54 protein-coding genes and 1 riboswitch (1 of these 55 only partly in view) are annotated in these 55581 nt (G+C 60.2%); of the genes, 28 read left to right on the top strand and 26 right to left on the bottom strand.

Annotated features, from left to right (window positions below; all coding sequences use genetic code 11):
• The 4 genes in view from hlyD to RTE01_RS10600 are tightly spaced (at most 59 nt apart) and all read left to right on the top strand, a layout consistent with a single transcriptional unit that may run on beyond the window.
• A protein-coding gene (hlyD, locus tag RTE01_RS10615) for a secretion protein HlyD (RefSeq protein WP_115193277.1) crosses the window boundary here: on the top strand, positions 1-878 show its 3' portion. The gene continues 118 nt to the left of window position 1, outside the view; only the last 878 of its 996 coding nucleotides appear in the window; its start codon lies off the left edge, out of view; it ends in the stop codon at positions 876-878.
• On the top strand, positions 871-2610 hold the full coding sequence (locus RTE01_RS10610; RefSeq protein ID WP_141334995.1) for an ATP-binding cassette domain-containing protein: 1740 nt from the start codon (positions 871-873) through the stop codon (positions 2608-2610). Before hlyD ends, RTE01_RS10610 begins: the two co-directional genes overlap by 8 nt.
• 1 nt (position 2611) lies before the next feature.
• Entirely contained in the window at positions 2612-3733 is a 1122-nt protein-coding gene (locus RTE01_RS10605) for an ABC transporter permease (RefSeq protein ID WP_115194000.1), read from the top strand.
• A 59-nt stretch (positions 3734-3792) separates the two neighbouring features.
• Positions 3793-4899: an ABC transporter permease gene (locus RTE01_RS10600; protein WP_041144694.1), complete on the top strand. Its 1107-nt coding sequence runs from the start codon at positions 3793-3795 to the stop codon at positions 4897-4899.
• A 195-nt stretch (positions 4900-5094) separates the two neighbouring features.
• On the opposite strand, the gene RTE01_RS10595 is transcribed toward RTE01_RS10600, so the two are convergent.
• Positions 5095-5529: a YbhQ family protein gene (locus tag RTE01_RS10595; RefSeq protein ID WP_041144693.1), complete on the bottom strand. Its 435-nt coding sequence runs from the start codon at positions 5527-5529 to the stop codon at positions 5095-5097.
• Positions 5530-5660: 131 nt separating this feature from the next.
• On the opposite strand from RTE01_RS10595, the gene RTE01_RS10590 reads away from it, so the two are divergent.
• From RTE01_RS10590 to RTE01_RS10580, 3 genes are read left to right on the top strand one after another with little or no spacing between them, the layout of a single operon-like run.
• Positions 5661-6422 (top strand): endonuclease/exonuclease/phosphatase family protein, encoded by a 762-nt coding sequence (locus RTE01_RS10590; RefSeq protein ID WP_134525444.1) that lies wholly within the window; start codon positions 5661-5663, stop codon positions 6420-6422.
• Positions 6419-7663: a cardiolipin synthase ClsB gene (clsB, locus tag RTE01_RS10585; RefSeq protein ID WP_041144691.1), complete on the top strand. Its 1245-nt coding sequence runs from the start codon at positions 6419-6421 to the stop codon at positions 7661-7663. Before RTE01_RS10590 ends, clsB begins: the two co-directional genes overlap by 4 nt.
• A complete protein-coding gene (locus RTE01_RS10580; protein ID WP_134525443.1) occupies positions 7663-8628 on the top strand; it encodes a lysylphosphatidylglycerol synthase domain-containing protein in 966 nt (321 codons plus the stop codon). Before clsB ends, RTE01_RS10580 begins: the two co-directional genes overlap by 1 nt.
• A gap of 54 nt (positions 8629-8682) precedes the next feature.
• Here the strand turns inward: RTE01_RS10580 and RTE01_RS10575 are convergent, their stop codons facing one another.
• From RTE01_RS10575 to moaA, 6 genes are all read right to left on the bottom strand, one after another.
• Positions 8683-9387 carry a Bax inhibitor-1/YccA family protein gene (locus tag RTE01_RS10575; RefSeq protein ID WP_041144689.1) on the bottom strand — a complete coding sequence of 235 codons (705 nt, stop codon included), beginning with the start codon at positions 9385-9387 and terminating at the stop codon, positions 8683-8685.
• A gap of 44 nt (positions 9388-9431) precedes the next feature.
• The gene (gene moaE, locus RTE01_RS10570) at positions 9432-9884 is read right to left on the bottom strand and encodes a molybdopterin synthase catalytic subunit MoaE (protein WP_041144688.1); all 453 of its coding nucleotides are present in this window, start codon (positions 9882-9884) and stop codon (positions 9432-9434) included.
• 1 nt (position 9885) lies between these two features.
• A complete protein-coding gene (moaD, locus tag RTE01_RS10565; RefSeq protein ID WP_134525442.1) occupies positions 9886-10134 on the bottom strand; it encodes a molybdopterin synthase sulfur carrier subunit in 249 nt (82 codons plus the stop codon).
• Positions 10127-10615, bottom strand: a complete 489-nt coding sequence (gene moaC, locus RTE01_RS10560) for a cyclic pyranopterin monophosphate synthase MoaC (protein WP_041144687.1) — start codon at positions 10613-10615, stop codon at positions 10127-10129. Before moaC ends, moaD begins: the two co-directional genes overlap by 8 nt.
• A gap of 3 nt (positions 10616-10618) precedes the next feature.
• On the bottom strand, positions 10619-11131 hold the full coding sequence (gene moaB, locus RTE01_RS10555) for a molybdenum cofactor biosynthesis protein B (RefSeq protein ID WP_041144686.1): 513 nt from the start codon (positions 11129-11131) through the stop codon (positions 10619-10621).
• Positions 11132-11153: 22 nt separating this feature from the next.
• Entirely contained in the window at positions 11154-12143 is a 990-nt protein-coding gene (moaA, locus tag RTE01_RS10550) for a GTP 3',8-cyclase MoaA (RefSeq protein WP_076944993.1), read from the bottom strand.
• Positions 12131-12269: riboswitch (molybdenum cofactor riboswitch) on the bottom strand. (Overlaps the previous gene by 13 nt.)
• A gap of 209 nt (positions 12270-12478) precedes the next feature.
• On the opposite strand from moaA, the gene yvcK reads away from it, so the two are divergent.
• The 4 genes from yvcK to pmrB all read left to right on the top strand — a co-directional run bounded on the left by yvcK (position 12479) and on the right by pmrB (position 16916).
• Entirely contained in the window at positions 12479-13384 is a 906-nt protein-coding gene (yvcK, locus tag RTE01_RS10540; protein ID WP_041144684.1) for a uridine diphosphate-N-acetylglucosamine-binding protein YvcK, read from the top strand.
• A 112-nt stretch (positions 13385-13496) separates the two neighbouring features.
• Positions 13497-15143 carry a phosphoethanolamine transferase EptA gene (gene eptA / locus RTE01_RS10535; RefSeq protein WP_134525441.1) on the top strand — a complete coding sequence of 549 codons (1647 nt, stop codon included), beginning with the start codon at positions 13497-13499 and terminating at the stop codon, positions 15141-15143.
• Complete coding sequence (gene pmrA / locus RTE01_RS10530; RefSeq protein ID WP_115193282.1) at positions 15140-15814, top strand: two-component system response regulator PmrA; 675 nt, start codon at positions 15140-15142, stop codon at positions 15812-15814. Before eptA ends, pmrA begins: the two co-directional genes overlap by 4 nt.
• Before the next feature lie 4 nt (positions 15815-15818).
• Positions 15819-16916, top strand: coding sequence for a two-component system sensor histidine kinase PmrB (pmrB, locus tag RTE01_RS10525; RefSeq protein WP_141334993.1), 1098 nt, complete (start codon positions 15819-15821; stop codon positions 16914-16916).
• Positions 16917-17183: 267 nt separating this feature from the next.
• Here the strand turns inward: pmrB and uvrB are convergent, their stop codons facing one another.
• On the bottom strand, positions 17184-19199 hold the full coding sequence (uvrB, locus tag RTE01_RS10520; RefSeq protein ID WP_041144680.1) for an excinuclease ABC subunit UvrB: 2016 nt from the start codon (positions 19197-19199) through the stop codon (positions 17184-17186).
• 737 nt (positions 19200-19936) lie between these two features.
• Here uvrB and RTE01_RS10515 point away from each other — a divergent pair.
• A complete protein-coding gene (locus tag RTE01_RS10515; protein ID WP_041144679.1) occupies positions 19937-20659 on the top strand; it encodes an ABC transporter ATP-binding protein in 723 nt (240 codons plus the stop codon).
• Here RTE01_RS10515 and bioD read toward each other — a convergent pair.
• From bioD to bioB, 4 genes are read right to left on the bottom strand one after another with little or no spacing between them, the layout of a single operon-like run.
• A complete protein-coding gene (gene bioD, locus RTE01_RS10510; protein ID WP_041144678.1) occupies positions 20601-21323 on the bottom strand; it encodes a dethiobiotin synthase in 723 nt (240 codons plus the stop codon). The two genes, RTE01_RS10515 and bioD, sit on opposite strands and share 59 nt — an antisense overlap.
• Positions 21316-22071, bottom strand: a complete 756-nt coding sequence (bioC, locus tag RTE01_RS10505; protein ID WP_134525440.1) for a malonyl-ACP O-methyltransferase BioC — start codon at positions 22069-22071, stop codon at positions 21316-21318. Before bioC ends, bioD begins: the two co-directional genes overlap by 8 nt.
• On the bottom strand, positions 22055-23212 hold the full coding sequence (gene bioF, locus RTE01_RS10500) for an 8-amino-7-oxononanoate synthase (RefSeq protein ID WP_141334991.1): 1158 nt from the start codon (positions 23210-23212) through the stop codon (positions 22055-22057). The genes bioC and bioF overlap by 17 nt, the downstream gene beginning before the upstream one ends.
• On the bottom strand, positions 23209-24249 hold the full coding sequence (gene bioB, locus RTE01_RS10495; RefSeq protein WP_071844899.1) for a biotin synthase BioB: 1041 nt from the start codon (positions 24247-24249) through the stop codon (positions 23209-23211). Before bioB ends, bioF begins: the two co-directional genes overlap by 4 nt.
• Positions 24250-24334: 85 nt before the next feature.
• Here bioB and bioA point away from each other — a divergent pair, with 85 nt between their 5' ends.
• Both bioA and RTE01_RS10485 read left to right on the top strand, forming a co-directional pair.
• Positions 24335-25624: an adenosylmethionine--8-amino-7-oxononanoate transaminase gene (gene bioA / locus RTE01_RS10490; protein WP_134525439.1), complete on the top strand. Its 1290-nt coding sequence runs from the start codon at positions 24335-24337 to the stop codon at positions 25622-25624.
• Between the two features lie 69 nt (positions 25625-25693).
• The gene (locus tag RTE01_RS10485; RefSeq protein WP_041144674.1) at positions 25694-26170 is read left to right on the top strand and encodes a kinase inhibitor; all 477 of its coding nucleotides are present in this window, start codon (positions 25694-25696) and stop codon (positions 26168-26170) included.
• 50 nt (positions 26171-26220) lie between these two features.
• On the opposite strand, the gene RTE01_RS10480 is transcribed toward RTE01_RS10485, so the two are convergent.
• The 6 genes from RTE01_RS10480 to hutI all read right to left on the bottom strand — a co-directional run bounded on the left by RTE01_RS10480 (position 26221) and on the right by hutI (position 34066).
• A complete protein-coding gene (locus RTE01_RS10480; protein ID WP_076944984.1) occupies positions 26221-27609 on the bottom strand; it encodes an amino acid permease in 1389 nt (462 codons plus the stop codon).
• Between the two features lie 100 nt (positions 27610-27709).
• Entirely contained in the window at positions 27710-29242 is a 1533-nt protein-coding gene (hutH, locus tag RTE01_RS10475) for a histidine ammonia-lyase (RefSeq protein WP_041144672.1), read from the bottom strand.
• A gap of 1 nt (position 29243) precedes the next feature.
• Positions 29244-30929 carry a urocanate hydratase gene (gene hutU, locus RTE01_RS10470; protein ID WP_141334989.1) on the bottom strand — a complete coding sequence of 562 codons (1686 nt, stop codon included), beginning with the start codon at positions 30927-30929 and terminating at the stop codon, positions 29244-29246.
• Between the two features lie 142 nt (positions 30930-31071).
• Positions 31072-31797, bottom strand: coding sequence for a histidine utilization repressor (locus RTE01_RS10465; RefSeq protein WP_041147549.1), 726 nt, complete (start codon positions 31795-31797; stop codon positions 31072-31074).
• A gap of 56 nt (positions 31798-31853) precedes the next feature.
• Positions 31854-32810 (bottom strand): formimidoylglutamase, encoded by a 957-nt coding sequence (gene hutG / locus RTE01_RS10460; protein WP_141334987.1) that lies wholly within the window; start codon positions 32808-32810, stop codon positions 31854-31856.
• The gene (gene hutI, locus RTE01_RS10455; RefSeq protein WP_166793714.1) at positions 32807-34066 is read right to left on the bottom strand and encodes an imidazolonepropionase; all 1260 of its coding nucleotides are present in this window, start codon (positions 34064-34066) and stop codon (positions 32807-32809) included. The genes hutG and hutI overlap by 4 nt, the downstream gene beginning before the upstream one ends.
• A gap of 275 nt (positions 34067-34341) precedes the next feature.
• Here hutI and RTE01_RS10450 point away from each other — a divergent pair, with 275 nt between their 5' ends.
• From RTE01_RS10450 to RTE01_RS10435, 4 genes are all read left to right on the top strand, one after another.
• On the top strand, positions 34342-35625 hold the full coding sequence (locus RTE01_RS10450) for a putative acyl-CoA thioester hydrolase (protein ID WP_041144668.1): 1284 nt from the start codon (positions 34342-34344) through the stop codon (positions 35623-35625).
• 215 nt (positions 35626-35840) lie between these two features.
• Positions 35841-36392: a tetratricopeptide repeat protein gene (locus tag RTE01_RS10445; protein ID WP_134525437.1), complete on the top strand. Its 552-nt coding sequence runs from the start codon at positions 35841-35843 to the stop codon at positions 36390-36392.
• Positions 36379-36930: an RNA polymerase sigma factor gene (locus RTE01_RS10440; RefSeq protein ID WP_115194002.1), complete on the top strand. Its 552-nt coding sequence runs from the start codon at positions 36379-36381 to the stop codon at positions 36928-36930. Before RTE01_RS10445 ends, RTE01_RS10440 begins: the two co-directional genes overlap by 14 nt.
• Positions 36927-37730 (top strand): anti-sigma factor family protein, encoded by an 804-nt coding sequence (locus RTE01_RS10435; protein WP_141334985.1) that lies wholly within the window; start codon positions 36927-36929, stop codon positions 37728-37730. Before RTE01_RS10440 ends, RTE01_RS10435 begins: the two co-directional genes overlap by 4 nt.
• A gap of 89 nt (positions 37731-37819) precedes the next feature.
• Here the strand turns inward: RTE01_RS10435 and pgl are convergent, their stop codons facing one another.
• Positions 37820-38815: a 6-phosphogluconolactonase gene (pgl, locus tag RTE01_RS10430; RefSeq protein ID WP_041144664.1), complete on the bottom strand. Its 996-nt coding sequence runs from the start codon at positions 38813-38815 to the stop codon at positions 37820-37822.
• Positions 38816-38988: 173 nt separating this feature from the next.
• On the opposite strand from pgl, the gene RTE01_RS10425 reads away from it, so the two are divergent.
• The gene (locus RTE01_RS10425) at positions 38989-39807 is read left to right on the top strand and encodes a pyridoxal phosphatase (protein WP_041144663.1); all 819 of its coding nucleotides are present in this window, start codon (positions 38989-38991) and stop codon (positions 39805-39807) included.
• On the opposite strand, the gene modC is transcribed toward RTE01_RS10425, so the two are convergent.
• The 4 genes from modC to RTE01_RS10405 form a co-directional block, all read right to left on the bottom strand.
• Positions 39808-40866, bottom strand: a complete 1059-nt coding sequence (gene modC, locus RTE01_RS10420) for a molybdenum ABC transporter ATP-binding protein ModC (protein ID WP_076944975.1) — start codon at positions 40864-40866, stop codon at positions 39808-39810.
• Between the two features lie 2 nt (positions 40867-40868).
• A complete protein-coding gene (modB, locus tag RTE01_RS10415) occupies positions 40869-41558 on the bottom strand; it encodes a molybdate ABC transporter permease subunit (RefSeq protein WP_041144661.1) in 690 nt (229 codons plus the stop codon).
• Positions 41555-42331: a molybdate ABC transporter substrate-binding protein gene (gene modA, locus RTE01_RS10410; protein WP_134525436.1), complete on the bottom strand. Its 777-nt coding sequence runs from the start codon at positions 42329-42331 to the stop codon at positions 41555-41557. Before modA ends, modB begins: the two co-directional genes overlap by 4 nt.
• Positions 42332-42484: 153 nt before the next feature.
• Positions 42485-42634 carry an AcrZ family multidrug efflux pump-associated protein gene (locus RTE01_RS10405; protein WP_041144659.1) on the bottom strand — a complete coding sequence of 50 codons (150 nt, stop codon included), beginning with the start codon at positions 42632-42634 and terminating at the stop codon, positions 42485-42487.
• A 152-nt stretch (positions 42635-42786) separates the two neighbouring features.
• Here RTE01_RS10405 and modE point away from each other — a divergent pair, with 152 nt between their 5' ends.
• The 7 genes from modE (at position 42787) to gpmA (ending at position 50671) form a co-directional block, all read left to right on the top strand.
• A complete protein-coding gene (gene modE / locus RTE01_RS10400; RefSeq protein ID WP_041144658.1) occupies positions 42787-43575 on the top strand; it encodes a molybdenum-dependent transcriptional regulator in 789 nt (262 codons plus the stop codon).
• A 67-nt stretch (positions 43576-43642) separates the two neighbouring features.
• A complete protein-coding gene (gene modF, locus RTE01_RS10395; protein ID WP_141334983.1) occupies positions 43643-45118 on the top strand; it encodes a molybdate ABC transporter ATP-binding protein ModF in 1476 nt (491 codons plus the stop codon).
• 206 nt (positions 45119-45324) lie between these two features.
• Positions 45325-46341, top strand: a complete 1017-nt coding sequence (galE, locus tag RTE01_RS10390; RefSeq protein WP_041144656.1) for a UDP-glucose 4-epimerase GalE — start codon at positions 45325-45327, stop codon at positions 46339-46341.
• 9 nt (positions 46342-46350) lie between these two features.
• Positions 46351-47397, top strand: a complete 1047-nt coding sequence (gene galT, locus RTE01_RS10385) for a galactose-1-phosphate uridylyltransferase (RefSeq protein WP_041144655.1) — start codon at positions 46351-46353, stop codon at positions 47395-47397.
• Between the two features lie 2 nt (positions 47398-47399).
• A complete protein-coding gene (galK, locus tag RTE01_RS10380; RefSeq protein ID WP_134525435.1) occupies positions 47400-48548 on the top strand; it encodes a galactokinase in 1149 nt (382 codons plus the stop codon).
• Complete coding sequence (galM, locus tag RTE01_RS10375; protein ID WP_132511658.1) at positions 48542-49585, top strand: galactose-1-epimerase; 1044 nt, start codon at positions 48542-48544, stop codon at positions 49583-49585. The genes galK and galM overlap by 7 nt, the downstream gene beginning before the upstream one ends.
• Before the next feature lie 333 nt (positions 49586-49918).
• Positions 49919-50671 carry a 2,3-diphosphoglycerate-dependent phosphoglycerate mutase gene (gpmA, locus tag RTE01_RS10370; RefSeq protein ID WP_041144652.1) on the top strand — a complete coding sequence of 251 codons (753 nt, stop codon included), beginning with the start codon at positions 49919-49921 and terminating at the stop codon, positions 50669-50671.
• Between the two features lie 90 nt (positions 50672-50761).
• Here gpmA and aroG read toward each other — a convergent pair whose 3' ends face one another.
• The gene (gene aroG, locus RTE01_RS10365) at positions 50762-51814 is read right to left on the bottom strand and encodes a 3-deoxy-7-phosphoheptulonate synthase AroG (RefSeq protein WP_141334981.1); all 1053 of its coding nucleotides are present in this window, start codon (positions 51812-51814) and stop codon (positions 50762-50764) included.
• A gap of 318 nt (positions 51815-52132) precedes the next feature.
• Here aroG and RTE01_RS10360 point away from each other — a divergent pair, with 318 nt between their 5' ends.
• Positions 52133-52480, top strand: coding sequence for a YbgS-like family protein (locus RTE01_RS10360; protein ID WP_041144650.1), 348 nt, complete (start codon positions 52133-52135; stop codon positions 52478-52480).
• Positions 52481-52602: 122 nt separating this feature from the next.
• A complete protein-coding gene (zitB, locus tag RTE01_RS10355; protein WP_134525434.1) occupies positions 52603-53541 on the top strand; it encodes a CDF family zinc transporter ZitB in 939 nt (312 codons plus the stop codon).
• On the opposite strand, the gene pnuC is transcribed toward zitB, so the two are convergent.
• Positions 53538-54257, bottom strand: coding sequence for a nicotinamide riboside transporter PnuC (pnuC, locus tag RTE01_RS10350; RefSeq protein ID WP_041144648.1), 720 nt, complete (start codon positions 54255-54257; stop codon positions 53538-53540). The two genes, zitB and pnuC, sit on opposite strands and share 4 nt — an antisense overlap.
• Before the next feature lie 33 nt (positions 54258-54290).
• Complete coding sequence (nadA, locus tag RTE01_RS10345; RefSeq protein ID WP_134525433.1) at positions 54291-55334, bottom strand: quinolinate synthase NadA; 1044 nt, start codon at positions 55332-55334, stop codon at positions 54291-54293.
• Positions 55335-55581: the final 247 nt, after the last annotated feature.

The following is a 55581-nucleotide window of genomic DNA, read 5'->3' as shown; positions in this document are numbered from 1 at the left end:
ATATTCGTACCGTTAACATGAGCTTCCGCGTTGGCGGGCGGCTGGCCTCGCTGAGCGTGGACGAGGGCGACGCTATCAAGGCCGGGCAAACCCTGGGCCAGCTCGACCGTGCCCCTTATGAAAATGCGCTGCAGCAGGCGCAGGCCAACGTCTCAACCGCCCAGGCGCAGTATGACCTGATGATGGCCGGCTACCGGGCGGAAGAGATTGCCCAGGCCGCGGCGGCGGTGAACCAGGCGCAGGCGGCCTATGAATACGCGCAGAACTTCTACCAGCGCCAGCTGGGCCTGCGCAAAAGCAGCGCCATTTCCGTCAACGATCTCGACAACGCGCGATCCGCGCGCGACCAGGCTCAGGCAACGCTGAAATCGGCGCAGGATAAGCTGCGCCAGTATCGCGCGGGTAACCGTCCGCAGGAGATAGCCCAGGCCAAAGCCAACCTTGAACAGGCGCAGGCAGCCCTGGCGCAGGCGAAGCTCGACCTGCACGATACCACGCTGGCCGCGCCTTCCGACGGCACGCTGATGACCCGCGCCGTTGAGCCGGGCAGCATGCTCAGCGCCGGCGCTACCGTCATGACGCTGTCGTTAACCCGCCCGGTATGGGTTCGTGCCTACATCGATGAAAAAAATCTCGGCAACGCGCAGCCAGGACGCGAGGTGCTGCTGTACACCGATAGCCGCCCCAGTCAGCCCTATCGCGGCAGGATTGGCTTCGTTTCGCCGACGGCTGAATTTACGCCGAAGACCGTAGAGACGCCGGACCTGCGAACCGACCTGGTCTACCGCCTGCGTATCGTGGTGACCGACCCCGACGACGCGCTGCGCCAGGGGATGCCGGTCACCGTCACCTTCAGCAGCGGAAACGGACATGAGTGACGAGCTCATCACCCTTGACGGGCTGACCCGCAGCTTCGCCGGCATGACGCGGCCCGCCATTGCCCCGCTGAGCTGCACCGTGCGTTCCGGCTACGTCACCGGGCTGGTCGGGCCCGACGGCGCGGGGAAAACCACCCTGATGCGCATGCTCGCCGGGCTGCTCAAGGCGGATAGCGGCAGCGCCAGCGTAATCGGCTTCGATCCGATTCGCGACGATAGCGCCCTGCACGCGGTGCTCGGCTATATGCCGCAAAAGTTCGGCCTGTACGAAGACCTGACGGTGATGGAGAACCTGACCCTGTATGCCGATCTACGCAGCGTGACCGGCGAAGCGCGGCGGAAAATTTTCGACCGCCTGCTCGAGTTCACCTCCCTCGGCCCCTTCACCGACCGGCTGGCCGGTAAGCTCTCCGGCGGCATGAAGCAGAAGCTGGGGCTGGCCTGTACGCTGGTAGGCGAGCCGAAGGTGCTGCTGCTTGACGAACCGGGCGTCGGCGTTGACCCCATCTCGCGCCGCGAGCTGTGGCAAATGGTCCACGAGCTGGCGGGGGACGGAATGCTGATCCTCTGGAGCACATCGTACCTCGATGAAGCGGAGCAGTGCCGCGAGGTGCTGCTGATGAACGAAGGCCAGCTGCTGTATCAGGGGGAACCCCGTTCCCTGACCCAAACGATGGCCGGACGCAGCTTTTTGGTCTCCAGCCGCGAAGAGAACAACCGCCGCCTCCTGCAGCGGGCGCTGAAGCTGGAGCAAATCAGCGACGGCGTCATTCAGGGCAAATCGGTGCGCCTGATCCTCAAGAAGGAGGCCAGCATCGAGGAGGTGCGCAGCCACGCTAGCCTGCCGCCGCTGGAGATCGCCGAAACCTCGCCGCGCTTTGAGGATGCGTTTATTGACCTGCTGGGCGGCGCCGCGACCGCAGAGTCGCCGCTGGGGGCAATTATTCACAGCGTCGAAGGCTCCCATGATGAAACGGTTATCGAAGCGCAAACCCTCACCAAAAAATTCGGCGATTTCGCCGCCACCGATCACGTTGATTTCAAGGTTAAGCGCGGCGAAATTTTTGGCCTCCTCGGCCCCAACGGCGCGGGTAAATCAACCACCTTTAAAATGATGTGCGGCCTGCTGGTGCCCACCTCCGGTAAGGCGCTGGTGCTGGGCATGGATCTGAAGGTCAGCTCCGGCAAGGCCCGTCAGCATCTCGGCTATATGGCGCAGAAGTTTTCGCTTTACGGCAACCTGAGCGTTGAGCAGAACCTGCGCTTCTTCTCCGGCGTTTACGGCCTGCGCGGCCGGGTGCAGAACGAAAAAATTGAGCGCATGAGCGAAGCCTTCGGCCTGAAGGAGATAGCCAACCACGCCGCCGACGAGCTGCCGCTGGGCTACAAGCAGCGGCTGGCCCTGGCCTGCTCGCTGATGCACGAGCCGGATATTCTGTTTCTCGACGAGCCCACCTCCGGCGTCGACCCCCTCACCCGCCGCGAATTCTGGCTGCATATCAATAGCATGGTCGATAAAGGCGTGACGGTGATGGTCACCACCCACTTTATGGACGAGGCCGAATACTGCGATCGAATCGGCCTGGTCTATCGCGGCAAGCTTATCGCCAGCGGCACCCCGGATGCGCTAAAAGCGCTGGCGGCCAGCGATGAGCAGCCGGACCCGACCATGGAGCAGGCGTTTATTACCCTGATTCACGACTGGGACAAGGAGAATAGCAGTGAGCGCTAAAATGGTGTCATGGCGGCGCGTGCGCGCCCTGTGCGTCAAGGAGACGCGGCAGATCGTACGCGATCCCAGCAGCTGGCTGATTGCGGTGGTGATCCCGCTGATGCTGCTGTTTATCTTTGGCTACGGCATCAACCTCGACTCCAGCAGGCTGCGGGTCGGCGTGCTGCTGGAGCAGCAGAGCGAAGAGGCGCTGGATTTCGTCCACACCATGACCGGCTCGCCCTACATCGACGCCACCATCAGCGACAATCGCCAGCAGCTGATTCAGCTTATGCAGGCCGGGCGGATCCGCGCGCTGGTGACCATTCCGGTGGATTTTGACCAGAAGATGGCCCGCCCCGGCGACGATGCCCCTATCCAGCTCATTACCGACGGCAGCGAGCCTAATACCGCCAACTTTGCCCAGGGCTATATCGAAGGTATCTGGCAGATCTGGCAGCAGCAGCGGGCGGAGGATCGCGGTGAAACCTTTGAGCCGCTGATCGACGTACAGACCCGTTACTGGTTTAACCCGGCGGCGATCAGCCAGCATTTTATTATTCCCGGCGCGATCACCATCATTATGACGGTCATTGGGGCGATCCTCACCTCGCTGGTTATCGCCCGCGAATGGGAGCGCGGCACCATGGAGGCGCTGCTCTCCACCGAAATTACCCGCGTCGAGCTGCTGCTGTGTAAGCTTATCCCCTACTATTTTCTCGGCATGCTGGCGATGCTGCTGTGCATGCTGGTGGCGGTGTTTATTCTCGATGTGCCCTATCGCGGCTCGCTGGTGATTCTGTTTTTCATCACCAGCCTGTTTTTGCTCAGTACCCTGGGGATGGGGCTGCTGATTTCGACCATCACCCGCAACCAGTTTAACGCCGCCCAGGTGGCGCTCAACGCCGCCTTTCTGCCGTCGATTATGCTGTCCGGGTTTATTTTCCAGATAGACAGCATGCCCGCGATAATCCGCGCGGTGACCTACGTTATCCCGGCCCGCTATTTTGTCAGCACCCTGCAAAGCCTGTTCCTGGCAGGCAATATTCCGGTGGTGCTGCTGGTAAACGTGATGTTTCTGATCGCCTCGGCGGTGATGTTTATCGGCCTGACGTGGCTGAAAACCAAACGGCGGCTCGATTAGGGCATTAGCCATTCCCCCTGCGGTCGCTATCCGGGGGCAGCGTAAAGAGAGAACTGAAGATGTTTCATCGCTTATGGACGTTGATTCGCAAAGAACTACAGTCGCTGCTGCGCGAGCCGCAGACGCGGGCGATTTTGATTATGCCGGTGCTGATTCAGGTGCTGCTGTTCCCCTTCGCCGCGACGCTGGAGGTGACCAACGCCACCATTGCTATCTATAACGAAGACAATGGCAGCCACGCGGTTGAGCTAACGCAGCGCTTTGCTCGCGCCAGGGCCTTCACCCACATCCTGATCCTCAAAAGCCCGCAGGAGATCCAGCCCACTATTGATGAGCAGAAGGCGCTGCTGCTGATCCGCTTCCCGGCTGATTTCTCGCGCAACCTCGATAACTATCAGACCGCCCCGCTTCAGCTGCTGCTGGACGGCCGCAACTCAAACAGCGCGCAAATCGCCGCCAACTACCTGCAGCAAATCGTCAAAGAGTATCAGCAGGAGCTGCTGGAGGGGAAAGCCAGGCCTAACAACAGCGAGCTGGTTGTACGCAACTGGTATAACCCCAACCTCGACTATAAGTGGTTCGTGGTCCCGTCGCTGATCGCCATGATCACCACCATCGGCGTGATGATCGTCACCTCGCTATCGGTTGCCCGCGAGCGCGAACAGGGAACCCTCGACCAGCTGCTGGTCTCGCCGCTGGCGACCTGGCAAATTTTCGTCGGTAAAGCGATACCGGCGCTGATCGTTGCCACCCTGCAGGCCAGCATCGTGCTGGGGGTCGGGATCTGGGCCTATCAGATCCCCTTCGCCGGCTCGCTGCTGCTGTTTTACTTTACGATGCTGATTTACGGGCTTTCGCTGGTGGGATTTGGCCTGCTGATTTCGTCGCTGTGCTCGACCCAGCAGCAGGCGTTTATTGGCGTATTTGTCTTTATGATGCCGGCAATCCTGCTCTCCGGCTACGTTTCACCGGTCGAAAATATGCCGCAATGGCTGCAGGACGTGACGTGGATAAACCCTATTCGTCACTTTACCGATATTACCAAGCAGATTTATTTGAAGGACGCGAGTCTGGAGATTGTGTGGGGAAGTTTGTGGCCGCTACTGGTCATAGCGGCCACCACGGGGTCAGCGGCGTATGCGATGTTCCGCAGGAAGATCGCCTGATCCCCGGATCCCCGTCATCGTTCAGGCTGCCTCGGCGTTGGCTTCCTTACTCACCCCGGTCACATAGCTATCTATGCTCCCGGGGATTCGCTGCGTCGCCGCCTTGATGCAGTCCGAACGCTTTAGGGGATCCCCGCCATTGCTCAGGCTGCCTCGGCGTTGGCTTGCCTTTCTTTGCCCCCGGTTACATAGCTATTATCTATGCTTCGGCGGGTTCGCGGCGCTGCCGCCCTGATGCAGCCCAAACTTAGAGTAGCGGTTTTTATCTTTCGCCAGCAGCGATACCACCGCCGGACCGGCCAGAATAACTAGCCCGGCGAGCGCCAGCAGCAGATTATTGTGCAGCACCCGTGACAGCAGCCACAGCACGATAACCGCGGCGCCAAAGTACCAGGTGGTGGTGAGTTCCTCAAGGAAATCACCGACATCGCGCCAGCGCTCTTCGTGGTGACGCTGTAAAAACAGCATCGACAGCAGCGTAACGCCGTACAGCACGCACAGCCCTAATCCGACACGAACCAGCGCGCCGCCCATCCAACCCATCACCAGTACTGCCACGACCAGTAGATGCAACATAATCTGCCAGCAACTGAGGCCAGTTGCGACGCGTACACGTTGTTGCCACTTCATGGCTTCTCTCCTGAAGGATCTTTATCTGTAACTCAGAGTACCGCACTTTACGGAAAATTCCGTATCACCGCATCTTTTTGTGACAGCTACTACACTATTTCATTCAGGAAAGAGATGTTAACCGGAGAAATATGGCCGAGAAAAATCCTTTATTGTCAGTAAACGTGCTGACAATTAACACCCATAAAGGCTTTACGACGTTTAACCGACGCTTCATTCTGCCCGAACTTCGCGACGCGGTACGCAGCATCGGCGCCGACATTGTTTGCCTCCAGGAGGTGATGGGCGCGCATGAGATTCACCCCCTGCATATCGAAAACTGGCCGGATACCACCCACTATGAGTTTCTGGCCGATGCGATGTGGAGCGATTATGCCTACGGGCGCAACGCGGTGTACCCGCAGGGACATCACGGCAACGCCGTGCTCTCCCGATTCCCCATCGAACACTATGAGAATCTCGATATTTCAGTCGGCCAGAGCGAAAAGCGCGGCCTGCTCTACTGTCGGATCGGGGTGCCGAAAAGCGGTGTGAATCTGCATCTGATTTGCGCTCATTTAGGGCTCAGCGCGGGGCAGCGGCGGGCCCAGCTGGCGATGCTGGCCGAGCGGGTTAACCGCCTGCCGGAGGGGGAGCCGGTGGTGGTCGCGGGTGATTTTAACGACTGGCGCCAGCAGGCTAACCGTCCGCTCAAGGCGCTGGCCGGGCTGGAGGAGATCTTCACCCGCGCCCGCGGTCGCCCGGCGCGCACGTTCCCGGCGCGCTTTCCGCTGCTGCGCCTTGACCGCATCTATGTCAAAAACGTCCACGCCGGTCAGCCAAGGGCGTTGGATCTTCAGCAATGGCGTCATCTTTCCGATCACGCCCCGCTCAGCGTGGAGCTTCATCTGTGAAATGCAGCTGGCAGAATGGAAACCGGATCCAGCTTCTGGAGAACGGCGATAGCTACTATCCGGCGCTGTTTCGCGCCGTCGACCGCGCAAAGCGCAAGGTAACCCTTGAAACCTTTATCTGGTTCGAGGACGACGTGGGCTGGCAGCTCCACGCGGTGCTGCTGAAGGCCGCGCGCCGCGGCGTCGAGGTTGAGGTGCTGCTCGACGGCTACGGCTCCCCTGACCTGAGCGATGGCTTCGTTAACGAACTCATCTCGGCGGGAGTGATATTTCGCTACTACGACCCGCGCCCGCGCCTGCTCGGGATGCGCACTAACCTGTTTCGCCGCATGCACCGTAAAATTGTCGTCGTGGATGACACCACGGCGTTTGTTGGCGGGATTAACTACTCCGCGGAGCATATGACCGACTACGGCCCGGAGGCTAAGCAGGACTATGCCGTCCAGGTGGAGGGGCCGGTGGTGCTGGATATTGCGCAGTTTGTGCAGCAAAACCTGCCCGCCAGCGAAGACGGGCGCCGTCGCTGGCGCCGACGTCGCCACCAGCCGGAGGTTAACCAGCATCCCGGCGAAGCGCAGGCGCTGTTCGTCTGGCGGGACAATCTCGAACATCGGGACGATATCGAACGTCACTACCTGAAAATGCTGGCCAACGCGCGGCGGGAGGTGATTATCGCCAACGCCTATTTCTTCCCCGGCTACCGGCTGCTGCACGCGATGCGCAGCGCCGCCCGGCGCGGCGTGCGGGTGAAGCTTATCGTGCAGGGTGAACCCGATATTCCCATCGTCAAGGTTGGCGCGCGGCTGCTGTACAACTATCTGGTGAAAGGCGGCGTGCAGGTTTTTGAGTATCGCCGCCGCCCGCTGCACGGCAAGGTCGCCCTCGCCGACGACCACTGGGCGACCGTCGGCTCCAGCAACCTCGATCCGCTTAGCCTGTCATTAAACCTCGAGGCCAACCTGATCGTTCACGACCGGGAGTTCAACCAAACCCTGCGCGATAATCTGAATACGCTTATCCAGCAGGACTGCAAGCAGGTAGACCGTTCCATGCTGCCCAAACGCAGCTGGTGGAATCTGGGCCGCAGCGTGCTGGCCTTCCACTTCCTGCGCCACTTCCCGGCGTGGGTAGGCTGGCTGCCCGCCCATACGCCGAAGATGGCGCAGGTCAAACCGCCGGCGCAGCCGGAGATGGAAACTCAGGATCGGACGCAGACGCAGAGCCCGGAGGTAAAATCCTGATGGCCAAATCACACCCTCGCTGGCGGCTGGCCAAACGCATACTCAGCGGACTCTTTTTTATCGCCGTTGCCGTACTGCTGGTGGTCTATGCGCAAAAAATAGACTGGCCGGAAGTATGGAAAGTGATTCGCGGCTATAACCGCGTGGCGCTGCTCGGCGCCTTTGGCCTGGTTATCGTCAGCTATCTGATCTACGGCTGCTATGACCTGCTCGGGCGCGCCTACTGCGGGCACCGGCTGGCTAAGCGCCAGGTGATGCTGGTGTCGTTTATCTGCTACGCCTTTAACCTGACCCTCAGCACCTGGATCGGCGGCATCGGGATGCGCTATCGCCTCTATTCCCGCCTCGGCCTGCGCGGCGCAACCATTACCCGCATCTTTTCGCTGAGCATTACCACCAACTGGCTGGGTTACGTGGTGCTCGGCGGGGTGGTTTTTAGCGCCGGTCTGGTGCAGCTTCCCGCGCGCTGGTATATCAGCCAGGAGACGCTGCGCATCATCGGCATCGCGATGCTGCTGATTTCGCTCCTCTATCTGTGGGCCTGCGCGTTCGCCAAACGCCGCCATCTGACGATAAAGGGGCAGCGGCTGGTGCTTCCCTCCTGGCGCTTCGCGCTGCTGCAGGCCGCGCTTTCCTGCGCCAACTGGCTGGTGATGGGGGTCATTATCTGGCTGCTGCTGGGTCAGGAGGTGAGCTACTTCCTCGTGCTGGGGGCGCTGCTGGTGAGCAGCATCGTCGGGGTGGTGGTACATATCCCCGCTGGTATTGGCGTGCTGGAGGCGGTGTTTATCGCGATGCTCTCCGCAGAGCCTGTCTCCCGGGGAGCGGTGATTGCCGCCCTGCTCGCGTATCGCCTGCTCTATTACTTCCTGCCGCTGGCGATCGCCACGATGGGCTATCTGATTCTGGAAAGTCAGGCCAAAAAGCTGCGGGAGAAAAATCAGCGCAAGCTGGCGGACGGATGAGAGGAGAGAGAAAGAGAACCCCGGCGGCGTAAGGCTCACCGGGGTTTTACGATCTTAACGACGGTTGCCTAAAATACGCAGCATCATCAGGAACAGGTTGATAAAGTCCAGATACAGCGTCAGCGCGCCAAGGATCGAGTATTTGCGCAGCGTCGAGGTATCACGGGTGTCGATCTGCTCGCCGATATTTTTCAGCCTCTGGGTGTCATAGGCGGTGAGGCCCACGAACACAATCACCCCGATATAGGTCACCGCCCACATCAGCGCTTCGCTCTTCAGCCAGAAGTTCACCAGCGAGGCCAGAACGATACCAATCAGCGCCATAAACAGCATATTACCAAAGCCGCTGAGATCGCGTTTGGTGGTGTAGCCGTAGAGGCTCATCGCGCCAAACATCCCGCCGCTGACCACAAAGGTGCTGGCAATCGACGAATAGGTGTAGGCGATGAAAATGCTGGATAGCGTGAGCCCGGTCAGCGCCGAATAGAGCATAAATAGCGTCGTCGCCATGCCCGCGCTCAGGCGCTGCACCATCCCGGAGAGCACGAAGACCAGCGCCAGCTGGGCGATGATCAGCCCGAAGAAGGTAATTTTGCTGGAAAAAACAAACATCATCACCGCTGGCGTGTTGGCGGCAAACCAGGCGATAAACGCCGTTAGCAGCAGGCCGACCGTCATCCAGCCGTACACCTGGGCCATATAGGTTTGCAGGCCGCCGCGCGCCTGGACGATGGAATCGGAACGGGGGAATCTGTCCATGACTATCTCCTGATTAACGAAATTAACCCTTTAAGCGTATCATACTACCAGCGCTCTGCCGCCTGACGATCGCTGTCGCGCGCGTCAACCCAGCGTTCGCCTTCCGGCGTGGCCTCACGCTTCCAGAACGGCGCGCGGGTTTTCAGATAATCCATAATGAATTCGCCGGCGGCAAAGGCGCTGCTGCGGTGCGCGCTGGTGACGCCGACAAACACAATCTCTTCGCCCGGCCACATTTCACCGATGCGGTGAATCACCGTGACCCGCCCCAGCGGCCAGCGCTCGCGCGCCAGTTCGACAATCTCCGCCAGCGATTTTTCGGTCATGCCCGGATAGTGTTCGAGGGTCAGCGCCTTCACGCTCTCGCCAAGATTGTGGTTACGCACTTTGCCGGTGAAGGTGACGACGGCGCCGTCCTCGTCGCGCTCGGCAAGCCACGGATATTCGTCGCCAACGCGAAAGCGCGCCGGGCTGACGATAATGCGGGTTTGCGTCATATCAGCCTCCCGTAACCGGCGGGAAAAACGCCACTTCGTCGCCGGCGGTGACCGGATGGTCAAAGGTGGTCAGCGTCTGGTTCACCGCCGCCAGCAGCTTGCCCTCTTCCAGCGCCAGCGCCCAGCGGTCGCCGCGGGCAATGAGCTGACGGCGAACCGCCTCCACCGTCGCGGCCTCGTTCGCGTCGAGGGTTAACGCATCGGTGCCCACCAGCTCGCGCACCTGGGCAAAAAACAGAACCTTAATCATGAGCATCGTCCGCCTTAAAGTCGCCGGATTTACCGCCGCTTTTCGCCAGCAGGCGCAGCGGGCCGATCGTCATATCTTTTTGCACGGCTTTGCACATATCGTAAATTGTCAGCGCCGCCACGGAGGCCGCGGTCAGCGCCTCCATCTCCACGCCGGTTTTCCCGGTCAGCCGACAGAGGGATTCGATCCGCACCCGGCTATGTTCCGGCTGCGCCTGCAGGTTAACCTCTACTTTACTTAGCATCAGCGGATGGCACAGCGGGATCAGCTCCCACGTCCGCTTCGCCGCCTGGATCCCGGCAATGCGGGCGGTGGCGAAAACGTCACCCTTGTGGTGGCTGCCGTCGATAATCATCGCCAGCGTGGTCGCCTGCATGTCGACAAATACTTCAGCCCGCGCCTCGCGAACCGTTTCGGCCTTCGCCGAGACGTCGACCATGTGCGCCTCGCCGGCGGCGTTAATATGGGTCAGTTGTGACATAAATTATTTCTTCAAATGAGGGATAAAGTTACACGGGCGGGTGCGGGCATCGAGCTGGGGCGCAATGATATTTTCCCACGCGGTGCGGCAGGCTTTGGTCGAACCGGGCATCGCAAAAATAAGCGTGCCGTTAGCCACGCCGGCAACGGCGCGGGACTGCAGCGTCGAGGTGCCGATCTCTTCAAAAGAGAGCATGCGGAACACCTCGCCAAAGCCTTCAACTTCCCGGTCAAACAGCGGCAGCAGCGCTTCCGGGGCCTGATCGCCTTCGGTAAAGCCGGTCCCGCCGGTAATGAGCACCACCTGAACGTCGTCGCTGGCAATCCACGCCGAAACCCGGGCGCGAATGGCGTAGCGGTTCTCTTTCACAATCGCCTTATCCACAACCGCATGCCCCGCTTCCTGCGCCGCGTCGCGCAGCCAGTGGCCAGAGGTATCGTCCTCTTCGCCACGGCGGCTGGAAACGGTGAGAATAGCAATGCGGGTCGGGATAAACTCAGCGCTGGCCTGACTCATCTGTTCGCTCCTTTAGAATCAATTATCCGCCAATATACGACAGGTTTTGCGTAATACCGGTGTTGCCCTGATGCAGGAAATGGGTTTGTTTTTTATGGGTTAATGCTTCGGAGATGCGCGCTTCCAGCACCGCCTGCTGGCAGTCCTCGGCCAGCAGATCGCGTAGATCTACGCCGCCGTCGCCGAACAGGCACAGATGCAGCTTGCCCACGGAGGAGACGCGCAGGCGGTTGCAGGTGGCGCAGAAGTCTTTTTCATAGGGCATGATCAGGCCGATCTCTCCGGCGTAGTCCGGATGACAGAAGACCTGCGCCGGGCCGTCGCTGCGCTGGCTGATCTGGTGGATCCAGCCGCGTCTGAGCAGCTCGTCGCGCAGCACCATGCCGGAGATATGATGCCTGCGAAACAGGTCGCTGCCCTCTCCGGTTTCCATCAGTTCAATAAAGCGCAGCTGAATACGGCGCGGCTGGATCCAGGCGAGGAAGGTGTCGAGCTGGTGGTGGTTCACATCGCGCATCAGCACGGTGTTGACCTTCACTTTCTCAAAGCCGGCGGCGAAGGCGGCATCGATGCCGTCCATCACCTGCTGAAATTTATCCTGCCCGGTGATGGCGTGAAACTGGCGGGCGTCGAGGCTGTCCACGCTGACGTTGATTGCCGTCAGCCCGGCGTCTCGCCAGCGTTCGACGTCCCGCGCCAGGCGATAGCCGTTGGTGGTGACCGCAATCTGCCGAATGGCGCTGTTTTCACGTACGGCGGCGATAACGTCGGCGAAATCGCGGCGCAGCGAGGGTTCACCGCCGGTCAGGCGCACCTTTTCGGTGCCGAGGGCGGAAAACGCGCGCGTCACGCGGCGCACTTCATCTACGCTGAGAAAGCCTTTATTGGTCACCGAGCCGGGCTTGTAGCCGTCCGGGAGACAGTAGGTGCAACGAAAGTTACACACGTCGGTAATCGACAGGCGCAAGTAGTAAAACTTACGCGCAAATGCATCGGTAAGCTGTGAGGCCATATACACCTTTCCAAGTACGGGAGACGCGGTCATTTCTTCCCACGCCCTGGTGACAAGCTGAGCTGTCACGGCCAAAGCACCATATCTTGCGACACAGGCACAGAGGCTAGAGTGTTAACTGGTTTATGCCGATAGTAGCGCGGAAACGACCGTTTCGCCATTTTCGATTTCGCTATATAATTATGTATATATCGCTACGATCGTGCATTTTCGTAACAGAATAGCCAAAATTCAGGGTTTTGCATTGATGTCGGTCAGTTTGTCAGGATCGGAGCATCGTCTTTTAGGGGTAGATCGGTTACTGTGAGCCCGTTCATTTGAGATAAGGAATTAGTATGCGCAATCGGACTTTCGCCGACCTCGATCGGGTAGTGGCTCTTGGCGGAGGGCATGGTTTGGGCCGGGTGATGTCGTCACTCTCATCGCTCGGATCGCGCCTGACCGGCATCGTCACCACCACCGATAACGGCGGATCGACGGGGCGTATTCGCCGTGCCGAAGGCGGCATTGCCTGGGGGGATATGCGCAACTGTATTAACCAGCTGATCGCCGAACCCAGCGTGGCATCCGCCATGTTTGAGTACCGTTTTGCCGGCAACGGCGAACTTTCCGGGCATAACCTCGGAAATCTGATGTTAAAGGCCCTCGATCACCTCAGCGTCAGGCCCTTAGAGGCGATTAATTTAATCAGAAACCTGCTAAAAGTTGACGCATTTCTGATACCGATGTCCGAACAACCGGTGGACCTGATGGCGATTGACGACGAAGGCCACGAAGTTTATGGCGAAGTCAATATCGACCAGCTTCCCCGCGTGCCGCGCGAGCTAATGCTAACGCCGCCGGTTCCCGCTACCCGCGAAGCGGTTGCGGCGATCGCCGAAGCCGATCTCATTCTGATCGGCCCCGGCAGCTTCTACACCAGCCTGCTGCCTATTTTGCTGCTCGACGATATGGCGCAGGCGCTGCGCCGCACGCCGGCACCGATGGTTTTTATCGACAACCTCGGCAAAGAGCACAGCCCGGCCGCCACCCTGACGCTGGCGGACCGCATCGCGATTATGGAGCACTACGTAGGCAAGCGGGTGATTGACGCCGTGGTCGTCGGACCGAAGGCCGATATTCGCGGCCTTGAGGACCGGATGGTCATCCAGACGCCGCTGGATGCCAGCGACGTGCCCTATCGCCACGATCGCCTGCTGCTGCGCAACGCGCTGGAAAAAGCGATTCAGATACCCGGCTAATTCCGAATTGCTTCATACCGTGGGGAGCGTCAACTCCCCACATTAAAATCTTAAGGTTGTCTTAAAATAGACGTGGCAGCATAGTGAGCATGTTTTCATCAGGACTTTTGCTATGTCGTTATTTCCACTGCGTCGACCGGTAGTGAGCCGCACGGTTTACCTGATTCTCTTTGCCGCCTACGTCGGGCTATTCCTCAATATCGCCTTCTATCGCCAGGTCTTCACCCTGCTGCCGGTCAATAACCTGCATAGCTGGCTGGTGTTCCTCAGCATGCCGCTGGTCGCCTTCAGCGTGATGAATATCCTCACTACCCTGGCCTCTTTTCTGAAGCTCGACCGGGTCGTTATCACCCTGTTTATTCTGCTCAGCGCCTCGGCACAGTATTTTATCTGGACCTTCGGGGTCATTATCGACCGGGCGATGATCACCAACATTCTGGATACCACGCCGGCGGAGAGCTTCGCTCTGATGTCGGGTAGCATGGTGCTGACGCTCGGGCTTTCCGGCGTGCTGGCGGTACTGGCGGCCTGGTGGATTAAGGTGCGTAAGCCGAAAACCTTCACCCGCGGCGTCGCCGTACGGCTGCTCAACGTGGCGCTGTCGGCTCTCCTTATCATCCTGATTGCCGCTCTGTTTTATAAAGATTACGCCTCGGTGTTCCGCAATAATAAAGAGCTGGTGAAGTCGCTCAGCCCGTCAAACAGCATCGTGGCGATCAACTCGTGGTACGCGCACAACAGGATGAACAATCTGCCGCTGGTCAAAATTGGCGAAGATGCGCAGCAGAAGCCGCAAATGCGCGACGGGCCGAGAAAAAACCTGACCATTCTGGTGCTGGGTGAGACCTCGCGGGCGGAAAATTTCTCCCTCGGCGGCTACCCACGCGAAACCAACCCGCGCCTGCAGCAGGATAACGTTATCTATTTTCCCGACACCACCTCCTGCGGTACCGCCACCGCCGTTTCCGTGCCGTGCATGTTCTCCAACATGCCGCGCGAGCACTATGATGAAGAGCTGGCCCATCACCAGGAGGGCGTGCTGGACATTCTGCAGCGCGCCGGTATTCAGGTATTGTGGAACGACAACGACGGCGGCTGTAAAGGCGCCTGCGATCGCGTTCCGCATCAGAACGTCACCGATCTCAAGCTGACGGGCCAGTGCATCGACGGCGAGTGCTACGATGAGGTCTTATTCCATAATCTGGAAAGCTACATCGACGGTTTGCAACAGGACGGCATTATCGTTCTGCACACTATCGGCAGCCACGGCCCAACGTACTACAATCGCTACCCGGCTGAATTCAAAAAATTCACCCCCACCTGCGATACCAATGAAATTCAGGGCTGCTCGCAGCAGCAGCTGACCAACACCTACGACAACACCATTTTGTACGTCGATTACGTGGTGGATAAGGCCATCAAGCTGCTGCAGTCAAAGCACGATAAATTTACCACCAGCCTGGTCTATCTTTCCGACCACGGCGAGTCGCTGGGGGAAGATGGCGTGTATCTGCACGGGCTGCCGTGGTCCATCGCGCCGGATACGCAAAAGCACGTTCCGATGCTGATGTGGCTGTCGCAGGATTACCAGCAGCGCTACGGCGTCTCCAGCCAGTGCCTGCAGCAAAAGGCAAAAACGGCGCCCTATTCGCAGGATAACTTGTTCTCCACCCTGCTCGGCCTGTTCGGGGTCAATACCCGCGAATACCGGCCGTCAGACGATATTTTAACGCCATGCATAAGCGAGGCCGGCAGATGAAAATCTTAGTCATTGAAGACGACGCGCTCCTGTTACAGGGATTAATTCTGGCCATGCAGAGTGAAGGATACGCCTGCGACGGCGTCGCCAGCGCGCATGAGGCCGCGCTGTCGCTGGCCAGCAACCACTACAGCCTGGTGGTCCTCGACCTCGGGCTGCCGGATGAGGACGGCCTGCACTTCCTCGCGCGGATGCGCCGGGAGAAATTCAGCCAGCCGGTGCTGATCCTCACCGCCCGCGATACCGTCGAAGACCGCATTAGCGGCCTCGATACCGGCGCCGATGACTATCTGGTGAAGCCCTTCGCGCTGGAGGAGCTTAACGCCCGCATCCGCGCGCTGCTCCGCCGCCACAATAACCAGGGCGACAGCGAAATGGTGGTCGGCAACCTGCGCCTTAATATTACCCGCCGCCAGGTGTGGCTGGGCGGGGATTCGCTGGATCTGACGCCAAAAGAGTACTCCCTGCTGTCGCGCCTGATGATGAAGGCGGGCAGTCCGGTACATCGGGAAATTCTCTACAACGATATCTACAGCTGGGATAACGAGCCGGCGACCAATACCCTCGAGGTGCATATCCACAACCTGCGCGATAAGGTCGGTAAAGCGCGGATCCGCACCGTCAGGGGCTTTGGCTATATGCTGGTGAACAATACCGAATCGGAGTCATAAAGAGATGCCGCTGTTAGCCACCGAAAAATGGACCATGCGCTTTCGCCTGCTGCTGACCATCGGCACGATTCTGGCGGTCTGCCAGATTATCAGCGTGTTCTGGCTATGGCATGAAAGCAAAGAGCAGATTCAGCTGCTGGTGGCCAGCGCCATCGAGGGGCACAACAACCAGAAGCACGTTGAGCACGAGGTGCGGGAAGCGGTCGCCAGCCTGCTGATCCCAAGCCTGCTGATTATCGGCCTCGCGCTCTATATCAGCCTGCTGGCGGTGAAAAAGATAACCCGCCCGCTCTCTCGTCTGCAGAGCGAGCTGGAGAACCGCACCCCGGATAATCTCCAGCCCATCGAGCTTAGCGAGTCGGTGCCGGAAGTGACCGCCGTGACCACCGCGCTGAATCAGCTGGTATCGCGCCTCAACCTGACGCTCGACCGCGAGCGCCTGTTTACCGCCGACGTGGCCCACGAGCTGCGCACGCCGCTGGCCGGGCTGCGCCTGCACCTCGAGCTGCTGGCCAAAGTGCACGGGGTCGGAGTCGATCCGCTTATTCAGCGCCTCGATCAGATGACCAACAGCATCTCCCAGCTCCTGCAGCTGGCCCGCGTAGGGCAGTCGTTTTCTGCCGGTAGCTACCAGCAGGTGCAGCTGATGGAGGATGTCGTTGAGCCGCTTGAGGAGGAGCTGGAAGCGATGCTGGCGTCGCGCCGGCAAAAGCTTGAGATAGCCGCTGCGGACGAGAAGGTGATGGTGTCCGGCGACGCCACGCTGCTGCGCGTGGTGCTGCGCAATCTGGTGGAGAATGCGCACCGCTATAGCCCGACGGACTCAACGATCCGCGTCTCGATTCAGGCGGGGTCAACGCCGATTCTGGCGGTGGAGGATGAAGGGCCGGGAATTGATGAAGCGAAAAGCGGCGAGCTGAGCAAAGCGTTTGTCCGCATGGACAGCCGCTACGGCGGCATTGGTCTGGGATTAAGTATCGTCACCCGTATCGCCCAGCTGCACGATACCCAGTTCTTTTTGCATAACCGCCGGCCGGGCCCCGGCGTTCGCGCCTGGGTGCTCTTCCCGAGGCCGTCGCGTCAGAAGGTCAGCAGCCACTGATGGAAGAAGGCGACGACGATAATAAAGGCGCAGGTAATGGCCAGATATTGGCGAAAGTGTAGTTTTTGCATGGCGCTATCCTCATTAGAATGAAGATAGTCTCCCCGAACAAGATTAAGCGGATATTAAGAGCTGGCCCAGCCGGGCTATTTTATTTGCCAGTTTGGCGCCAGGCAGCCCGCGCATCCGCAGGCGCTGCCCGTACGTTCCGTGCAGCCAGAGCCCGGTCTGGCCGCAGCATAGACGCCCGGTGCGACGGGCGCCGGCCTACGACGCGGCGATAAACAGATCCCGCAGCTTATGCAGCTGGTCGCGGATCTGGGCCGCCTCTTCGAACTCCAGGTTCTGCGCGTGCTGCATCATCTGCCCTTCCAGCTCGTGAATTCGCTGCTGCAGCGCTTTTGGCGTCAGCACCGGCGTATCCGCCTCGACCGGTGAACGCGACTTGCCGCGCCCTTTGGCCTTGGTCTTCGCCAGGCCGCTGCCCAGCGCCAGGATATCGACCACCTTCTTATTCAGGCCCTGCGGGGTGATGCCGTGCTCTTCGTTATAGCGCTGCTGCTTCTCGCGACGGCGTTCGGTTTCGCTGATGGCCTTCGCCATCGAGGCGGTGATCCTGTCACCGTAGAGAATCGCCTTACCGTTGATGTTACGCGCCGCGCGGCCGATGGTCTGGATCAGCGAGCGCTCGGAGCGCAGGAAGCCCTCTTTGTCGGCATCAAGGATCGCCACCAGCGAGACCTCCGGCATATCCAGCCCTTCACGCAGCAGGTTGATGCCGACCAGCACGTCAAACTCGCCGAGGCGCAGATCGCGGATAATCTCCATACGCTCGACGGTATCGATATCCGAATGCAGGTAGCGCACGCGCTCGCCGTGCTCCTCGAGGTACTCGGTGAGGTCTTCGGCCATCCGCTTGGTCAGGGTCGTCACCAGCACGCGCTCGTTGATGGCGGCGCGCAGGCGAATCTCCGACAGCAGATCGTCGACCTGGGTCCCCACCGGACGCACTTCGATAACCGGGTCAAGCAGGCCGGTCGGACGGACCACCTGATCGACCACCTCATCGCCGGATTTATCCAGCTCGTAGGCACCGGGCGTCGCCGAAACGTAGATGGTCTGCGGCGCCAGCGCCTCAAACTCTTCAAACTTCATCGGGCGGTTATCCAGCGCCGACGGCAGGCGGAAACCGTACTCCACCAGCGTCTCTTTACGCGCCCGGTCGCCGCGGTACATCCCGCCGATTTGCGGAATGGTCACGTGGGACTCATCGATAACCAGCAGGCCATCCGCCGGCAGGTAGTCAAACAGCGTCGGCGGCGGCTCGCCCGGCCCGCGCCCGGAAAGATAGCGCGAGTAGTTTTCAATCCCCGAGCAGTAGCCCAGCTCGTTCATCATTTCGAGGTCGAACTGGGTACGCTGACTCAGGCGCTGCTCTTCCAGCAGCTTGTTGTTTTCCAGCAGCACTTTACGCCGCTCCGCCAGCTCGACTTTTATCTCTTCCATCGCCTGAACGATTCGCTCGCGCGGGGTAACGTAGTGCGTTTTCGGGTAGATGGTATAGCGCGGGATGGACGATTCAACCTGCCCGGTCAGCGGGTCAAAGAGCGACAGGCGCTCAACCTCTTCGTCAAACAGCTCAATACGCAGGGCAATATCGTCTGACTCCGCCGGGAAGACGTCAATGACCTCGCCGCGAACGCGGAAGGTCCCGCGCTGGAAAGCCTGATCGTTACGGGTGTACTGCAGCTCCGCGAGGCGGCGCAGAATGGCCCGCTGGTCAATCAGCATGCCGGTGGTCAGGTGCAGCATCATCTTCAGGTACAGGTCAGGATCGCCGAGGCCATAAATCGCCGAGACCGAGGCCACCACGATGACGTCGCGGCGCTCCAGCAGCGCCTTGGTTGCCGACAGGCGCATCTGTTCAATATGTTCGTTGACCGAGGCGTCCTTCTCGATGAAGGTGTCCGAGCTCGGCACATAGGCTTCAGGCTGGTAGTAGTCGTAGTAGGAGACGAAATATTCGACGGCATTCTCCGGGAAAAACTCCTTCATTTCGCCATACAGCTGCGCCGCCAGCGTCTTGTTGGGCGCGAGGACCATCGTTGGACGCTGCAGATCGGCAATGACGTTAGCGATGGTGAAGGTTTTACCCGACCCGGTTACCCCCAGCAGCGTTTGGTGCGCCAGGCCATCTTCCAGCCCCTCTTCGAGGCGACGAATGGCTTCTGGCTGATCGCCAGAGGGACGGAAAGCGGAATGCAGCGTGAACGTTTTACTCATATGTCTGACCCTGAAGGAGGATGAAGCGCCCGGCGCGAAACGGCAGGTGTTTAATTCTACCCGTCGCCGGCGCTTTTGCCAATAAATAATACTGGATATAAAACCAGTATCGTATTACTGTTTGCCCTGTAAACCTTGCCCCGGGCGGCCGCATTTGGGCAAAAAAAGCGCACCATGCGGAATAATCCGCCACTGTGTAAGGTTATCCCCAGAAAATTTTGCCATTTAACATTTGTCAAGCAAGGCGATGAATCTTTTATGGCAGCAGGTGACACTTTCCTTACAGCCATTGATTTTATACAACCAATTGATATTAAATAAAATTTAATAAAAGACGGGTTTCGCGCCAATTCAGCCGCAGGCCGCGTAATCTCTAGCTTACCGCAAGTTCTCTAACTCTAATACACAAGGTTATCCACAGGAATAGTGGATAACTCGCTGCAGGCCATGACCTCTGCCACCCGGCCGAAATTGCCCGCCGGCGAAAATCACGCGGCTAAAAAATATTATTGAATTATTTTTGATATTTATCAGCTAAGGACGCCCGCCTTTTTGCTGCTTTCTGCACCACGTTTCACGCCGTTTAGCACCGGGAAAGTGCAGCCGCTTCGCTGTTCCCTGCCGGCGGTGGCCGCCGCGACCTGCGCTGGCGGAAAAATGCCGTCACTTCTTTTTCCTGGCAAGAGATTTGCAGAATGTTTGTCTCGCTCGCCGTCGTCAAAAAGGAGAAAACGTCTATGTTGAGTCTACGCGCCGTCAATCAGTACTATGGAAGCCAGCACACGCTGTGGAACGTCGATCTTGAGCTCAGGTCAGGAGAGTGCACCTGCGTGATGGGAAGTCAGGGAATGGGGAAAACCACGCTGGTCAACTGCATTACCGGGAATCTCCCGGTCGCCAGCGGCAGCATCACCTGGCAGGAGCGCGGAGCGCCGCCCTGCGACCTGATGCCGCTCTCCGCCCATTCACGCAGCGTCATCGGGATCGGCTACGTGCCGCAGGATCGGCGCATCTTTTCGCAGCTCAGCGTAGAGGAGAATCTGCATATCGCGCTGGCGGCCGGAGGCACGCCCGGCGCCGTGGTGAATAGCGAGATTTACGATCTCTTTCCGCAGCTCTACGCCCTGCGCCAGAGCAAAGGCGCCGCGCTCTCGGAAGACGACAGGTACCAGCTGGCGCTGGCGAGGGCGCTGATCGTCCGACCGCGCCTGCTGATACTCGATGAGCCGTCGCGCGGCAGCGGACAGCACTTTATGCATAAGCTGGGGGATCTGCTGGTTCGCCTGAACCGGGATATCGGTTTAACGGTGCTGCTCGCCGAGCAGCACCTGCCGTTCATTCGCCGGGTGGCCGACCGCTTCTGCCTGCTGCACCGCGGGCGCAGCGTGGCGCAGGGCGACGTTATACAGCTGGATGAGCCGCTGCTGGCGCAGTGGATGACGCCCGATCCAGCGCGCTAAGATCGAGGTACTGGCCGAGGTCTTCCCGCCGGGATGCCTCCTCCAGCCACGGGATTTCGCCCAGCATGGGCGCGGGCAGCAGCCGTTTGAGGGTCGCGAGGTATTCGCTATGCCGCTTCCCCGGCGGCTGGACGTCGTTAGCAATCCAGCCCACCAGCGGCAGCCCTGCCTGGCGCACCGCCTGCGCCGTCAGCAGGGCATGATTAATGCAGCCCAGCTTTATCCCCACTACCAGAATCACCGGTAGCCGCTCTTCCTGCACCCAGTCGGCAAAGCTCAGGGTTTCAGACAACGGCGTAAACCAGCCCCCAGCCCCTTCTACCAGCAGCCAGTCGGCCAGCGGCTCCAGCTCGCGCAGCCCGGCGGAGAGCGCGGCGGCGGTAATGGGGCGCCCCTCATCGGCGCTGATAATATGCGGCGAAGTGGGTTCAGCGAAGGTTAACGGGTTAACCTGCTCGTAGCTCAGCGCCACGCGGCTGTTGCGCTGCAGGGCCAGGGCGTCGTCGTTGCGCAGACCCTGCGCCGTGTACTCGCTGCCGGAGGCCACCGGCTTATAGCCGGCGCTGTTCCGACCCCGCAGGTTTGCCGCCTGCAGCAGGGCGCAGCTGCTCACCGTTTTGCCGACTTCAGTATCGGTTCCGGTGACGAAATAACGCTCAATCACGTTCAATTACTCCTGTAAAAAGATGGTAGGTCAGCGGGCACTGCCCGTGCCGTTTCGGCCACGCCAGCTGAAGCTGCTGCAGCTTTGTGCGACTCAGCGGTGCCGCGCTGCGTCCCTGGTGTAAATGGGTGGCGCCGATACCCTTTAGCGAACGCATTGCGCACAGGGCGTCGGGGAACGGCAGCGTCACGGCATGCACCTGCGCCTCGCCCCGCCAGCCGCTCATCACGCTGCGTACCGCCTGCTCGCTGAGGAAACGATTGGCGTGCGGATGCCGGTCAATCGTCGCCCAGGCCTGGTTGAGCTCGGGGAGCGAACCGGCCAACAGGGTGGTAAAGGCCACCCACCCGCCGGGACGCACCACCCGGTACAGCTCAGCAAGCGCGGCGCCGAGGTCGTCGCACCACTGCACCGCCAGATTACTCCACGCCAGATCGACGCAGGCCGCCGGCAGCGGCAGGGATTCAATATCGCCCTCGACGTAGTCGTGCGCGACCTGCTGGCGCCGGGCCTCCGCCAGCATATCAACGGAGATATCCAGCGCGGTGACGCGGCTGCCCGCCTCGCGCCAGTAGCGGCTCATGCTGCCTGGGCCACAGCCCGCGTCCAGAACCTCGGCAAAGCGCCGGTCGCCAAGCTGGCGCAGCAGCAGCTCGGCGCTGCGCCGCTGCAGCTCATCGTGCTGCGTATAGCGGCTCGCCGCCCGACCGAAGGCGGCGGCCACCGCGCGTTTATTCACCGCCGTCATGCAGGACCTCCAGCAGACGCTCGATATCCGCCGATTCATGGGCCGCGCTCAGGGTGAGCCGCAGCCGGGCGCTGCCAACCGGCACCGTCGGCGGGCGGATCGCCGTCGCCCAGCAGCCCTGCTCGCGCAGGCGCGCTGCCAGGCGCAGAGCCCGGGCGTTGTCTCCGACGATCAGCGGCTGAATGGCGCTGGTCGATTCGGTAAGCTGCCCAGGATAGTCGCGCATACCGTCCCTGAACTGGGCAATCCGGCAGGCCAGCGCCTCCCGCCGCCGCTGGCCCTCATCGCCACGAATCGCGCGCAGCGCGGCGCTGAGGGCAACGGCCTGGGCCGGCGGCATGGCGGTGCTGTAAATCAGGTGGCGGGCAAACTGCAGCAGATAATCCGCCGGCGCCTCGCTGCACAGTACCGCCGCGCCGCTGACGCCAAAGGCCTTGCCGAAGGTCACCACCAGCAGCTCAGGGTGAACGTTTTGCGCGTCGCAGCTGCCCCTCCCCTCGTCGCCCAGCACGCCAATGCCGTGAGCATCATCGACCAGCAGCCAGCCGCCGGCTTCGGCGGTGACCTGCTGAATGGGGCCGAGGGGCGCGCTATCGCCGTCCATGCTGAAGACGCCTTCGGTGATCGTCAGCTGCTGGCCCGCCAGCGGTTTCTCCAGCAGCGCTTTCAGCTGCTGAACGTCGTTGTGCTGAAAGCGCCGCAGCTGCGCCGGGCTGAAGCTGGCCGCTTCCAGCAGCGAGGCGTGGCTCAGACGGTCCGCTACCGCGCGATCGTCCTTGCCGAGCAGGGCGGCAATCAGCGCCTGGTTAGCGGCAAAGCCGGAGATAAACAGCAGCGCGCGCGGATAGCCCAGCCAGTCGGCCAGCGCCTCCTCCAGCTGACGATGCGCGTCGCTGTAGCCGCTAACGTGGCCCGAGCCGCCGCTGCCGACGCCGTAGCGCTCGGCGCCCTGCTGCCAGGCGGCAACGATCTGCGGATGCTGGCTCAGGCCCAGATAATCGTTGCTGGAAAAGTTGAGCCAGCGCTGCCCCTCGCGGGTCAGCCAACGCCCGGCACCCTGCGCCACCGGCTGGCGAGAGCGGAAAGCATCCGCCTGCCGCCGTTCGCTCAGCGCCTGCTCGATGCGTTGCTGCCAGCTCATAGCGCCGCCGCGTTGTAATATTCCTCGGTATCGGGGTTGTTCAGCGCCTGCTCCAGACGCTGCTGCTGCTCGTTATCCCCTTCCAGCACCGCAGTCTGCTGCGGGTTAAGCCCCAGCTTGCGGAACAGCTGCAGGTCCTTATCCTCTTCCGGGTTCGGCGTCGTCAGCAGCTTGCAGCCGTAGAAAATGGAGTTTGCCCCGGCCATAAAGCACATCGCCTGGGTCTGTTCGTTCATCTGCTCGCGGCCGGCGGAGAGGCGCACGTAGGAGGTTGGCATCATGATGCGCGCCACCGCAATGGTGCGGATAAAGTCAAACGCGTCGACGTCATCGTTTTCAGCCAGCGGCGTCCCTTTCACCTTCACCAGCATGTTGATGGGCACGCTTTCCGGCGGCGTCGGCAGATTGGCCAGCTGCAGCAGCAGTCCGGCGCGATCTTTTTCCGTTTCGCCCAGCCCGACGATGCCGCCGGAGCACACCTTAATTCCCGCCCCGCGCACCTTGCCGAGGGTATCGAGGCGCTCCTGGTAGGTGCGGGTGGTGATGATATTGCCGTAGAACTCCGGCGAGGTATCGAGGTTGTGGTTGTAGTAGTCGAGACCGGCACCGGCAAGGCGCTGCGCCTGGCTATCGGTCAGGGTGCCGAGGGTCATACAGGACTCCAGCCCCATCGCCTTCACCCCTTTGACCATCTGCTCAAGATAGGGCATGTCGCGGTCATTCGGATTCTTCCACGCCGCGCCCATGCAGAAACGGGTCGAACCGGCATTTTTGGCCTGCCGCGCCGACTCCAGCACCTGTTCAACCTCCATCAGGCGCTCGGACTCAAGGCCGGTTTTATAGCGCGCGCTCTGCGGGCAGTATTTACAGTCTTCCGGGCAGGCGCCGGTCTTAATCGACAGCAGCGTGCTGACCTGCACCTGGCGCGGGTCAAAGTGCTGGCGGTGGATCTGCTGAGCTTCGAACAGCAGATCCAGCAGTGGTTTATTAAATAACTCGGTGACTTGCGACATTGTCCAGCGTGCGTGGTGAGCCATTGGCTTCTCCAAAGGGTTTTGTTAACTGTCGGTTCGGTTTATACTCGTAAACCTAAATGTTTTCAAAATGGTTTACAAGTCGCTTATGACAATGGACGATCTCGCCTTCGATCGGCGCCACATCTGGCACCCCTACACTTCCATGACCTCTCCCCTGCCGGTTTACCCGGTGGAATCCGCCCACGGCTGCGAGCTTTCACTGGCCGGCGGCGAACGGCTGATTGACGGCATGTCGTCATGGTGGGCGGCGATCCACGGCTACAACCATCCGCGGCTGAATGCGGCGATGAAAGCGCAGATCGACCAGATGTCGCACGTGATGTTTGGCGGCATCACCCACCCCTCGGCGGTCGCGCTCTGCCGCCAGCTGGTGGCGATGACGCCGCCCTCGCTGGAGTGCGTGTTCCTTGCCGACTCCGGTTCCGTGGCGGTCGAAGTGGCGATGAAAATGGCTCTGCAGTACTGGCAGGCAAAGGGCGAACCGCGCCGGCGTTTTCTCACCTTCCGCAACGGCTATCATGGCGATACCTTCGGCGCGATGTCGGTGTGCGATCCGGACAACTCCATGCACAGCCTGTGGCAGGGCTATCTGCCGGACAACCTGTTCGCGCCGGCGCCGCAAAGCCGCTTTGACGGCAAGTGGGACGAGCTCGACATGGTGCCCTTTGCCCGCCTGATGGCCGCCCATCGCCATGAAATTGCCGCGGTGATCCTCGAACCCATCGTGCAGGGCGCCGGCGGAATGCGGATGTACCATCCGGAGTGGTTAAGGCGCATCCGTAAGATGTGCGATCGCGAAGGTATCCTGCTGATTGCCGATGAGATTGCCACCGGCTTTGGCCGTACCGGTAAGCTGTTTGCCTGCGAACATGCGGGCATCGCGCCGGATATACTGTGCCTCGGCAAAGCGCTGACCGGCGGAACCATGACGCTCTCCGCGACGTTGACCACCCGCACGGTCGCGGAGACCATCAGCAACGGCGAGGCCGGCTGCTTTATGCACGGCCCGACCTTTATGGGCAACCCGCTGGCCTGCGCGGTGGCCGCAGAGAGCCTGAACCTGCTGGCAAGCGGCGAGTGGCAGACCCAGGTTGCCGCCATTGAAGCGCAGCTGAAGGCGGAGCTGGCGCCGGCGCGCGACTCCGGGCTGGTGGCCGACGTGCGCGTGCTCGGCGCGATTGGGGTGGTGGAAACCCACCGTCCGGTGAACATGGCCGCCCTGCAGCGCTTCTTCGTGGAGCAAGGCGTATGGGTGCGCCCGTTCGGCAAGCTTATCTACCTGATGCCGCCGTATATCATTAGCGCCGAACAGCTGACGCGCCTGACCCGGGCGGTTAACGCCGCGGTGCTGGAAGAAACATTTTTTAGCGATTAAGAGACGGTAATGCCGCGCCCTGCGCGCTACACTTCTTTGCCAATCAGGCGATTAACTTGAGGAGAGACGATGAAACTCATCAGTCATGATTTGCAGGATGGCGAGAAGCTGCCCAACCGTCATGTATTCAACGGTATGGGCTACGCGGGGGACAATATTTCACCGCATCTGACGTGGGATGATGTGCCAGCGGGCTGCAAAAGCTTTGTGGTGACCTGCTACGATCCCGACGCGCCGACCGGCTCCGGCTGGTGGCACTGGATTGTGGCGAACCTCCCTGCCGATACGCGCGTGCTGCCCCAGGGCGCCGGTTCCGGCCTGGCGCCGCTGCCCGAAGAGGCGGTTCAGACCCGCACCGATTTCGGTCAGACGGGCTACGGCGGCGCGGCGCCGCCGAAGGGTGAAAGCCATCGCTACATCTTTACGGTGCACGCGCTGGACGTTGATAAAATTGAGGTCGATGAAGGCGCAAGCGGCGCGATGGTCGGTTTTAATGTCCATTTCCACAGCCTCGGCAGCGCCTCAATAACCGCCCTGTTTAGCTAAACTCGGCGCTTCCCCGGGCCAGCGCTCACGCCTGACCCGGGCCTATCTGATTACTGCTCCGTCACCGCGACGACCGCGGTTTTGCGCACTCGCGCATACCACACCACCGTCAGCAGACCCAGCCAGACCAGGCCGGCGATCAGCGCAATGCGCGTCTCTTCCACCATTCCCAGCACCGCAATCACCAACCCCATAAACAGCAGGGTCAGCAGCGGTGCCACCGGCCAGAACGGCACCGGGAACTCGATATTGCGCCGCTCTTCCGCCGACAGGCCGCGGCGCATCGCAAAGTGGGCCAGCAGGATCATCAGCCAGACCCACACCGTGGCAAACGCCGCCAGAGAGGCGATGAGCACGAAGATCTGCTCCGGCATCAGGTAGTTCAGCACCACCGCCGCCAGCAGCGCCACGCCCATCACCACCACCGTCATCCACGGCACGCCGTTGCTGGCGATGCGCTGGAAGCTTTTCGGCGCCATGCCCTCTTTCGCCATGCCGTACATCATGCGGCCCGCGCCAAATATATCGCTGTTGATGGCCGAAATGCTGGCGCTAATGACGATAATATTGAGGATTGTCGCCGCCGCCGGAATGCCCAGGCCGCTGAAGATCAGTACAAACGGGCTGCCCTGCTCACCAAAGCTGTTCCACGGGAAAATAGCCATCAGGATCGCCAGCGTGCAGACGTAGAACAGCACGATGCGCAGCGGGATGGTATTGATTGCCTGCGGGATAACCTTTTTCGGGTCCTGCGCCTCTGCGGCGGTGACGCCAATGATTTCGACCCCGCCGAAGGCAAACATCACAATCCCCAGCGAAGCGATAATCCCCTGCCAGCCGTTCGGCGCAAAGCCGCCGTGGCTCCACAGATTCTCCAGCCCCGTCGCCGGAAACGCGTTGCCAAAGCCAAAGAAGATGATGGCGCCGCCCGCCGCGATCATCGCAATTATGGCCACCACTTTAATCAGCGAGAGCCAAAACTCCATCTCGCCAAAAATTCGCACGTGGCACAGGTTCATCGCGCCGATGAAAAAGATAATGCTCAGCACCCAGATCCAGCGCGGGACGTCGGGATACCACAGCCCCATATAGATCCCAAACGCGGTCACGTCGGCGAGGGCCACAATGACCATTTCGAAGGTGTAGGTCCAGCCGGTGATAAACCCGGCCAGCGGGCCGAGATACTGGCGCGCATAGCTGCCGAAGGATCCGGAAACGGGGTTGCGCACCGCCATTTCCCCCAGCGCACGCATCACGATAAAGACCGCCGCGCCGCCGATAAGATAGGCCAGCAGCACCGCCGGACCGGCGGCCTTGATGGCGGCGGCCGACCCGTAGAACAGCCCGGTGCCGATGGCGGAACCGAGCGCGATAAAGCGAATATGGCGAGCGTTCAGCCCGCGCAGCAGATGTGGCTTTTGTTGCGATTGTTGTTGCATATGCAAGTGTCCTGATAATTTTTATACGACGACAAATATGCGTGTAGGACGGTCGGGGGGAAGGCATCCCCCCGACGCGGGTACAGAGAACAGCGAATGGTTAGTTGTGATCGGGCAGTACGGCAGGCAGCAGTCGCGTCAGGTGACGCGCGGCCAAAAGCTCAATAGCGTTTTCAATATCCGGCGCGAAGAAGCGGTCTTCGGTGTAGTGCGATACGCGCTCGCGCAGCAGATGACGCGCCTTTTCCAGCAGCGGGCTGCTGGTAAGACCCTCGCGCATATCCAGCCCCTGAACGGAGGCCAGCCACTCAACGGCCAGCACGCCGCGGGTGTTTTCCGCCATCGCCCACAGGCGACGACCGGCGGCCGGTGCCATCGAAACGTGATCCTCCTGGTTCGCGGAGGTCGGCAGGCTATCAACGCTATGCGGGTGGGAAAGCGCTTTGTTTTCGCTGGCTAACGCCGCCGCGGTGACCTGGGCAATCATAAAGCCGGAGTTGACGCCGCCGTTTTTCACGAGGAACGGCGGCAGCTGCGACATATGGCTGTCCATCATCAGCGCGATGCGGCGCTCGGAGAGCGAGCCGATTTCGGCAATCGCCAGGGCGATGTTGTCCGCCGCCATCGCCACCGGCTCGGCGTGGAAGTTGCCGCCGGAAATCACCTCATTCTCGCTGGCAAACACCAGCGGGTTGTCGGAGACCGCGTTGGCCTCAACCAACAGCACTTCCGCCGCCTGACGGATCTGCGTCAGGCAGGCGCCCATCACCTGCGGCTGACAGCGCAGAGAGTACGGGTCCTGCACCTTGGTGCAGCCGTGGTGCGACTGAGAAATCGCGCTGTCGTCGGTCAGTACGTGGCGATAGAGCGCGGCGGCGTCAATCTGCCCGCGCTGGCCGCGAGCCTCGTGGATACGCGAGTCAAACGGACGACGCGAGCCCAGCGCCGCTTCGGTGGTTAGCGCGCCGCACACCACCGCGGAGGTAAACAGGTCTTCGGCTTCAAACAGGCCGCGCAGCGCGAACGCCGTCGAAGCCTGGGTGCCGTTAAGCAGCGCCAGCCCCTCTTTCGCCGCCAGGGTAATCGGCCTGAGGCCGGCTTTTTCCAGCGCCTGCGCGGCCGGCATCCACTCACCCTGCCAGCGGGCTTTCCCTTCCCCCAGCAGCGTCAGCGACATATGTGCCAGCGGTGCCAGATCGCCGGATGCCCCCACCGAGCCTTTCGCCGGGATCCACGGCGTAACGCCTTTGTTCACCAGCTCCGCCAGCGCCTGGATCACGCTCAGACGAATGCCGGAAAAGCCGCGGGAGAGGCTGTTAATCTTCAGCACCATAATCAGGCGCGCCATCGCCTCATCCAGCGGCTCGCCGATACCGGCGGCGTGGGAGAGCACCAGCGAGCGCTGGAGGTTTTCGAGATCGTCGGTCGAGATGCGGGTTTGCGCCAGCAGGCCAAAACCGGTGTTGATGCCGTAAGCGGTGCGCCCTTCCGCGAGGATCGCGTTGACGCAGGCCACGCTCTCATCAATCGCCGCAAAGGCGCGCTCGTCGAGCACGACGTTCAGCGGGTGGCTATAGATATCGCGCAGTTGCGTCAGGCTCAGCTGGCCGGGAATAAGAGTTAAAGTTTTCATTTCAGCGTTGCCCCTGCGTTGCTGACACCATAGGAAGATTCAGTCCTTGTTCCGCTGCGCATTCAATCGCAATCTCATAGCCCGCATCCGCGTGACGCATCACGCCGGTTGCCGGGTCGTTGTGCAGAACGCGAGCGATTCGCGCGGCCGCTTCGTCGGTTCCGTCGCAGACGATAACCATTCCGGAGTGCTGAGAGAAGCCCATGCCAACGCCGCCGCCGTGGTGCAGAGAGACCCAGGTCGCGCCGCTGGCCGTATTCAGCAGGGCGTTGAGCAGCGGCCAGTCGGACACCGCGTCGGAGCCATCGCGCATCGATTCGGTTTCACGGTTCGGGCTGGCAACCGATCCGGAATCCAGGTGGTCGCGACCGATAACGATCGGCGCGGAGACTTCACCGCTGCGAACCATTTCGTTAAAGGCCAGGCCCAGCTTCTGGCGCCACTCCAGGCCAACCCAGCAGATACGCGCCGGCAGGCCCTGGAAGCTGATGCGCTCGCGCGCCATATCCAGCCAGTGGTGCAGATGCTTGTCGTCTTTGACAATCTCTTTCACTTTGGCATCGGTCTTATAAATATCCTGCGGGTCGCCGGAGAGCGCCACCCAGCGGAACGGGCCGATACCGCGGCAGAACAGAGGGCGAATATAGGCGGGAACGAAGCCCGGGAAGTCGAAGGCCCTGGCGACGCCCATTTCCTGGGCCATCTGGCGAATGTTGTTGCCGTAGTCGAAGGTCGGAATGCCCATCTCATGGAAGGCCAGCATGGCCTGAACGTGGTCGGCCATCGAGCGTTTGGAGGCCTGAATGGTGCCCTGCGGGTCGGAGACCGCTTTTTCCTGATACTCTTCCCAGCTCCAGCCTTTCGGCAGATAGCCGTGCAGCGGGTCGTGGGCGCTGGTCTGGTCGGTGACCATGTCCGGGCGCACGCCGCGTTTTACCATTTCCGGCACGATGTCGGCGGCGTTGCCGCACAGCGCGATAGAGACGGCGCGGCCTTCGGCGGTATATTTCTTGATGCGGGCCAGGGCGTCATCCAGCGACGTCGCCTGCTCGTCAACGTAGCGGGTACGCAGGCGGAAATCGATACGGCTCTGCTGGCACTCAATGTTCAGCGAGCAGGCGCCCGCCAGAGTCGCGGCCAGCGGCTGCGCACCGCCCATTCCGCCCAGGCCGGCGGTGAGTACCCAGCGGCCTTTCAGGCTGCCCTCGTAGTGCTGGCGGCCGGCTTCGACGAAGGTTTCGTAGGTGCCCTGCACGATGCCCTGGCTGCCGATATAAATCCAGCTTCCGGCGGTCATCTGGCCGTACATGGCCAGGCCTTTGGCGTCGAGTTCGTTGAAGTGTTCCCAGGTCGCCCAGTGCGGAACCAGGTTAGAGTTGGCGATCAGCACGCGGGGTGAGTTTTCATGGGTTTTAAAAACGCCTACCGGCTTGCCGGACTGCACCAGCAGGGTCTCATCGTTTTCCAGGTTTTTCAGCGCCTTCACGATAGCGTCATAGCATTCCCAGTTACGCGCCGCGCGTCCAATGCCGCCGTAAACCACCAGCTCATGCGGGTTTTCGGCGACATCCGGATCGAGGTTATTCATTAACATACGCAGCGGCGCTTCGGTCAGCCAGCTCTTCGCACTCAGCGTCGTGCCTCGCGGTGCACGGACGTCCAGCTGGCGGTATTTGCTTTGCGACATCGGGGTTTCTCCTGACTATTAACGTTGTTTACGTAGATACATATACTTGTCTATACAACTCTACGCAAGCCAGGATTTAACAGAAATGATACAATTTTGTTATATTGCGTCAGCAATCACGCTTTTGCCGACGCGCTGAGGATCAGGAGCCGAAGCGCCCCTGCAGGCGATAGCGGCTGCCGGGAAACAGCAGGCGGGCGTGGGAAACAATATGCGTCGTCGACCAGGTACGGCGGCGAATCATCAGGCAGGGATCGTGGGCATGAATGTGCAGCAGCTCGCACTCCTTCGCGCTCGCCTGCACCGCTTCGACAATATGCTCCCCCTCGGTTAGCGGGGCAATCAGCGACAGGTAGTCGTGCGGCGTGGTGGCGGTGTAGTCCTGGCGCAAATAGTCCGGCACCACGGTGGCGTTGACGCAGCGGTCCTCAATTTGTACCGGTACGTCGTTTTCGAAATGCACCATCAGGGAGTGAAATATCCGCGTGCCTTCGGCGACGTTGAGCGCCGCCGCCTGGATAAGGTCGGCCTGGGTCTCCTCCAGCAGCAGCACCTCACAGCGGTGCTGGTGGTGGCGGGAGACGATTTCATCGGCGATGCTGCGAACTTCAAACAGCGCCGACTGCCCCTTCGGCTCCGCCACGAAGGTCCCTACTCCCTGCAGGCGCACCAGCAGGCCTTCGTCGGTGAGCTCGCGAAGCGCGCGGTTGATGGTCATACGGCTAAAACCAAACTGCGCCACCAGCTCCGCTTCCGAAGGGATGCGATCGTGCGGGCGCCAGACGCCGCTTTGGATCTTTTCGCTGATCGCCTGCTTCACCTTTTCATAGAACGGTGCCGGCGCGGAGCGAGATTGCTGTGAAAACATAGCCTGGCTTTCCTTATTCTCAATGGGCGGCGAAACGATCAGAATATACTGAATCGTCAGCGCCACCAATGGGCGATTTGCCATGCCAGCCGGGCCGCCGTGCGGGCGCCCTGGCTATCGATGTCAAACTGCGGATTAAACTCCACCAGATCCACCGCCTGCAGCTTGCCGCTGCGGCACAGCGGTTCAACGATGCGCAGCAGCGTGGTCAGCGGCACGCCCAGCGCCGCGGGAGCCGAGACCGCCGGCATTTCGCGGGCCGGCATGACGTCAAGGTCGATGGTCAGGTAGAGGCGATCGTAGAGGGCGATTTGGCGCGCGATTTCCGGCGCAACCCGTTCTTCATAGGCTTGCAGAACATCCAGATCCTCAATGACCCGCACCTCGCGACGCGCCGCTTCATCCCACAGGGCCTGGGTATTCGCCGCGCGGCTGGCGCCGATGCAGGCGTAGTGAAAGCCGCGCCCCTGCGCCTCGCACTCCAGCGCCAGCTGGCGGAACGGCGTCCCCGAGCTGGCCCGTTCGGCAAAGCGTAAATCGAGATGCGCGTCGAGGTTGATAATGCCGACCTTTTGGTCGGGGAACGCGTCCAGCACGCCGGCGCCGTGGCCAAAGGCCGTTTCGTGGCCCCCGCCCAGCACCAGGGTGCGTTTGCCGGCGCGCTGGCAGGCGGCCACCGCCTCGCGCAGCGCCTGCTGAGCCTCCTCCAGCGCCTCGCCCATCACGCTAACGGTGCCCATATCCACGCAGCGGTCGTGGCCGCCGTGGCTGGCCATATTCGCCAGCGCCCGCCGCAGCGTCTCGGGCCCCTTTTCCGCTCCGGTGCGCCCGAGGTTGCGCCGTACGCCCTCATCGCAGGCAAAGCCCAGCAGGGCAATGTCGCCCGGCTGCTCGTCGGGGGCGAAACGCTCCGCCCGCGCTATCGTTTGAAACAGGCGCAGCGCGTTGGCGGCTTCGCCGCTGTCGTCGCGCCCTTGCCACAGCCCGGCGGGCGTCGGTTGCCACAGCTTCATTGCATCTCTCCTCGTACTACGCGATGCCAGAGCGGACTGCGCCCCGGTTCATACACCATCTCTACCGGATGTTCGGCGTCCCAGATGGCAAAATCGGCGACGAATCCCGCCGCCAGCTGACCGTGGCTCACCTGACGCCCCAGCGCCCTCGCCGCGTGGCGGGTCACGCCGGCCCACGCCTCCTCCGGCGTCAGGCCGAACTTGACGCAGGCCATATTCATCGCCAGATGCAGGCTGGCAAAGGGGCTGGTGCCCGGGTTGTAGTCCGTCGCCACCGCCATCGGGACCTGATACTGCCGCAGCAGCTCTACCGGCGGCTGGCGGGTCTCGTTGAGGAAATAGAACGCGCCGGGCAGCAGCACCGCGACCGTCCCGCTGTGGCTCATCGCCGCCACGCCCTCTTCCGTCAGATATTCGATATGGTCGGCAGAGAGCCCGCGATAGCGGCTCACCAGCTGGGCGCCGCCGAGGGAGGAGAGCTGTTCGACGTGGCCCTTCAGCGGAATTCCGCGCGCCTGTGCCGCCTTGAACACGCGCTCGGTTTGCTGCGGGCTGAAGCCGACGTTTTCACAGAACACGTCGACGCTTTCAAACAGTCCCTCTTCCCACAGCACCGGCAGCAGCGTTTCGCAGACCAGGGTGATATAGCCGTCGGGGTCACCTTTATACTCCGGCGGCGTCGCGTGGGCGGAGAGCAGCGTGGCCGACAGCTCAAACGCATTGCTTTCGCTCAGCTGTCGCGCCACGCGCAGCATCTTGCGTTCGCTTTCCAGATCCAGCCCGTAGCCGGACTTAATTTCAACCGTCGTCACCCCTTCACGCAGCAGGCGATCGAGGCGCGGCTGCGCCAGCGCCAGCAGCTGCGCTTCGCTGCTCTCGCGGGTGGCGCGCACCGTCGAGTTAATGCCGCCGCCGTTAGCGCTGATGGTCTGATAAGAGACGCCGTTGAGCCGCTGCTCCCACTCCTGCGCCCGGCTGCCGCCGAAGATCAGGTGGGTATGGCAATCAATCAGCCCCGGCGTCACCAGCCTGCCGCTAAGGTCAACGCTGCGCCCGGCCGGGGCGTCGCTTTCGGGGATCACGGCTTCAATCCGGCCATTGCGCACCAGCAGCGCGTGGCGATCCAGCAGGCCATAAGGCCGCGAGTCCTGTGGGTTCAACGTGGCGAGGCGGGCGTTTCGCCAGATAACGAGATCGGAAGTGGCTTCAGTCATAGCGGTCAACTTGTCATGGGTTGTATAGACATTTATTTTCATTCCACCATGAATGTCAATAAAAGCAGGGATTATTGTTATTTTTTTGTGACTGCGAACGGCTCCGCCTGCGGGTGCAAAACAGCATAACGCTAACTTTTTGGCTCAGCGTCTTCCCGTTTTGCTCAACTTAGTATAAAAAAGCAGGTTTTAAAGAGCTTATCTATTCACACACCCCAAATAATTCGGCCCGTATCGAGGTGGCAGGCGCACGCTGCCAGCAAAGAAGCGGCTTGAAATATGGCGGGTATAGCTAATTGATTCTTGCCCGGAGCAACATGAACACATTTTCAGTTTCCCGACTGACGCTGGCGCTGGCCTTCGGCGTGACGTTATCCGCCTGCAGCTCAACCCCTGCCGATCAGAAACCCTCTACCCAGGCAGCGCCAGGTACCGCCTCTCGCCCCGTTTTAAGCGCCGATGAAGCGAAGAATTTCCTGCCCGCGAGCTATTTCCAGTCGCTCAACCCGAACGCCGCGGCGTGGACGCCGGCGGCCATTGCCGCGCCGGCCCAGCCTGACTTCGTCGTCGGGCCTGCGGGGACTCAGGGCGTGACCCACACCACGATCCAGGCCGCCGTCGATGCGGCAATTGCCCGTCACTCTGACCGCCGTCAGTTCATTGCGATTATGCCGGGTGAATATACCGGTACCGTGTATGTCCCGGCCGCCCCCGGCGCGCTGACCCTCTACGGTACCGGCGAGAAGCCGCTGGATGTGAAAATTAGCCAGGCGATCGATTCAGAAATGGACGTCACCAGCTGGCGTCATCTGGTCAATCCGGCCGGAAAATATATGCCAGGCAAACCGGCGTGGTATATGTTCGACAGCTGCCAGAGCAAGCGTACCGCCACCGTCGGCGTGATGTGCTCTGCGGTCTTCTGGTCGCAGAATAACGGCCTGCAGCTGCAGAATCTGACCATCGCTAACAACCTCGGCGATAGCGTTGATGCCGGCACCCACCAGGCCGTCGCGCTGCGCAGCGATGGCGACCAGGTGCAGATTAACAACGTCAATATTCTCGGTCGCCAGAACACCTTCTTCGTGACCAACAGCGGCGTGCAGAACCGTCTGCAGAACGATCGCCAGACCCGCACGCTGGTCAGCAACAGCTATATTGAAGGCGACGTTGATATCGTTGCCGGCCGCGGCGCCGTTGTCTTTGATAACACCGATTTCCGCGTCGTGAATTCCCGCACGCAGAAAGAGGGCTACGTCTTTGCGCCGGCGACGCTGAAGAGCGTCACCTACGGCTTCCTCGCCATCAACAGCCGCTTCACCGCTTCCGGCGATGGCGTCGCGCAGCTGGGCCGCTCTCTGGACGTTGATAGCAACACCAACGGTCAGGTGGTTATCCGCGATAGCGTGATTAACGAAGGCTTTAATATCGCTAAGCCGTGGGCCGATGCGGCAGCCTCTAACCGCGCCTTCAGCGGTAATACCGGCGCGGTAGACGCCAAAGGCGTTGCGCAGCGTAACCTCAACGACGACGGCTTCAACCGCATGTGGGAATACAACAACCGCGGCGTGGGAAGCTTTATCGTGGCTGAACCTAAGCAGTAATCGTCCTGCCTGAAGGGGGGAGCCGCCTCCCCCCTTTGCCCCTCTCTTCCCGCCCGGCTTTCCCCCTGCGCAAAAAAAGACGCTTTTTAGGCGAATAAAAACGCCCGCTGGCGCGTTTACACGATGAAAGACAACGACGGCGCTTACCTCCTGCGGTTCGGCTCTACGCCCAGGCGCCGCGCCCGGTCGCGCATTCGCCCATTCTGGAGACTAAAATGAACGTACTTTCATCCGTATTACGCCCCGCCTCGCGCCGCATGGCCATTCCGGCACTGCTATTTTTCCTGTCCGTGCCGCCGGTTTTTGCCATGGGCGATAATAGCACCGAGAGTAAAACGCCTGACTGCCCGAGCGGGCAGGTTTATGACAGCGCCACTAAACAGTGCGTGCCGGAGAAAACCAGCAGCCTCAGCGATCAGGATAAAACTAACTACGCCTACCATCTGGCGAAAAAAGGCGAATACCAGGCGGCACTGAACCTGCTGGATTCGTTAAAAAACAGCAATACGGCCGAGGCCTGGAACTACCGCGGCTATGCGACCCGCAAGCTCGGACGCACGGACGAAGGCATCGGTTACTATCAGCGCTCGCTGGCGCTGGCGCCGAACTATGCCAAAGCCCGGGAGTATCTGGGTGAAGCATGGATGATAAAAGGTCGTCCGGATCTCGCCAAGGAACAGCTGAAGGTGATTGCCGGGATCTGCGGCCAGGGCTGCGAGGAGTATCGCGATCTGCAGGCGGCCATTAACGGGCATCCTGAATCCTGATTATCGTCACGAGGGTAAGAAAATCACAACCAGTGAAGTTCGCTCACAGCTCGCCGCGCATCTCTCCCGCCTTTGGCGCTACGGGCTGGTCCTGTCGCGCAGCCGCGATGTCGCCGAGGAGCTGGTACAGTCCACCTGCGTACGCGCGCTCGAAAGGAGCGCGCAGTATACGCCGGGCACGCGTATCGACAGATGGCTGTTTTCTATTCTCCACTCCATCTGGATTTCAGAGCTGCGCGCGCGCCACGTGCGGATGGGGCAAGGATTCGTCGACAGCGAAGAGCTGGTTGCGCCTGATTCCCGCGAAATGGCGGAAGATAGCCTGCAGTACCGGCAAATTATGCGCCGCGTGGGCGCGCTGGCGGAAGCCCAGCGCAATGCCGTATTTTTGGTGTATGTCGAAGGCTTTACCTATCAGGAGGCGGCTGACACCCTGTCGGTGCCGGTCGGTACCATTATGAGCCGGCTGGCGGCGGCAAGGCTGACGCTGGCAAAATCGATAGCTACCCCGCCCTCAGCGAAGGAGAAACGCTCTTGAAATCGTTAAGTTTTACGCCTCCCTATAACGATGAAGCCATCGTCGCCTGGCTGGACGGTGAGATGAGCAACGCCGACGCCCGCAGCTTCGAGGCAGCGTTCAAGAGCGATGGCCAGCTTGCCGCCCGCACCGCCGAGCTGATGAGCAGCAATGAGAACTATCGCCAGGCCTTTGCGCCCTTGCTCGATGAGGCGCCGCTGGAGCGCATGCAGGCAAGGCTCGACGCGCAGCTGGCAGAGGCCGAGGATAGCCGCACGGCCGCGCCGCGTCCGTCTTTTAGCCGCCGCGCAATGATTGCCGCGTCGATCAGCTTTTTGCTGATCGGTAGCGGAGTCGGCTATCTGGCGCGCCCGGCGGCGGACGAGCAGGATGAGAGCGACAACATTCGCGATCTTGAGGCCCGCTATATGTCGCTCTACAGCGCCGAAACGCTGCTCGATCTCGACAGCTCGCCGCCGCTTCTGCAGCGCGGGCTGACGCGCACCGCCGAGGACCTTGGCCTGCATCTCAATGAACAACAGCTCAGGCTGCAGGGCGCGGAGCTTAAAATGGTCCGCATGCTGCGCTACGACAGCACCTCCATCGCGCAGATTGCCTGGATGCACGCCGAGTATGGCCCCATGGCGCTGTGCATCTCTGCGCAACGCCAGCCGGGCAGCGCGGAGATTAGCAGCGAGCAGCGCCACGGGATGAATCTCGCCTGGTGGCACGATCGGGGATATCAGTTCGTCTTAATTGGCCGCAACCCCGGCGCAGAGCTGCAAAGCAGCGCCCGGACGCTGCAGGCGGCGCTGTCATAAGCGCAACGCCGCCCGCCCGGAGGGCGGCTTAAGTCTGCTCGGCGCATAAAAAAACCTCGCCGCAGCGAGGTTTTGTCGGCCACTTTGGCTTAGTGGGCGTTAACAACGACCCACATCGGCCCCTGACCGACGGCATAGCGCCCTTTCTCCTGCAGCAGGCCCTGCTCGCCGCTGATTTCATACACCGCGACGTGGTGGGATTTCTGCCCGGCGGCAATCAGGTATTTGCCGCTGTGATCGAGGTTAAAGCCGCGCGGCTGGGCCTCGGTCGGCTGGTAGCCTTCAATCGCCAGCACGCTGCCGTCTTCGGAGACGCTGAAGATGGTGATAATGCTGGCGGTACGATCGCAGGCGTAGAGATGACGGCCGTCGGCGGTCAGGTGGATATCCGCCGCCCAGCGCACGCCGGTAAAGTCGGCAGGCATCATATCCAGCGTCTGCACGCACTCAATTTTGCCGTGCGGATCCTTCAGCTCCCAGACGTCAACGGAGCTGTTCAGCTCGTTCACGCAGTAGCCGTACTGCTGGTTCGGATGGAACACCATATGACGCGGGCCGGCGCCTTCAACGGTGGTGACTTCCGCCGGATCCTGTGCGGCCAGGAAACCGTCATCGCTGAGGGTAAACAGACAGATGCGGTCCTGCTTGAGCGCCGGAACCCACAGCGTGCGGTTATCCGGAGAGATATTGGCAGAGTGGCAGCCTTCCAGACCTTCAACGACCGCCACCGTTTCACCCGGCAGACCGTCGGTCAGCGGAGTGACGCTCACGCAGCCCGAATTATACGAGGCGCTGAACACAAAGCGGCCCAACCGGTCGGTGGAGATATGCGTCGGGCTTCCCGGCAGCGCGGCTTCACCGGCGAAGGTCAGCGCCCCGTTATCTGGCGCAATGCGGTAGGCCAGTACGCGAAACTCCGGACGCACGCCGACGTAGAGATACTCTTTATTCGGGCTCACCACCATCGGCTGCACCTGGCCCGGGGCGTCGACAACCTGCACCAGGGTCAGATTTCCCTCAAGATCCAGGCTCCAGACGTGGATCTGCTGGCTTTCCGGGCTGGCGGTATAAACGGTTTGTTTCATGACTGCTCCTTTCCTCACTGCACGTGGAAAACTTATACATTTCATTCATCAAACTGCTTGTTCGATGCAATGTATAGACTCTTTTAACGGTAGATGCTGAAAAATTTGCCCCTGAGGCACAGCGGTGTACCATCATGGCCTGCTCACTTTTCACCATTAACCGGAAACAACACATGACCTCACGCGTGATTGCCCTGGATTTAGACGGCACCCTACTGACCTCCAGCAAGACTATCCTGCCCGCCTCGCTTGAGGCGCTGGCTCGTGCCCGCGCGGCCGGTTACCAGGTGATCGTCGTCACGGGTCGACATCACGTCGCGATCCATCCTTTTTATCAGGCACTGGCTCTGGATACACCTGCAATTTGTTGTAATGGCACTTATTTGTATGATTATCAGGCAAAAAAGGTTCTGCAGGCCGATCCGATGGCGGTCGATAAGGCGCTGAGCCTCACCGCGATGCTCGCCGACCACGACGTTCACGGCTTGATGTACGTCGACGACGCCATGCTCTACGAACACCCGACCGGGCACGTCATCCGTACCGCCCGCTGGGCAGAGTCGCTGCCGCCGGAGCAGCGCCCGGTCTTCACCCAGGTGGACTCCCTGGCGCAGGCGGCGCGCGAGGTGAAGGCGGTGTGGAAGTTCGCCCTCACCGACGAAAACATTCCTAAACTGCAGCAGTTCGCGCAGCACGTCGGCCAGACGCTGGGGCTGGAGTGCGAGTGGTCGTGGCACGATCAGGTCGATATTGCCCGCGCCGGCAACAGCAAAGGCAAGCGCCTGGCGCAGTGGGTTGAAGCCCAGGGGCTATCAATGCAGGACGTAGTGGCCTTCGGCGACAACTATAACGACCTCAGCATGCTGGAAGCCGCCGGTACCGGCGTGGCGATGGGTAACGCGGTAGACGAAGTCAAAGCGCGCGCGAACGTGGTGATTGGCGAGAACGAAAGCAACAGTATTGCCGACTTTATCAACCGCAACCTGCTGTGATCAGGCGCTAATCGACACGCTCTTGATTTGTGCATACAGCCACTGACCTGGCTTCACCTCCAGGTCATCTCTGGCCCACGGGCTAATGCGCGCCCACAGCGTGCGGCCGCTGACCTCCAGCTGCACCTCAATCTGCCCGTTGGTTTCAATACACTGCACGACCTGCGCGCGTAAAATATTGCGAATGCTGGTCCGCTGCGGTTGCTCCAGCACCAGCGATACGTCGGAGGCCTGAACGCGAATGCGCGCCGACTCGCCCGCAGGCCGGTCAAGCTGATTAACCCACAGCCGCTGCTCGCCGAGAGCCAGAGCGGTCATCGCATACTGCGGATGCTGGGCGACAACCGAAACGGTGAGTATGGTGCTCTGCTGGTCCTGCGGCAGCCACGGGTGCATCACGCTGCTGCTCCACACCTCTTCGAGATCGCCAAACGCCTTCACGCTGCCGTTTTCCAGCACCAGCACCTTATCCGCCAGATGCTGGATCTCATCCAGCGAATGGCTGACGTAGAGCATCGGGATATTAATTTCCCGCGCCAGCCGCTGCAGATAGGGCAGCAGCTCGCGCTTGCGCGGAATATCCAGCGAGGCCAGCGGCTCATCAAGCAGCAGCAGCTCGGGGGCGGTCAGCAGCGCCCGACCGATGGCCACCCGCTGCTTCTCGCCGCCGGAGAGCCCGCCCGGCAGACGGTCGAGCAGCGGCTCAATCCCCAGCAGCGCCACCAGCTTATCGAACTGGCCGGCCATACTCTTCGCCATGCCGTACTGCAAATTGCCGCGCACTTTGTAGTGCGGGAACAGGCGGGCGTCCTGGAAAACGTAGCCAATGCGCCGTTTTTCCGGCGCCAGGCAGATCCGCTTTTCAACATCGTTCAGCACCCTGCCGTTGAGCACAATGCGCCCTTTCTGCGGCCGGGTCAGGCCGCTGATGGCGTTGATAAGCGAGGTTTTACCGGCTCCGGATACGCCAAACACCGCGGTAATACCGCTGGCGGGCAGCGTCTCCTGAATGCTCAGGCAGTGGGTTCCCAGCGTCTGGGTAAAATCGAGTTCAAGCATCGTTATTTCCCCATCCGCGCGCGGCTGAGGCGCGCCAGCCATTCGGAAACCAGCAGCGAGATCAGCGCCAGCACGATGGAAATTAAGCATAAGCGCGCGGCGGCGCCCTCCCCGCCCGGGGTTTGGATCAGGGTATACATTGCCGAGGGGATGGTGCGCGTTTCGCCGGGAATATTAGAAACGAAGGTAATGGTCGCGCCAAACTCGCCCAGCGAGCGGGCGAAGGCCAGCACGGTGCCGACGATAATACCCGGCAGCGTCAGCGGCAGCGTGATGGTAAAGAACACCCGCCAGCGCCCGGCGCCCAGGGTACGCGCCGCCTGCTCAAGCTTGATATCGACCCCTTCAAGCGCCAGGCGAATCGCCCGCACCATTAAAGGAAACGACATCACCGCCGCCGCCAGCACCGCACCGCGCCAGCTGAAGGCAAACGTCAGGCCAAACCAGTCATACAGCCAGCTGCCGATAAAACCGCGCCTGCCCATCGCAATCAGCAGCAGGTAGCCGACCACCACCGGCGGCAGCACCAGCGGCAGGTGGAGAAGGCTGTCGAGCAGCGCTTTTCCGGGGAAGCTGCGCCTGACCAGCAGCCAGGAAAAAAAGATCCCAAAGGGTAAGCTAAACACCACCGCCAGGGATGATACTTTGAGGCTCAGCAGCACCGCCTGCCATTCGGGATCGCTTAAAATCATTGGCGCGTAGTAAATCCGTATTGTTTGAAGATGGCTGACGCCTCGGGCCCTTTCAGGTAGTCATAGAATGCGGTAACGGTCGCATTTTTATGACCGTCAACGATGGCCAGCGGATACTCAACCTTCTTATGCGAATCTTCCGGGAAGGTCCCCACAACTTTAACCCCTTTGCTGGCAACCGCATCCGAGCCGTAAACAATGCCCAGCGGCGCTTCGTCACGTTCAACCAGCGCCAGCGCCCCGCGCACGTCTTCCGCCGGAGCCAGTTTTGCTGACAGGGTATCCCACGCACCCAGCTTTTGCAGCGCTTCTTTAGCATAAATCCCGGCCGGCACGTGCTGCGGATCGCCCACCGCCAGACGACCGCCCTTCAGCAGGCTGGTCCAGTCGGTCTTGCTGCTGATGGTAATCTCACTTTGCGTGCTGGCCTTAGGCGCAACGACGACCAGGCTGTTACCCAACAGCGTGGCGCGCGTGGCGGTATCGATCGCTTTTTTCTCGACCGCGTAATCCATCCACTTCTGGTCTGCGGAGATAAACAGGTCAGCAGGCGCGCCCGCCTCAATTTGCCGTGCCAGCGTTGAAGAGGAGGCAAAAGATGAGACCACATCAACCTTTTTCTCCTGCTTATAGGCCTTCGCGATATCCTGCATCGCGTTGGTTAATGAAGCCGCCGCGAAGACCGTTATCTTCCCCTCTTCAGCCAGCGCCTGTCCGGCAACGGAGAGCGTTAGCGTTGCTCCGACAAAAATACGTACCCATTGACGTGCCATCTGAAACTCCTGCGTGTGCGTTATGTAATAAACAATATAACGATGTGCGCAGAGTTTTCCCAGCGCCAATTGGCGGTAACCAGATGAGGATCAAAAGGGAGAGATAAAAAGGGAGGGATAAAAAAACGCCCGGCGAAACCGGGCGTCAGGAAATCAGTTTTTTTGCTGGCCGCGATCTTTATGACCGACGCCGGAGAAGATGTTGAACACTTCGCCCAGACCGTAAATCAAACCGAGGATGATAGCCATCACCACCGGGACCATGACCACGGCAAAAACCAGACTTTTCAATAGCTCTAACATAGTTGGCTCCAGAAAGTACGAATGCTTAAGTGTAACCGTTTCAGCAGGAAAAACACGCCCCATTTGTGCGATGCCTCGCCGACTACCGCCAGAGAACTATCTTGCAAGATGCCCGCTATCGGTCACAATAGCCTTTTTGCCAGGATATTATTATGCAGGCCGAAATTCTCCTCACCCTGAAATTACAGCAGCGCCTGTTCGCCGACCCTCGCCGCATCTCCCTGCTGAAGCAAATTGACCAGACGGGTTCCATTAGCCAGGGCGCGAAAAATGCCGGCATTAGCTATAAAAGCGCGTGGGATGCCATTAATGAAATGAATCAGCTGAGCGAGCAGGCGCTGGTTGACCGCGCCACCGGCGGTAAAGGCGGCGGCGGCGCGGTGCTGACCCGCTACGGCCAGCGGCTGATCCAGCTTTACGACCTGCTGGCGCAGATTCAGCAGAAAGCGTTTGACGTCCTGAGCGACGACGACGCGCTGCCCCTCGACAGCCTGCTCGCCGCCATCTCCCGCTTCTCCCTGCAAACCAGCGCCCGTAACCAGTGGTTTGGCACCATCACCGGCCGCGACCATCAGCAGGTGCAGCAGCACGTTGAGGTTTTGCTGGCCGACGGCCAAACCCGCCTAAAAGTCGCGATCACCGCCCGAAGCGCCGAACGGCTCGGCCTGGATGAAGGCCAGGAGGTGCTGGTTTTGCTGAAAGCGCCGTGGGTCGGTATGACCCAGGACCCGACCGTGGCGGCAGAGGCCGACAACCAGCTGACGGGACGGATCGACCATATTGAATACGGGCCGGAGCAGTGCGAAGTGCTGATGGCGCTGCCGGACGGTCAGAACCTGTGCGCAACCCTGCCGCGGGAGCAGACCGAAGGGCTGGCTGAAGGCGCCGAGGCGATCGCCTATTTCAATGCCGACCGCATCATTATTGCCACCTTGTGCTGACGGGATTGACATTGCCCGCCTGAAGACGTATCCCTGAAGCATATTGCTGCAAAAAGTGGGATACACAATGTCATCATTGCAAATATCGCAAGGCACGTTCCGCCTGAGCGACACAAAAACGTTAAATATTGAACACCTCACCGTTGGCGCCGGCGAAAGCTGGGCCTTCGTCGGTAGCAACGGCAGCGGTAAATCCGCGCTGGCCCGCGCGCTATCCGGCGAACTCACCCTGCTCTCCGGCGAGCGTGAAAGTGATTTCTCCCGCATCACCCGCCTCTCCTTTGAACAGCTACAGAAGCTGGTCAGCGACGAGTGGCAGCGCAACAACACCGATCTGCTCAGCCCGGGTGAAGACGACACCGGCCGCTTTACCCATGAGATAATCCAGGATGAGTATAAGGATGCCGCACGCTGCGCGCATCTTGCCGGGCTGTTTGGCATTTCCAGCCTGCTGCAGCGCCGTTTTAAATATCTCTCTACCGGCGAGACGCGCAAAACGCTGCTGTGCCAGGCGCTGATGGCGAAACCGGATTTACTGATCCTCGATGAGCCTTTCGATGGCCTTGACGTGGCCTCCCGCCACCAGCTGGCCGAGCTGCTGGCGACCCTGCACGGCGAGGGCATCGCTCTCGTGCTGGTGCTCAACCGGTTCGACGAGATCCCCGCCTTCGTCCAGTTTGCCGGCGTGCTGGCGGACTGTACGCTAAGCGAAATCGGGGAGAAGCAGACCCTGCTGCAGCAGGCGCTGATCGCTCAACTGGCCCACAGCGAGCAGCTTGACGGGATCGCACTGCCGGAGCCGGATGCCCCCGCCGCCCGCCACTCTCTGGTTGCCGATACGCCGCGCATTATCCTCAACGACGGGGTGGTGTCCTATAACGACCGGGCAATCCTCAATCACCTGAGCTGGCAGGTCAATCCCGGCGAGCACTGGCAGATAGTCGGGCCCAACGGCGCCGGGAAATCGACCCTGCTCAGCCTGATAACCGGCGATCATCCGCAGGGATACAGCAACGATCTGACCCTGTTTGGCCGCCGTCGCGGCAGCGGCGAAACCATCTGGGATATCAAAAAGCATATCGGCTACGTCAGCAGCAGCCTGCACCTGGAGTATCGCGTCAGCACCACCGTGCGCAACGTCATTCTGTCGGGCTATTTCGACTCGATAGGCATCTATCAGGCCGTTTCCGATAAGCAGCGCAAGCTGGTGCAGACCTGGCTGGATATTCTGGGTATCGACGGCCGCACCGCCGACGCCCCGTTCCACAGCCTGTCGTGGGGCCAGCAGCGCCTGGCGCTGATTGTGCGCGCGCTGGTGAAACACCCGACGCTGCTGATCCTCGACGAGCCGCTGCAGGGGCTAGACCCTCTTAACCGCCAGCTGGTACGCCGCTTTGTTGACGTGCTGATTAGCGAAGGGGCAACCCAGCTGCTGTTTGTCTCCCACCACGCCGAGGATGCCCCGGACTGCATCACCCACCGCCTCGAGTTTATCCCCAGTGGAGACGATTACACTTATCGAATCGGTCCGCTGGCAAAATAGGCCAATTCAGGGATCTGCGGATCCCTGAATTTTTTCAGAAAAAGTTCACAAATAACAACTAAGCTCATGTTTTAAAATGATAATAATTTAAATATAGCGTTTATGTATTTTAGTGTAAGCGATACCACCAATTTGGTCTGTGTCACACTTTTTCGTTCTTTGATATGCTATCGTCTTCACATACGATAAGCCTATTGGAGCGAGTCATGAAAGTATTGGTTACAGGTGGTAGCGGTTACATTGGAAGTCATACCTGCGTGCAGCTGCTGCTGCAGGGGCATGAAGTGATTATTCTCGACAACCTCTGCAACAGTAAGCGCAGCGTACTGCCGGTGATTGAGCGTCTTGGCGGGAAAAAAGCGACCTTTGTTGAGGGCGATATCCGCAATGAAGCGTTGATGACCGAGATCCTGCACGATCACGCCATTGAGGCGGTGATCCACTTTGCCGGGCTGAAAGCCGTCGGCGAATCCGTCGCCAAACCGCTGGAATACTACGACAATAATGTGACCGGCACATTAAAATTAGTTGCCGCCATGCGCGCCGCCGGCGTCAAAAACTTTATTTTCAGCTCCTCCGCCACCGTCTACGGCGACCAGCCAAAAATCCCTTACGTTGAAAGCTTCCCGACCGGCACGCCGCAAAGCCCATACGGCAAAAGCAAGCTGATGGTCGAGCAAATTCTTGCCGACCTGCAGAAAGCTCAGCCGGACTGGAGCATTGCGCTGCTGCGCTACTTCAACCCGGTTGGCGCTCACCAGTCCGGCGATATGGGCGAAGACCCGCAGGGCATCCCTAACAACCTGATGCCGTACATTGCGCAGGTGGCGGTGGGTCGTCGCGAATCGCTGGCGGTATTCGGTAACGACTATCCGACCGAGGATGGCACCGGCGTGCGCGACTATATCCACGTCATGGACCTCGCGGACGGGCACGTTGCGGCGATGGAAAAACTGGCCGGTAAGTCAGGCGTGCATATTTATAACCTTGGTGCAGGCGTAGGCAGCAGCGTCCTTGACGTCATTAATGCCTTCAGCAAAGCCTGCGGCAAACCGATTAACTACCACTTCGCGCCGCGTCGTGAAGGCGATCTCCCGGCCTACTGGGCTGACGCCGAAAAGGCCGACCGTGAACTGAACTGGCGCGTCACGCGCAACCTTGACGAGATGGCACAGGACACCTGGCACTGGCAGTCCCGTCATCCGCAGGGTTACCCAGACTAAGGAACCGTCATGAGCGTATTTAACCCCGTCGACCATCCGCACCGTCGCTATAACCCGTTAACCGGGCAGTGGATTTTGGTTTCCCCGCATCGCGCCAAGCGCCCCTGGCAAGGGGCGCAGGAGACGCCGGCAAAACTGACCTTGCCCGCGCACGATCCGGATTGTTTCCTGTGCCCGGGTAACACCCGCGTCACCGGTGATACCAACCCGAACTACGCCGGTACGTACGTGTTTACTAACGACTTTGCGGCCTTGATGACCGATACCCCGGACGCACCGGAAAGCGACGATCCCCTGATGCGCTGTCAAAGCGCGCGCGGGACCAGCCGGGTCATCTGCTTCTCGCCAGACCACAGCAAAACGCTGCCTGAGCTGAGCGTTGAAGCGCTGGAAGGCGTGGTTAAAGCGTGGCAGGAACAGACGGCCGATCTCGGCCAGCACTACCCGTGGGTGCAGGTGTTTGAGAATAAAGGCGCCGCGATGGGCTGCTCCAACCCGCATCCGCACGGCCAGGTCTGGGCCAACAGCTTCCTGCCGAACGAAGCCGAACGCGAAGATCGCCTGCAGAAAGCGCACTACGCCGACTACGGCACGCCGATGCTGGTGGATTACGCCCGGCGTGAGCTCGCCGACGGCAGCCGCACGGTGGTCGAAACTGAACACTGGCTGGCCGTCGTTCCCTACTGGGCGGCCTGGCCATTTGAGACCCTGCTGCTGCCGAAGGCGCACGTCCTGCGCCTGACCGATTTAACCGACGCCCAGCGCACCGATCTTGCGCTGGCGCTGAAAAAGCTGACCAGCCGTTACGACAACCTGTTCCAGTGCTCATTCCCCTACTCGATGGGCTGGCACGGCGCGCCGTTTAACGGTGAAGACAATAATCACTGGCAGCTTCACGCCCACTTTTATCCGCCGCTGCTGCGTTCCGCTACGGTACGCAAATTTATGGTCGGCTACGAAATGCTGGCCGAAACCCAGCGTGACCTGACGGCGGAACAAGCCGCCGAGCGTCTGCGCGCGGTCAGCGACGTTCATTTTCGCGAATCCGGAGAATAACAATGAGTCTGAAAGAGAAAACCCAAGCCCTGTTTGCCGAGAAATTTGGCTACCCTGCCAGCCACACCATTCAGGCTCCGGGCCGCGTTAATTTGATCGGCGAACATACCGACTATAACGACGGCTTCGTGCTGCCCTGCGCCATTGACTATCAAACGGTCATCAGCTGCGCGCCGCGCGCCGACCGCGTGGTACGCGTGATTGCCGCCGATTATGAAAATCAGTACGACGAGTTCTCGCTGGATGCCAAAATTATTAGCCACGATACCCAGCAGTGGTCCAACTATGTGCGCGGCGTGGTGAAGCATCTGCAGAAGCGCAGCGGCCATTTCGGCGGCGCGGATCTGGTGATTGCCGGAGACGTACCCCAGGGGGCCGGCCTAAGCTCCTCCGCTTCGCTGGAGGTTGCCGTCGGCACCGTATTCCAGCAGCTCTATCATCTGCCGCTGGACGGCGCGCAAATCGCGCTGAACGGCCAGGAAGCGGAAAACCAGTTCGTCGGCTGTAACTGCGGCATAATGGACCAGCTGATCTCCGCGCTGGGCAAGAAGGACCACGCTCTGCTGATTGACTGCCGCACGCTGGGCACCAGGGCCGTCTCGATGCCGAAAGGCGTGGCGGTGGTGATCATCAACAGTAACTTTAAACGCACCCTGGTCGGCAGCGAATACAATACCCGCCGCGAACAGTGTGAAACCGGCGCGCGCTTCTTCCAGCAGCCGGCGCTGCGTGACGTCACCCTTGCCGAGTTCAACGCCGTGGCCGCGGAGCTGGATCCGATCGTTGCTCAGCGCGTTCGCCACGTGCTGACCGAAAACGCCCGTACCGTCGAAGCGGCGACCGCGCTGGAGAAAGGCGACCTGAAGCGGATGGGCGAGCTGATGGCGGAATCCCACGCCTCGATGCGCGATGATTTTGAAATCACCGTCCCGCAAATTGACGCCCTGGTTGAGATCGTTAAAGCCACCATCGGCGACAAAGGCGGCGTACGCATGACCGGCGGCGGCTTCGGCGGCTGCATCGTCGCGCTGGTACCGGAAGAGCTGGTGGATACCGTTCAGCAGGCCGTTGCCGCGCAGTATGAAGCAAAAACCGGGATTAAAGAGACCTTCTACGTTTGCAAACCTTCCCAGGGAGCCGGCCAGTGCTAAATCAAACCACAGAACGCGCGCCGGACGGCCAGCCGTGGCGACTCATTACCCTGCGCAACGACGCCGGGATGGTAGTCACGCTGATGGACTGGGGCGCTACGCTGCTCTCCGCCAGAGTCACTCTGGCTGACGGCAGCGTCCGCGAAGCCCTGCTCGGCTGCGCCTCGCCGCAGCAGTATACCCGCCAGGCGGCCTTTCTCGGCGCCTCGGTCGGCCGCTATGCCAACCGCATCGCCAACAGCCGCTTTATGCTCGATGGCCATACCGTCAACGTGGTGCCGTCTACTGACGCCGGCCACCAGCTGCACGGCGGGCCGGACGGATTTGATAAGCGCCGCTGGCAGATAGTCAGCGCCGACGAGCGTCAGGCGCTGTTTTCACTCTCTTCCGCCGACGGCGACCAGGGATTCCCGGGGGCTTTGCAGGCTACGGCGCACTATCGCCTGACCGACGATAACCGTATTGCCATCGAATACCGCGCCACCGTCGATCGGCCCTGCCCGGTGAATCTGACCAACCACGTCTACTTTAACCTTGATGGCCAGCAGACCGACGTTCGCCAGCATCGGCTGCAGCTCTTCGCCGACCGCTATTTGCCGGTAGAGAGCGACGGGATCCCCGGCGGCGATCTGCGCGACGTGGCCGAAACCAGCTTTGACTTCCGCGAGCCTCAGCTGCTGGCGGAGCGTTTCCTGAGCGATGACGATCAGCGCAAGGTGAAAGGCTACGATCATGCGTTTCTGCTGCAGGCGCAGGGCGACGCCGGCCAGCCGGCGGCTCACCTGTGGTCGCAGGATGAAAAGCTGCAGATGACGGTCTACACCTCCGCCCCGGCGCTGCAGTTCTATTCCGGCAACTACCTCGGCGGCACGCCGTCGCGCACGGAGCAGCCGTACGCCGACTGGCAGGGCCTGGCGCTCGAAAGCGAATTCCTGCCCGACTCGCCAAACCACCCGCACTGGCCGCAGCCGGATTGCGTATTGCGCCCGGGCGAGGAGTACGTCAGCCTGACGGAATACCAGTTTATCGCCAGATAAGCCCCCCGCCCTCCTGATGGAGGGCTTTTTTTTCGCCACTTTGACGTAAATTGCGCCACCTTCAGACAAAAATATAACCGCTGATTTACAAGCATCTTACACTGAGCCACTATTTTCGCTATGGTTAGGGATAAGCGTTGCCGTGAGGTAAATCACAGCAATATAATGAGAATAGTTATCAATCAATAAACGCATACACCGCAGCGTTCGGGTTGTATCGATTCGGCCACTGAGTGAGTCCCGCAAAACATAGCTAGCTATGCGCGCAGGATGAACAGGGCGGCCGCTGAGCCACAGCGCGAAGGACGGCGTGTTGTATTGAGGAGTGAGAGAATGGCTGTAACTAAGCTGGTACTGGTCCGTCACGGCGAAAGCCAATGGAACAACGAAAACCGTTTCACCGGTTGGTACGATGTCGATCTGTCCGAGAAAGGCGTGGGTGAAGCAAAAGCGGCAGGTAAACTGCTGAAAGAGGAAGGCTTCAGCTTCGACTTCGCTTATACCTCTGTGCTGAAACGTGCCATCCATACCCTGTGGAACGTGCTGGACGAACTGGATCAAGCCTGGCTGCCGGTTGAGAAATCCTGGAAACTGAACGAACGCCACTACGGCGCGCTGCAGGGTCTGAACAAAGCTGAAACCGCTGAAAAATACGGTGACGAGCAGGTTAAGCAGTGGCGCCGTGGTTTTGCTATTACGCCGCCGGAGCTGACCAAAGACGACGAGCGCTTCCCGGGCCACGATCCGCGTTACGCGAAGCTGACCGATGCCGAGCTGCCGGTAACCGAAAGCCTGGCGCTGACCATCGAGCGCGTAGTGCCTTACTGGAATGAAACCATTCTGCCGCGTCTGAAAAGCGGCGAGCGCGTTATCATTGCCGCTCACGGTAACTCCCTGCGTGCGCTGGTTAAATACCTCGACAACATGGGTGAAGAAGAGATCCTCGAACTGAACATCCCGACCGGCGTACCGCTGGTGTATGAGTTTGACGAAAACTTCAAGCCGATCAAACACTACTATCTGGGCAACGCTGATGAAATCGCGGCAAAAGCGGCGGCAGTAGCGAACCAGGGCAAAGCGAAGTAATTTTCGCTGGCATAAAAAAAGCGTGGATTGCTCCACGCTTTTTTTTGTTCTTCATTCCGCCCGCGCTTCGCGCACGGACGGCGAACGGTACTATCCGCGGCGGGCTTTCACCGCATTCGACAGCTGGCGCAGGATGGTATCGGTGTCTTCCCAGCCAATGCAGGCATCGGTCACGCTCTTACCGTAGGTCAGCGGCTCTCCGCTCTCCAGGCTCTGGCTGCCTTCCACCAGATGGCTTTCAATCATCACGCCCATAATCGCCTGCTCGCCGCCGGCAATCTGCTGGCAAACGTCGCTACCCACGTCCATTTGTCTCTTAAACTGTTTGCTGGAGTTGGCGTGGCTGAAATCAATCATGATCTGCGCCGGCAGACCCGCTTTCGCCAGCCCGACCTTCACTTCAGCAACGTGCTTCGCGCTGTAGTTCGGCTCTTTGCCCCCGCGCAGGATGATATGGCAGTCGCTGTTGCCGCTGGTGTTCACAATCGCCGAATGACCCCACTTGGTCACCGACAGGAAGCAGTGCGGCGCCCCGGCGGCGTTAATCGCATCAATCGCGACTTTAATCGTCCCGTCGGTGCCGTTTTTAAAGCCAACCGGGCAGGAGAGGCCTGAGGAGAGCTCGCGGTGAACCTGAGATTCGGTGGTACGCGCGCCGATTGCGCCCCAGCTCATCAGGTCAGCCACGTACTGAGGCGTGATCATATCAAGGAATTCGCCCGCCGCCGGCAGCCCGCTGTCGTTAATTTCCAGCAGCAGCTTACGCGCAATGCGCAGGCCGTCGTTGATGCGGAAGCTGTTATCCATGTGCGGATCGTTGATAAGCCCCTTCCAGCCGACAGTAGTGCGCGGTTTCTCGAAATAGACGCGCATCACCACTTCCAGCTCGCCTTTCAGCTCTTCTCGCAGCGTCAGCAGGCGCTCAGCGTACTCTTTCGCCGCAGCCGTATCGTGAATTGAGCAGGGCCCAATCACAACCAGCAGGCGATCGTCGTTGCCCTTGAGGATCTGGTGGATCGCTTTACGAGCATGCGCAACGGTGTTAGCAGCATTTTCGGTCGCGGGAAACTTTTCGAGAAGCGCAACGGGAGGGAGTAATTCGTTGATCTCTTTAATGCGTAAATCGTCGTTCTGATAATTCATTTTCTTTCCAGCTCTGCCATCTTATCTATTTAAATGCAATCCCTCCAATCTATCTCTTCGTTCAAAAAGTGTAAACGTGATTTTACAGTGACGACAGATTAATCCTGAAAATAGATTAAAATTCGCAATAAAGAAGCGAAAAACAGGCCATGAGCTACAATTTTTAACTGTTAAGAGCAATCTTCACGCCGCTAATCAGTATTCCGTGCTGATGTAACTTATTGATGTGAAGCTTTTAACCATAGAGCGCGAGCGAGCGCTGGCACATGCACTGTTGGAAGAGGTTATCCGACATATCGACCATAACAGGAGCATCCTATGAAAATGACCATCCTCACCCCACTCTTTTTAGCCGCCACCCTTGGCCTGAGCAGCGCCGCCGCGCTGGCTGCAGATACCGGCGCCCAATCCAACAACGGACAGGCCAACGCCTCCGCTGATGCCGGGCAGGTCGCACCTGATGCCCGCGCCAACGTCGCGCCAAACAAGGTTGATAACGACAAGATCAACTCTGGCGACAAGATGCTTAACTCCGACGGTTCAACCATGAACCATGACGGTATGACCAGCGACGAAGCGCATAAAAACGCGATGTGCAAGGATGGCCGCTGCCCGGAAAGCACCCCGAGCGATAACGGCAGCAAAACGGACGGGACGACACAGTAGCATCCACGCCTGAAATAAGGGCTGAAAATAAGGGGGAGCCGCGGCTCTCCTTTTTTATTTTATTCACCGAAAATCGGTATGATGTCATACAGTAATAATGATAATAATCAGGGGATGACACCATGGCGCACTCGCATACTTCAGCTCAGCAGCCGCAGGATAATAACGCTCGCCGCCTGCTGCTGGCCTTTATCATCACCGCCGGCTTTATGGTGGTTGAAGCCATTGGCGGTGCGCTCTCAGGCTCTCTGGCGCTGCTGGCCGACGCCGGGCATATGCTCACCGACTCCGCCGCCCTGCTCTTCGCCCTGCTGGCCGTCCGTTTTGCCCACCGCCCGCCCAACGCCCGCCATACCTTCGGCTGGCTGCGTCTGACAACCCTCGCCGCCTTCGTCAACGCCATCGCGCTGGTGGTGATTACCATTCTTATCGTATGGGAAGCGATTCAGCGTTTTAACCATCCGCAGCCCGTCGCCGGGGCGCCGATGATGGCGATCGCCGTTGCCGGGCTGCTGGCCAATATTATGGCCTTCTGGATCCTTCACCGCGGCGGCGAGGAGCGCAACCTTAACGTTCGCGCCGCGGCGCTGCACGTGCTGGGTGATTTACTCGGTTCGGTAGGGGCGATCGTCGCCGCAATAGTGATTTTAACCACCGGCTGGACCCCGATTGACCCGATTCTGTCGGTGCTGGTGTCATGCCTGGTGCTGCGCAGCGCCTGGCGCCTGCTGCAGGAGAGCCTGAACGAACTGCTGGAAGGCGCGCCGCGTTCGCTGGATGTTGAAGGCCTGAAGCGTGATTTACGCCGCTCGGTGGCCGAAGTCCGCGACGTGCATCATGTCCACGTCTGGCTGGTCGGAGAAAAAACGGTGATGACGCTGCACGTCCAGGTCGTCCCACCGCACGATCACGACGCCCTGCTGAATCGTATTCAGGAATTTTTGCATCACAAGTATGACGTTGAGCACGCAACCGTGCAGATGGAGTATCAGCCCTGCAGCGGCCCGGAGTGCCGCCTTAACATGGCTCACTCCGGACACGCCCATCAGCATCATCATTAGCGAGAAAACGCGTGAGAACCCCGCTCACGCGCGCTGTTGATCCACATCCGGCTACCGTTGAGCGCAATAAAGGTCAGCAGCAGGTATTCCAGCGACATCGCATAGACGCCCTGGCGCGCAAAAATGACCACGCTGATCACGTTAATGATCACCCACAGCAACCAGTTCTCAACGTATTTGCGGGTCATCAGGATCATGGCGGCTATCGACAGCACCATCATGCAGGAGTCCCAGAACGGGAAGGCATCCGGCTGTAGCGCCGGCATGGCGACCTGCAGCCCCAGCCCCTGCATTAGCGTCACCGCCACCCGCGTCAGGAATGCGAACACCGGATCGATAAATACCGTCATCAGGCCAATCGCCACCACGCACGCCGCCAGCCAGCCCAGTGCTTTGGGCAGCGGTAGCCAGCGGATTTGCAGCGCGGCCTCATGGCTGCTGGTCTGCCGCGACCAGGCGTACCAGCCGTAGACGTTCGCCACGAAGAAAAATACCTGCAGCAGCAGGCTGGCATAGAGCTGGATCTGAAAGAAGATGATGGCAAACAGGGTGACGTTAATCAGCCCAAAGGCATAGTTGCCGATCTTTTCCAGACTCGCCAGCCAGATGCACAGCAGACCGGCAATCGTCCCGACGGCCTCAATCCACGAGAGGTCGTATCCCCCGGCGCCAATGGGTATATGTACCAAAATATTCTGCGTACTTAAAAAATCCATCTTATCCCCAGAGCGTATTGCACGCGTTGTCGGTTATCCCCGTAGTGTAGCCGCAAAATCCAGCATTCTGTTAAGCGGGATTAATGCGCCGGTCCGCAGCTGCTCGTCAACCTGAATCTCGTGCGCCGCGCCGCCGTGCTCGAGGCCTTCTGCAATCGCCTTCAGGCCGTTCATCGCCATCCACGGGCAGTGGGCGCAGCTGCGGCAGGTAGCGCCTTCACCGGCCGTCGGCGCCTCCAGCAGCTCTTTCTCCGGTACCGCCTGCTGCATTTTATAGAAGATGCCGCGATCGGTGGCGACAATCAGCTGGCGCTGAGGCAGCGTTCTCGCCGCATTGATCAGCTGACTGGTAGAGCCGACGGCATCGGCCATATCGACAATTGACTGCGGCGATTCCGGATGGACCAGCACCGCGGCCTCAGGGTACAGCGACTTCATTCTGCTCAGCGCCTGGGTTTTAAATTCATCGTGAACGATACAGGCGCCCTGCCAGCACAGGACGTCTGCGCCGGTCTGTTTTTGCACGTAGTTGCCCAGATGGCGGTCCGGCGCCCAAATGATTTTTTCGCCCAGGCTATCAAGGTGCTCAATCAGCTCAACCGCAATGCTGGAGGTCACTACCCAGTCAGCGCGGGCCTTAACCGCCGCGGAGGTGTTGGCGTAGACCACCACGGTGCGGTCAGGATGCGCATCGCAAAATTGATTGAACTCATCGATGGGGCAGCCGAGATCGAGGGAGCACTCGGCGTGGAGCGTCGGCATCAGGATCTTTTTTTCCGGACTGAGGATTTTTGCCGTTTCCCCCATGAAACGCACGCCGGCGACCAGCAGCGTGGATGCCGGGTGCCGGGCGCCAAAGCGCGCCATTTCAAGCGAGTCGGCGATGCAGCCGCCGGTCTCTTCCGCCAGCTGCTGAATTTCGGGGTCGGTATAGTAGTGGGCAACCATTACCGCATCGCGTTCGCGCAGCAGGCGCTTTATCTTTTCGCGATAAAAGTGCTTTTCATCGCGGCTTAACGGCATCGGCTTGGGGGGAAAAGGATAAATCGCCGTTTCAGGGTCAAACATTACGCTCATCTTGCAATCTCGTTTTACTGGCTTAACTCAAAGACCGTTAAAATGCCTTCACGCGGCACCGGGACGGCCGTAGTGTTTTATATGCTAAACAAGATAGCCGATTGTACAGAAAATGTCGTGGGGAATTTATCCGTGGGAAAAGGGATAACGCTGCGGGTTGAAGCTTGTATATCGCGAAGAGCAAAAAGGCGACTATTGCGTTGGTGGGTCGTGCAGGATATTACTCCCGGCGATTTTGTCGAACCTG

This window comes from Klebsiella terrigena (genome assembly GCF_006539725.1).
Lineage (GTDB): Bacteria > Pseudomonadota > Gammaproteobacteria > Enterobacterales > Enterobacteriaceae > Klebsiella > Klebsiella terrigena.
This window is presented reverse-complemented; position numbering and strand designations above follow the sequence as displayed.

What these genes read in the sequence shown, in the direction of transcription:
- RTE01_RS10610 (WP_141334995.1), top strand. Translation starts at nt 871, where the DNA reads ATGAGTGACGAGCTCATCACCCTTGACGGGCTGACCCGCAGCTTCGCC.
- RTE01_RS10605 (WP_115194000.1), top strand. Translation starts at nt 2,612, where the DNA reads ATGGTGTCATGGCGGCGCGTGCGCGCCCTGTGCGTCAAGGAGACGCGG.
- RTE01_RS10600 (WP_041144694.1), top strand. Translation starts at nt 3,793, where the DNA reads ATGTTTCATCGCTTATGGACGTTGATTCGCAAAGAACTACAGTCGCTG.
- RTE01_RS10595 (WP_041144693.1), bottom strand. Translation starts at nt 5,529, where the DNA reads ATGAAGTGGCAACAACGTGTACGCGTCGCAACTGGCCTCAGTTGCTGG.
- RTE01_RS10590 (WP_134525444.1), top strand. Translation starts at nt 5,661, where the DNA reads ATGGCCGAGAAAAATCCTTTATTGTCAGTAAACGTGCTGACAATTAAC.
- RTE01_RS10580 (WP_134525443.1), top strand. Translation starts at nt 7,663, where the DNA reads ATGGCCAAATCACACCCTCGCTGGCGGCTGGCCAAACGCATACTCAGC.
- RTE01_RS10575 (WP_041144689.1), bottom strand. Translation starts at nt 9,387, where the DNA reads ATGGACAGATTCCCCCGTTCCGATTCCATCGTCCAGGCGCGCGGCGGC.
- moaE (WP_041144688.1), bottom strand. Translation starts at nt 9,884, where the DNA reads ATGACGCAAACCCGCATTATCGTCAGCCCGGCGCGCTTTCGCGTTGGC.
- moaD (WP_134525442.1), bottom strand. Translation starts at nt 10,134, where the DNA reads ATGATTAAGGTTCTGTTTTTTGCCCAGGTGCGCGAGCTGGTGGGCACC.
- moaC (WP_041144687.1), bottom strand. Translation starts at nt 10,615, where the DNA reads ATGTCACAACTGACCCATATTAACGCCGCCGGCGAGGCGCACATGGTC.
- moaB (WP_041144686.1), bottom strand. Translation starts at nt 11,131, where the DNA reads ATGAGTCAGGCCAGCGCTGAGTTTATCCCGACCCGCATTGCTATTCTC.
- moaA (WP_076944993.1), bottom strand. Translation starts at nt 12,143, where the DNA reads ATGGCCTCACAGCTTACCGATGCATTTGCGCGTAAGTTTTACTACTTG.
- yvcK (WP_041144684.1), top strand. Translation starts at nt 12,479, where the DNA reads ATGCGCAATCGGACTTTCGCCGACCTCGATCGGGTAGTGGCTCTTGGC.
- eptA (WP_134525441.1), top strand. Translation starts at nt 13,497, where the DNA reads ATGTCGTTATTTCCACTGCGTCGACCGGTAGTGAGCCGCACGGTTTAC.
- pmrA (WP_115193282.1), top strand. Translation starts at nt 15,140, where the DNA reads ATGAAAATCTTAGTCATTGAAGACGACGCGCTCCTGTTACAGGGATTA.
- pmrB (WP_141334993.1), top strand. Translation starts at nt 15,819, where the DNA reads ATGCCGCTGTTAGCCACCGAAAAATGGACCATGCGCTTTCGCCTGCTG.
- uvrB (WP_041144680.1), bottom strand. Translation starts at nt 19,199, where the DNA reads ATGAGTAAAACGTTCACGCTGCATTCCGCTTTCCGTCCCTCTGGCGAT.
- RTE01_RS10515 (WP_041144679.1), top strand. Translation starts at nt 19,937, where the DNA reads ATGTTGAGTCTACGCGCCGTCAATCAGTACTATGGAAGCCAGCACACG.
- bioC (WP_134525440.1), bottom strand. Translation starts at nt 22,071, where the DNA reads ATGACGGCGGTGAATAAACGCGCGGTGGCCGCCGCCTTCGGTCGGGCG.
- bioF (WP_141334991.1), bottom strand. Translation starts at nt 23,212, where the DNA reads ATGAGCTGGCAGCAACGCATCGAGCAGGCGCTGAGCGAACGGCGGCAG.
- bioB (WP_071844899.1), bottom strand. Translation starts at nt 24,249, where the DNA reads ATGGCTCACCACGCACGCTGGACAATGTCGCAAGTCACCGAGTTATTT.
- bioA (WP_134525439.1), top strand. Translation starts at nt 24,335, where the DNA reads ATGACAATGGACGATCTCGCCTTCGATCGGCGCCACATCTGGCACCCC.
- RTE01_RS10485 (WP_041144674.1), top strand. Translation starts at nt 25,694, where the DNA reads ATGAAACTCATCAGTCATGATTTGCAGGATGGCGAGAAGCTGCCCAAC.
- RTE01_RS10480 (WP_076944984.1), bottom strand. Translation starts at nt 27,609, where the DNA reads ATGCAACAACAATCGCAACAAAAGCCACATCTGCTGCGCGGGCTGAAC.
- hutH (WP_041144672.1), bottom strand. Translation starts at nt 29,242, where the DNA reads ATGAAAACTTTAACTCTTATTCCCGGCCAGCTGAGCCTGACGCAACTG.
- hutU (WP_141334989.1), bottom strand. Translation starts at nt 30,929, where the DNA reads ATGTCGCAAAGCAAATACCGCCAGCTGGACGTCCGTGCACCGCGAGGC.
- RTE01_RS10465 (WP_041147549.1), bottom strand. Translation starts at nt 31,797, where the DNA reads ATGTTTTCACAGCAATCTCGCTCCGCGCCGGCACCGTTCTATGAAAAG.
- hutG (WP_141334987.1), bottom strand. Translation starts at nt 32,810, where the DNA reads ATGAAGCTGTGGCAACCGACGCCCGCCGGGCTGTGGCAAGGGCGCGAC.
- hutI (WP_166793714.1), bottom strand. Translation starts at nt 34,066, where the DNA reads ATGAAAATAAATGTCTATACAACCCATGACAAGTTGACCGCTATGACT.
- RTE01_RS10450 (WP_041144668.1), top strand. Translation starts at nt 34,342, where the DNA reads ATGAACACATTTTCAGTTTCCCGACTGACGCTGGCGCTGGCCTTCGGC.
- RTE01_RS10445 (WP_134525437.1), top strand. Translation starts at nt 35,841, where the DNA reads ATGAACGTACTTTCATCCGTATTACGCCCCGCCTCGCGCCGCATGGCC.
- pgl (WP_041144664.1), bottom strand. Translation starts at nt 38,815, where the DNA reads ATGAAACAAACCGTTTATACCGCCAGCCCGGAAAGCCAGCAGATCCAC.
- RTE01_RS10425 (WP_041144663.1), top strand. Translation starts at nt 38,989, where the DNA reads ATGACCTCACGCGTGATTGCCCTGGATTTAGACGGCACCCTACTGACC.
- modC (WP_076944975.1), bottom strand. Translation starts at nt 40,866, where the DNA reads ATGCTTGAACTCGATTTTACCCAGACGCTGGGAACCCACTGCCTGAGC.
- modB (WP_041144661.1), bottom strand. Translation starts at nt 41,558, where the DNA reads ATGATTTTAAGCGATCCCGAATGGCAGGCGGTGCTGCTGAGCCTCAAA.
- modA (WP_134525436.1), bottom strand. Translation starts at nt 42,331, where the DNA reads ATGGCACGTCAATGGGTACGTATTTTTGTCGGAGCAACGCTAACGCTC.
- RTE01_RS10405 (WP_041144659.1), bottom strand. Translation starts at nt 42,634, where the DNA reads ATGTTAGAGCTATTGAAAAGTCTGGTTTTTGCCGTGGTCATGGTCCCG.
- modE (WP_041144658.1), top strand. Translation starts at nt 42,787, where the DNA reads ATGCAGGCCGAAATTCTCCTCACCCTGAAATTACAGCAGCGCCTGTTC.
- modF (WP_141334983.1), top strand. Translation starts at nt 43,643, where the DNA reads ATGTCATCATTGCAAATATCGCAAGGCACGTTCCGCCTGAGCGACACA.
- galE (WP_041144656.1), top strand. Translation starts at nt 45,325, where the DNA reads ATGAAAGTATTGGTTACAGGTGGTAGCGGTTACATTGGAAGTCATACC.
- galT (WP_041144655.1), top strand. Translation starts at nt 46,351, where the DNA reads ATGAGCGTATTTAACCCCGTCGACCATCCGCACCGTCGCTATAACCCG.
- galK (WP_134525435.1), top strand. Translation starts at nt 47,400, where the DNA reads ATGAGTCTGAAAGAGAAAACCCAAGCCCTGTTTGCCGAGAAATTTGGC.
- gpmA (WP_041144652.1), top strand. Translation starts at nt 49,919, where the DNA reads ATGGCTGTAACTAAGCTGGTACTGGTCCGTCACGGCGAAAGCCAATGG.
- aroG (WP_141334981.1), bottom strand. Translation starts at nt 51,814, where the DNA reads ATGAATTATCAGAACGACGATTTACGCATTAAAGAGATCAACGAATTA.
- RTE01_RS10360 (WP_041144650.1), top strand. Translation starts at nt 52,133, where the DNA reads ATGAAAATGACCATCCTCACCCCACTCTTTTTAGCCGCCACCCTTGGC.
- zitB (WP_134525434.1), top strand. Translation starts at nt 52,603, where the DNA reads ATGGCGCACTCGCATACTTCAGCTCAGCAGCCGCAGGATAATAACGCT.
- pnuC (WP_041144648.1), bottom strand. Translation starts at nt 54,257, where the DNA reads ATGGATTTTTTAAGTACGCAGAATATTTTGGTACATATACCCATTGGC.
- nadA (WP_134525433.1), bottom strand. Translation starts at nt 55,334, where the DNA reads ATGAGCGTAATGTTTGACCCTGAAACGGCGATTTATCCTTTTCCCCCC.